Here is a 47,111-nt window from a genome sequence, read left to right as displayed (position 1 = left end):
CGACCGACGATCACTACGGCATGAGCCCGGGGGAGGCGGCGGCTTTCGCCGTCGATATTCACAATGCGGCGGGGCAATGGAACAAGGCGCTGCTCGACAATGCGGCGCGGCCTTCCGGCGCGCTGGTCTACAAGGGCGGCGATGGGGCGCGGAACCTGACGGAGGACCAGTTCGAGCGGCTGAAGCGCGAACTGGCGGAGAATTATCAGGGCGCGGCCAATGCCGGGCGTCCGCTGCTGCTCGAAGGCGGGCTCGACTGGACGGCGATGGGGCTGACGCCGAAGGATATGGACTTCATCGAGGCGAAACGCGCGGCGGCCCGCGAAATCGCGCTCGCCTTTGGCGTGCCGCCGATGCTGATCGGCATTCCCGGCGACAATACGTTTTCGAATTATCAGGAAGCGAACCGGACCTTCTGGCGACAGACGGTGCTGCCGCTCGTCTCGCGCACCGCGCGGTCGCTGACGCGCTGGCTTGGTCCGCGTTTCGGCGAGGGGTTGCGGCTGGGCTACGACACGGATCAGGTCGAGGCGCTATCGGCGGAGCGCGAGGCGCTGTGGGCGCGTGTGGGCAAGGCGGACTTCCTGACCGAGGACGAGAAGCGCGCGGCAGTAGGATATGGGAAGAAGTGAGGCTGAGTGCGCTGCCCTACGTTGAGCCGTCATCCCGGACTTGATCCGGGATCCATCTTTGCCGCGCGACCTGCGAGGAAGATGGATCCCGGCTTTCGCCGGGATGACGCAATTATTTCAGGCGAGGCCGGAGGGGACCATGAAACTTGGCGACAACGTGGGCTGGAAGCTCGACCGGCATATTCCGGTGGCGCTGGTCGTGACCATCGCGCTGCAAACGGGGGCGGCGTTGACATGGTCGGGTGCGGCGGCAGAGCGGCTGACGGCACTGGAACTGCGGTCGGGGCGCACGGATGAAGTGGTCGAACGCACGGCGCGGCTGGAGGAACAGTCGCAGGCGATGCGGGCGAGCCTCGCGCGGATCGAGGAGAAATTGGATCGGGCGGTGGCGCGGAGGTGATGCGGTTCCTCTTTCGTCACCCCGGACTTGATCCGGGGTCCATCTTTGCTGCGAGGAGGGAAGATGGATGCCGGATCAGGTCCGGCATGACGAGGTAGAGGAGAGACGTGGATGGCCGGGACGAGCCGGGCCATGACGGGAAAGATCAGAGAAGACGTGAAGGCGCCCCCTAGGGCGCCTTTTTTATTGGTTGGAGGTCAAGTGGAACAGGGCAGGCGGTCGGAACAGAAGGCGACGCGGTTCGACGTGAAGGGGCTGAAGGAGGATGGGAGTTTCGAGGGCTATGCGTCGCTGTTCGGGCAGGAGGATCTGGGGCGCGATGTGGTGATGCCCGGCGCCTTCCGCTCGTCGCTCGCGAAGCGCGGTCCGCGCGGCATCAAGATGCTTTATCAGCACGACCCGAATGAAGTGATCGGCGTGTGGCTGAAGCTCAGTGAGGATATTCGCGGGCTACGCGTCGAGGGGAAGCTGCTGCCAGATGTCGGGCGCTCGCGCGAGGTCCTCAGCCTGATGCGGGCGGGCGCCGTGGACGGGCTTTCCATCGGCTACCACGTCGTGAAGGCGACGAAGGACGGGAAGACGGGGCTTCGCAAATTGATCGAAGTCGATCTCTGGGAAATCTCGGTCGTGACCTTTCCGATGCAGCCCGAGGCGCGGATCAGCGCCGTCAAATCGGAACGGCCGACGGAACGGCAATTCGAACGCTGGCTCTCGCGGGATGCGGGGTTCAGCCGGGCGGAGGCCCGCCGCATCGTGGCGGGCGGATACAAGGCGCTTCCAGCTTCGCGGGACGCGAGGGGAGGCGATGGCGCGGGGCTGGCGCGGGCATTCCGCGAGGCGGCGCGCATTTTCAACTGACATCAAGAGGAGAGCACATGAGTGCATTCATGAACGGCGTCCCGCGCATCGGGGCGTCGCTGAAGGGTGAGGCGCGCGCGCCGGAGGTCAAAAGCGTCGGCGCGCATGAGGTTCGCGATGCGATGGACGAGTTTCTCTCGGCCTTCGAGGACTTCAAGCAGGCCAATGACGAACGCCTGGATGAGATCGAGAGGAAACTTTCCGCCGACGTGGTGACGGAAGAAAAGGTCGATCGCATCAACCGCGCGCTGGACCGGCAGAAGAAAACGGTGGACGAGCTGGCGCTGACGCTGGCGCGGCCGGAAATCGGCGGCGAGCCGCGCATGCGGCTCGATCCGGCGCGGCGCGAGCACAAGCGCGCCTTCGACCTCTATGTGCGCAAGGGCGAAGCGCAGGATCTGCGCACGCTGGAAGCCAAGGCGCTTTCGGCGCAGTCCGATCCCGATGGCGGCTATCTGGTGCCGGCGGAAACCGAACGCCTGATCGACCGCATCGTGTCGGATGCATCGCCGATCCGCGCCATTGCCGGTGTGCGCCAGATCGGCGCGGCGAGCTACAAGAAGCCTTTCACGGTTTCCGGTCCGGCGAGCGGCTGGGTGGGCGAGACGGAAGCGCGGGCGGAGACTTCCGCTTCGGGGCTTTCTGAAATCGAGTTTCCGGCCATGGAACTTTACGCCATGCCGGCGGCGACCTCGACGCTGCTCGACGATGCGGCGATCAACATCGACCAGTGGCTGGCGGAAGAAGTGCAGACGGCCTTCGCGGAACAGGAGGGCACGGCCTTCGTCAATGGCGATGGCATTCGCAGGCCGCGCGGCTTCCTCTCTTATGCCAAGGTGGCCAATGCCAACTGGGCCTGGGGCAAGCTCGGCTATCTCGTCACGGGCGCGGCGGGCGCCTTCCCGACCTCCAATCCCGCCGACGTGCTGATCGACCTCATCTATTCGGTGAAGGCGGGCTATCGCGCCAATGCGCGCTTCGTGATGAACCGCGCGACGCAGAGCGCCATTCGCAAGCTGAAAGACGCGGAAGGCAACTATCTCTGGCAGCCGGGCATCGCCGCCGGCGCGCCGCCGACCCTGCTCAACTATCCGGTGACGGAGGCGGAAGACATGCCTTCCATCGCCAGCGATGCGACGGCGATCGCCTTCGGCGATTTCAAGCGCGGCTATCTCATCGTCGACAGGCTCGGCGTGCGCGTGCTGCGCGATCCCTATAGCGCCAAGCCCTATGTGCTCTTCTACACGACGAAGCGCGTGGGCGGCGGCGTGCAGAACTTCGAGGCGCTGAAGCTTCTGAAGTTCGGAACGGCATAAGGAGAACGCGATGCGCGACATTCATCACAACATCAAGACCGTGCAGACGCTTGATCCGGCGGTGACGACGGCGGCGCGCGCGGGCGCACCAGTCGATCGGCAGGGTTTCGAGGCGGTGGAGCACATCGTGCTTTTCGGCGCGAGTGGCGACGCCTTGTCCTCGACGCTCAAGACGGATGTGAAGCTCGAAGCCTCGGAGGACGGAACGAGCTGGGTGGCCGTGACCGATGCGAAGCTCACATCGGGCGTGGCGGTTTCGGCGGCGGGTGTCTTTGCCACCGTCGACGCCGCGGCGAAGGCGCAGATGGCCTATCGCATCGGCTATGTCGGCAATGCCCGCTATAGCCGCGTGAGCCTCGCGCTTACCGGAACGCATACGGCGGGAACGCCGGTGGCGGCGCTGGCGCTTCTGACCAGGGCGAATGTGAAGCCGGTCGCGTAACCGGCCTTGCGGGGCGTCCCGGCTTTCGCCCCTCCCTCCGAAGGCCGGGACGACACTCTCAATCTCGAAAGACATCTCATGACACTCATCCTGACGGCGGGGCCGGCCGAGGAGCCGGTGACGCTTGCCGAGGCGCGGGCGTTTCTCCGGCTGGACGACACGAGCGAAGACATGCTGGTGACGGCGCTCATCACGGCGGCGCGTGCGACGCTGGAGGCGGAAACGCGGCGCGCCTTCGTGACGCAGAACTGGCGGTTGCTGTTCGATCAGTTTCCGGAGGAGGCGATTGTGCTGCCGCTCGCGCCGGTGAGCGCGGTAGCGGCGATTTCGCTTGTCGCGCGAACTGCGCCTGACGAGACACTCGACGCGGCGCTCTACGAGCTCGACCTCGGCGGCGAGCCGCCGTGCATCTGGCGTGCGCCAGGCGCCGCGTGGCCGATGACGAAGCGGCGTGTGGCGGGCGTCGCCGTCGATTTCACGGCAGGCTATGGCGGAGCGGAGAGCGTTCCCCAGCCGTTGAAGCAGGCCGTGCTGATGCTCGTCGCGCATTGGTATGAGACGCGGCTGCCGGTCGCCTTCGACGGCGCGGTCTCCGACATTCCGTTGACCGTGGCGGCGCTGATCGCGCCTTACCGGAGGTTCCGGCTGTGAGCGGGAGTGATCCGGGACGGCTGCGCGAGCGCGTGACGATCGAAATGCCGGTGCGGGCGGAGGATGGCGCGGGCGGGGCGTCGATCGGCTGGAGCACATTGGCGACCGTCCGGGCGGAAGTCATCTCGTTCAAGGGAGCGACGCTCGCCGCCACCGAGCGCGAGGAGGCGCGCGAGCCTTACCGCGTTGTCATCCGCTATCGCGACGACGTGACGGCGGAGATGCGACTTCGCTGGCGCGGACGGGTGCTCGACATTTCGGGGCGGCACGATCCCGACGGGCACAGGCGATGGCTCGCCATCGAGTGCGAGGTGCGGCCATGAGCGTCTATGACGCCGACCTCGCCTTGCAGAGGGCGATCTATGCGCGGCTCTCGGCCGATGCGCCGCTCGCCGCTCTCGTGGACGGACGCATCTACGACAATGTGCCGGGCGACGCGGGCTTTCCCTACATGACGCTGGGCGAGGCGCAGGTGAGCGACTGGAGCAGCGGCGATAGCGATGGCGGCGAACATCGCCTGACCTTCCATGTCTATTCGCGCGGAGGCGGCCGCGCAGAGGCAAAGACCATCCTCGGCGCGGTCAACGCGGCGCTGCATGACGCTAGCCTGACGCCGGAAGGTGCGAGGCTGGTGAGCATCCGCTTCCTCGATGCGGAAACGCGGCGCGAGCCGGACGGCATCACCTGGCGTGGAACGATCCGCTTCCGCGCGCTTACCGAAATCATGGAGTGACATCATGGCAGCCCAGAAAGGCAAGGACCTGCTCGTCAAGCTCGACGCGGACGGAGCGGGAACATTCACGACGGTGGCGGGACTGCGGACACGGGCGCTCGCCTTCAATGCGCGCAGCGTCGACGTGACCAACGCGGATTCCGCAGGACACTGGCGCGAACTGCTCGAAGGCGCGGGCGTGCGTTCCGCTTCGATCAGCGGGCGCGGCATTTTCAGGGATCAGGCATCGGACGCAAGCATTCGGCAGGTCTTTTTCGATGGCGCGATCAGGAACTGGCAGGTCGTGGTCCCCGATTTCGGAACGGTTGCGGGCGCCTTCCAGATCACGGCGCTGGAATTCGCCGGTGAGCATGATGGCGAAGTGACATTCGACATGTCGCTCGAAAGCGCGGGCGCGCTCACCTTTACGGCATTGTGAGGAACGACATGGCCAACAGGCACAGGGGCGAGATCGCCGCATTACTCGGCGGCGAACGCAGGACGCTGGTTCTGACGCTCGGCGCGCTAGCGGAACTTGAAGACGCATTCGGCGGCGAGGACATGCTTGCGCTCGCGTCGCGCTTCGAGACCGGACGCATATCGGCACGGGACGCGATCCGCGTCATCGGCGCCGGACTTCGCGGCGCGGGCGATACAGTGAGCGACGAAGAGGTCGCGCGAATGAATGTCGAGGGCGGCGCAGCAGGTTACATCGCTATCGTTGCCGATCTGCTGACAGCAACCTTTGGCGGCGAAACGTGAAGCGTTTTCCCTGGGCGGAGGCAATGGAAATCGGCTTCGGCCGATTGCGTCTCTCGTCTGAACAATTCTGGCGCATGACGCTGCCGGAACTGGCGACCGCCGCAAGACGCGGTGCTCCGGCGCAAGAGGCGCCGGCACGCGATGCGTTTGAGAGCTTGCTGCGAAAATTTCCAGATTGAATGAGGTGGATGGCATGTATGCGATCGATGTGGCGGCGTTGCAGCCGCTTGTGAACGAACTCGTCCTGGCGACGCTGACGGCGCTTGCTTCGGTCGTCGTGGCGAGGGCCTGCGCGTTTCTGAAGGCCAAGCGCGATGGGGAATTGGGGCAGATCCTCGACAAGACGCTGGGCATGGGCATCGCCTTTGCCATGTCGAAGCTCAAGGCGGCGGAGGATGGCCATGCGACGGTTTCGGTGAAAAGCGAGGTCGTCGCGGAAGCCGCCAATTATGCGCTTCTCCATGTGCCGCAGACGGTGAAAGCGCTCGGGCTCGATGGCGAGCATCTCGGACGAATGATCGAGGCGCGGCTTGGCGTGGCGGAGGGCGGGGCGCAGGCGTGATCGATCTTCTCGCGAAGCTCATCGGCATTCTGGGACAGTTCGGCGCGGCGTGGCTCTCCTATCTCCTCGCGAAGAGACAGGATGAGGCCGCCGCCCTTGCAAAAGAAGTGGAGAAGCAGAATGCGATCGGCGAAGCGCTGGCTGCGGCTCCTCACGATCAGTCCGATGCTCTGCGCCGGCTGCGCGGCGGGTCCTTCTGAAACGCCGTGCCTTCATCTCCGCGACTATACGGCCGCGGAACAGGCAGCGGTTGCCGATGAGATAGAGCGGCTTGGTTCCAGTTCTTCGACGGGCCGCTTCATGGCCGATTATGCGGGCCTCCGCGATCAGGTGCGCGCCGCCTGCCGCTGACGCGGCATTACCCACTTCATGACAGGAGACAGGATGACCGATCCGAACGATCCGTCGGCGCTGGCCGCTGCGCTCGATGCGGCTTCTGCGGCAACCAGGAACTTCGGCACGGAGACGGCGCGTACCCTTTCCTCGGTGACGGACAATTACCGGCGAGCCTCGTCGGGCGGGCGCGATTTCGGATCGGCGCTGACGCGGGCCTTCGACGATGTTGCGCTGAAAGGCAGATCGCTGTCGGACACGTTGAAGACGCTGGCGCTCGATCTCTCGAAGCTCGTTCTCAACAACGCCGTCAAATCGGTGGCGAATTCGGCGGGCAGCTCTCTCGTCTCGTCGCTGGGAACGCTTTTCGCCAGTGCCGACGGCAATGTAATCGCGGGCGGCCGCGTGAAGCCCTTTGCGAAAGGCGGTGTGCTGTCGAGCCCGATGCTCTTTCCGCTGGAGAACGGGACCGGGCTCGCGGGCGAGGCGGGGCCGGAAGCCATCATGCCGCTTCAGCGTGGGAGCGATGGGCGGCTCGGCGTCGCGGCGCAGGGCAACAGCCAGCCGGTGACCATCCATTTCAACGTGACGGCAACGGATGCGGCGAGCTTCCGGCGCTCCGAGACGCAGATTGCCGCAATGCTCAACCGCATGGCGAACCGCGGCGCGAGGAATCTCTGACATGGCGTTTCACGAAATTCGCTTTCCGACCAATATCGCCTTCGGCGCGACGGGGGGACCGGAGCGGCGCACCGAAATTGTCACGCTCGGCTCCGGCGCGGAGGAACGCAACAGCCCCTGGGCGCATTCGCGGCGTCGCTATAATGCCGGGCTTGGCTTGCGCTCGCTCGACGATGTGCATGAGCTGATCGGCTTTTTCGAGGCGCGCCATGGGCGGCTCTATGGCTTCCGCTGGAAGGACAGAGCGGACTGCAAATCCTGTGCGCCGGGCGCGGTGGCGAGCGCGACAGACCAGATGATCGGGACGGGCGACGGCGCGACGCGGACGTTTCAACTAGCGAAGACCTATACATCCGGCGGCATCGTCTATGAGCGGCCGATCATCAAGCCGGTGGCGGGAAGCGTCAGCGTGGCAGTCGATGGCACGGCGATGGCGGGCGCCGCGTTTTCAGTCGATACGACGACGGGAGTCGTCAGCTTTACGGTCGCGCCAGCTTTCGGCGCGGTGGTGACGGCGGGATTCGAGTTCGATGTGCCGGTGCGGTTCGACACCGATTTCCTGGAGATCAATCTGGCGGCGTTCGAAGCGGGTTCGATCGCCAATGTGCCGGTTGTCGAATTGAGGCTCTGACCCATGAAGTCCCTATTTCCCGAATTCGCCGCGCATCTCGCAGGCGGGACGACGACGATATGCAACTGCTGGAAGCTGACGCGCGGCGACGGCCGCGTGATGGGCTTCACCGACCATGACGGGGATATCGTCATCGACGGCGTGACTTATGAAGCGGCAGCTGGGTTCACGGCGAGCGCGGTCGAGAGTTCTGCCGGATTGGCGGTCGACAATCTCGACCTTGCGGGCGGGCTCAATTCGGAGCGGCTCGACGAAGGCGATCTTGCGGCAGGCATTTACGACGACGCCTCGGTCGAAATCTGGCGCGTGAACTGGCAGGCGCCGGAGCAGCGCGTGCTGATGCGGAGAGGAAATCTGGGCGAGGTGAGCCGTGGCGCGACGGCCTTCACGGCGGAGTTGAGGGGGCTTGCACATCGTCTGAACCAGCCCGTAGGCCGGCTCTTTCAATATGGCTGCGACGCCGATCTGGGCGACGCGCGATGCGGTGTCGACCTCGGCGCCGTGGCCATAAGGGGCGAGGGGCTGGTGCTCTCTTCGGAAGATAATCGCGTGATTACGGCTTCGGGATTGGGCGCCTTTGCCGAAGGATGGTTCGAGCGTGGTCGGATCGTCTTCACGAGTGGCGAAAATGCGGGCGCGGGATGCGAAGTGAAGCTGCACTCGCTGAGCGCGGAGGGCGCGACCATCGAGATATGGCAGGCGATGGCGCGCGGGATTGCGGCGGGCGACGCGTTCAGCGTGACGGCGGGTTGCGACAAGCAGTTCTCGACCTGCCGCGCGAAATTCGGCAATGGCGCGAATTTTCGCGGTTTCCCGCACATGCCGGGCAACGACTACGTCATTTCCTATGCACGCTCGGGAGCGGTGAACGATGGCGGAAGCCGGAATTGATCTGACGCGCGATGCAATCGTCGCGGCGGCGCGGGCGTGGATCGGCACACCCTATCGCCATCAGGCGAGCTGCAAGGGCGCGGGCACGGATTGCCTTGGGCTCGTGCGCGGGCTGTGGCGCGAGTTCCATGGAGCCGAGCCTGAGACGCCGCCTGCCTATACCGCCGACTGGGCGGAGGCGCCGGGCGCGGACGGAGCGCTCGTCGAGGCGATGGCGGATGCGGCGCGCCGGCATCTCATCGAGGTCGGTGTGGACGAGGCGCGGGATGGAGACGTGGTGCTTTTCCGCATGCGCGGGCGCGGGCCGGCGAAACACGCGGGCATTCTGACCGACGGGGGACGAATGGTTCATGCCTATTCCGGGCGCGCGGTCGTGGAGACGTCGCTCGGCCCGTGGTGGCGCGCGCGCATGGCTTATGCGTTCCGATTTCCGGGAGTGACCGACTGATGGCGACGCTACTTCTTTCGACGGCCGGCTCTGCGCTCGGCAGCGCGTTTCTGCCGGGTGGCCTCAGCTTTCTCGGCGCGACGGTGAGCGGCGCCGCATTGGGAGGCGCTATCGGAGCGGGGCTCGGCTCCTATGTCGATCAGCAGCTTTTCGGTTCGACCGTCGCGAACTCGGAAGGTCCGCGGCTTTCCGATTTGCAGGTTCTGTCATCGACCGAAGGCGCGCCCGTGCCGCGCCTCTATGGACGCGCACGGCTTGGCGGGCAGCTGATCTGGGCCACGAACTACAAGGAGCACAAGTCGACGGAGAGCACCGGCGGCAAGGGCGGCGGTGGCGCGAGCGTGACGAGCTACTCTTATACGGTCTCCTTTGCCGTCGCGCTTTGCGAAGGACCGATCACGCGTATCGGCCGCGTCTGGGCCGATGGCAACGCGATGACGCTCGAAGATGTGACCTGGCGGTTGCACAAGGGCGACGGTGCGCAGATGCCTGACCCCACCATCGAAGCTGTTGAAGGAACGGGCAATGCACCTGCCTATCGTGGCGTCGCCTATATCGTTTTCGAGGACCTGCCGCTGGCCGATTACGGCAATCGCATTCCGCAGCTTTCATTCGAGGTTTTTCGTTCGCTGAGCGACGTCGAGGAAGCGGTGCGGGCGGTGACGATCATCCCGGGAGCCGGAGAGTTCGTCTACGACACGAATGCCGTACGCGAAATCCTGAGCGAGAGTTCGAGCCGCGCGGTCAACACGCATTCAAGCGAGAGCGGGAGCGACTGGGCGGCGGCGCTGGATCAGTTGCAGGACCTTTGCCCCAATGTCGCCAGCGCCTCGCTGGTGGTGAGCTGGTTCGGCGACGATCTTCGCTGCGGGCAATGCACGGTACGGCCGAAGGTCGAGACGGGCTGGAAGATCACGACGCCGCAGCCATGGAGCGCGGGCGGCATTTCGCGCGGCGCGGCGCAGGCGGTGAGCCAGGTGGACGGCATGCCAGCCTTTGGCGGAACGCCATCCGACGCGTCGGTCGTTCGTGCGATCGGGGACATGAAGTCGCGCGGGCTTCGCACGGTCTTCTATCCCTTCGTGATGATGGACATACCCGGGAGCAATACGCTCGCCGATCCATGGAGCGGAGCGGCGTCGCAGCCGGCCTATCCCTGGCGCGGACGCATCACCTGCTCGCCTGCGGCGGGGCAAGCCGGGAGCGTCGACAAGACGGCGGCAGCGGCGGCGCAGGTGGCCGATTTCTTCGGTGATGCGGGGCCGGGCGACTTTCACGTCGTAGGCAATGCCGTGACCTATTCGGGACCGGAGGAATGGTCCTATCGGCGCATGATCCTGCACTACGCGCATCTTTGTGCGGCGGCGGGCGGCGTCGATGCGTTTCTCATCGGCTCTGAACTGAAGGGGCTGACGCAAATCCGCAGCGATGCCTCGACCTATCCGGCGGTGGCGGCGCTCAAGACGCTGGCGGCCGATGTCGCCGGCATTCTGGGCGGGGCGACGAAGATTTCCTACGCGGCGGACTGGACGGAATATGCGGGGCACGATCCGGCGGACGGGACGGGCGACCGTTTTTTCCATCTCGATCCGTTGTGGGCGGATTCGAACATCCACTTTGTCGGCATTGACGCCTATGCGCCGCTGACGGACTGGCGGAAGACGAACGACCATCTCGACCGCGACCTGGCGGACACGATCTACGATATCGATTATCTGAAATCGCGCATCGCGGGCGGCGAAGATTTCGACTGGTATTATGCGAGCGATGCGGACCGCGCGGCGCAAATACGTTCGCCGATCACCGATGGCGCCTATGGCAAGCCCTGGGTGTTCCGCGCCAAGGATATTCGCTCGTGGTGGGCGAACGAACATCGTGACCGGCCCGGCGGTGTGGAAAGCCCGGTGACGACGGCGTGGGTGGTGCAAGGAAAGCCGGTCTGGTTCACGGAGATCGGCTGTCCGGCCATCGACAAGGGGACGAACGAGCCAAATCTTTTCGTCGACGCGAAATCGTCGGAGAGTGCCATGCCGCATTTCTCGACGGGCACGCGCGACGATTACATCCAGCGTTGCTTCATCGAAGCTCAGACAGGCTATTGGAGCGAAGAGGGCGCGCATAATCCGGTGTCGTCTGTTTATGGCGGCAGGATGCTCGATCCGGGCGACATGTTCTTCTGGACATGGGATGCGCGGCCATTTCCCGCCTTTCCGGACCGCACCGATCTTTGGGCCGACGGAGAAAACTGGCAACGCGGCCACTGGCTTAACGGCAGGCTGGGGGCGGTGCCGCTCGGCGCGCTCGTCTCGGCAATTCTCGGCGATGTCGGGTTTTCGGCGTTCGATGTCGGCGAGCTTGCGGGTGTTGTCGAAGGGTTCGTGATCGACCGCATCATGTCGCCACGGCAGGCGATCGAGCCGCTGATGCTTGCGCGCTTCTTCGATGCGGCGGAGAGCGAAGGCGTCATCCGCTTCCGGCATTATGGCGCGCAGCCCGTCGCGGTGCTGACGCCGGATCGATTGGCGGTGGAGGAGGATAGTGCCGAGGCCGGCTACAGACTGACGCGGGGACAGGAGACCGAGCTGCCTCTCTCCGCCAAGCTGTCGTTTATCGACGGCGGGACGGAGTACCGGCAGGCGACAGTGGAGGCGCGCAGGCTCGGCGTTTCGACGCAGCGCGTTTCATCCGCGACGATGCCCATGGTGATGACGGCGGAGGATGCGCAGGGCGTCGCGGATATCTGGCTGCAGAAGAGCTGGAGCGAGCGCGAGACCGCGACGCTGAAGCTTCCGCCCTCGCTTGTCGCTCTCGATCCGGGCGACGTGGTGGAACTTGCCTTGCCCGCACGGACAGCGCGCTATCGGCTGATGGCGCTGACCGATGGCGAACATCGCGAGGCCAGGGCGGTGGCCAGCGAGGCGAGCCTTTATGGCCGATTTTCGGCGCCACGGAGGACCGGAAGCGCGGCAACGGTGGCGAGCTATGGCGTGCCGCTTGCGGTCTTTCTCGACCTGCCGATGCTGACGGGCGAGGAAACACCCTATGCGCCGCGCGTCGCGGTGGCGGCCGATCCATGGCCGGGTGGCGTTGCGCTGTGGAAGAACGCCGGGAACGGTTTCGCGCTCGACCGGGTGATTTCGCGGGAGGCGACGTTAGGCCGAACAACCAGCGCCCTAGCCCCCGGCGTGACCTCGCGCTGGGACTATTCGCAGGTGCTGACGGTTTCGCTGGTCTCCGGCGCGCTGTCCTCGGCGACCGAAAGTGCGGTGCTTGGCGGCGCGAATGTCGCGGCGGTGCAGACGCCCGACGGAGACTGGGAGGTCATCCAGTTTCGTGGAGCAGCGCTAATTTCGGCAGGGACCTACGAGCTTTCCGGGCTTCTGCGCGGACAGGCGGGGACGGAGGCTGCGATGCGGTCTTCGCTCGCGGCGGGCGCGCGCTTCATGCTGATCGACGGAGCGGTGAACGAGATCGGCCTTGGCGACAATGAGCGCGGGCTGGAGCGGATATGGGCCTGGGGCCCGGCATCGAAACCGATCGACGATGCGAGCTATGCATCGGCGGCGCAGGTCTTTCAGGGTGTGGGCCTGCGGCCCTTGTCGCCGGTGCATCTGCGCGCAAGACGCGAGGCGAGCGGCGACATCGCGATCGGTTGGACGCGGCGCACGCGCGTTAACGGCGATGGCTGGCTGGGCGTGGACGTGCCGCTCGGAGAGGAAGAGGAACGCTACGCCCTCGACATTCTGAGTGGCGGCAGCGTGGTGCGAAGCTTCGATGTGACGAGCGCGGCGCTCAGCTATTCGTCCGCGATGCAGATCGAGGATTTCGGATCGGCAACATTTGCGACGCTCAACTTCCGCGTTGCGCAGATAAGCCGCGCATTCGGGCGCGGAACCGCACGAGAGGCGACACTACATGTCTGAGACATTGCATCTGAAACTTCCATACCTCGAAGCGGCACAGGCGCAGAAGCATGTGACGGTGAATGAAGGGCTGCGTGCGCTCGACGCGCTGGTGCAGCTTTCGGTGCGGTCGCGCGCGCTGAATACGCCGCCATCCACTCCTGTGGAGGGCGACCGCTATATTGTGGCCGGATCGCCATCCGGCGCGTGGAGTTCGGCGGCAGGACAGATCGCCGCCTTCGCCGATGGGGTGTGGAGCTTTTTCGCACCACAGACCGGATGGCGCGCCTTTGATGAAGGCGCCGACGAATTCGTCTACTGGTCGGGAACCGTATGGGCGCGGGAGCCGTCGGGCGCCGGCGTCGTGAGCGCGCATGGCGCCGCGACGATGCTCTCCATTCTTGAGGGCGACCACACGATTGTCGCCGGCAGCTACAACGACACCTCCTTCGCGATCCCCGACCGCGCCATCGTGGTTGGCGTCACGGGGCGGGTTCTCGCCGGGATTACCGGGGCGACCGCATGGAATCTTGGCGTAGCGGCCGACGGCGCGCGCTACGGCAACGGCATCGCCGTGGCGGCCGGCTCCACGGTCATCGGACCGTCCGGCACGCCTGTCACATATTGGGGCGCGACGCCTCTTCGGATTTCATCCGTAGGGGGATCATTTACAGGCGGAGCCGTAAGGCTTGCCGTGCATTACATGGCGTTGACGGGCGTCGGGGCCTAAGGCGAGACGGCCGGGCGCCTGCTCCCTCCTTGAAGGTTGGGGCAGGCCTCGTGCGGCCTCAAGGGGTGACGGATGGGCCCCGACCCCCTATAAGGGTGGGGCGCGACCCGGGGGAGCCGCGTGAAGTCCTTTGCTTCACTCAGTTTCGATGATGGGGTTTCATGGCACGGCCTCGTATTTTTTCGTCGCGCAGGATGTTTGAGCCGCGCCGGACGATCTTCACGAATTCCGGTCCGAGGTATCCATTTCTTCGCATCCTGGGATTCGTGCTTGCCGCCGCACTTATTTTTGCGGCGGGCTTCTATACCGGTCAGGCCTTTCCCCACATCTCTGGCTCGTCGCAGCCGGCGCCGGTTGCCGCAGCGGAATTCTGATCTTTCACCTCAGACGCCTCAGAATCCGGCATAGGCGCTTGCCGCTCGGCCCTCTTCACGCCAAATATGGCTTCCAACAAAGCCGCAGCCCGGGTCGCGGCATATGGGGAGGCTCATGGATCTTCAGCTTGCAGGCAAGACGGCGCTCGTGACAGGCGGCAATCGCGGGACGGGGCGGGTCATCGCGGAACGGCTGGCAGCGGAGGGCGCACGGGTCGTCGTGCATGGATTTGCGGAGGGCGATGCCGCCGGCGCGGCTGCTGAGATCCGCGCTGCCGGGTTCGAGGCATTTGCGGCTGCGGGCGACATCACGACGGACGAAGGTGCCAAGGCTGCCCATGATGCCGCAGTTGCCGCGGCTGGGCCGATCGATATTCTCATCAACAATTACGGTGTCGCCGAGGCCGGCTCCTGGTCGCGTTCTGAAACGCCCGACTGGATCGATGCCTATGAGAAGAACGTGCTCTCCGCCGTGCGGATGACGCGTCTTTGCGTGCCCACGATGAAGGACCGGCATTGGGGCCGTATCATCATGCTCGGCACCATCGGCTCGACGGAGCCTGCCGCGCGCATGCCGCATTATTATGCGGCGAAGGGCGCGCTTGCGACGATGACGATCAGCCTTGCCAAGGAGCTGGCCGGTACGGGCATTACGGTCAACATCGTCAGTCCCGGCCTCATCCGCACGAAGGAAGTGGAGGAACGCTTCCTCGCGCAGGGCTACGAAAAGGGCTGGGGCACGACATGGGAGGAGATCGAACCCCATGTCCTCAAGACATTCATGAGCAATCTGACGGGGCATGTGACCACGACGGCGGAGGTCGCCGACCTCGTGAGCTTTGTCGCAAGCCCTCGCGCGGGCGCCCTGATGGCGCTCAATCTGCGTATCGACGGCGGTTCCACCGCGATCGTGACCTGAGAGAAAAAAGAGAATGCAGACATTCCGTTTCGATCTTTGCGAATTGCCGGAGGAGACGAAGGGACTTCGCCAGGAAGTGCGCGATTTCCTTGACGTCGAGCTGAAGCATATTCCTGCCGTGACGCGGGCTCAGACATGGTCGGGCTCCGATCCGGAGTTCAGCCGCAAGATGGGCGCGAAGGGCTGGATCGGCATGCGCTGGCCAAAGCAATATGGCGGGCATGAGCGGTCGGCCTTCGATCGCTATGTGGTGCTCGAGGAAATGCTCGCCGCAGGTGCGCCTGTGGGCGCGCACTGGATCGGCGACCGCCAGTCGGGTCCGCTGCTGCTGAATTTCGGAACGGAGGCGCAGCGCCAGCTCATCCTGCCGAAGGTGGCGCGGGGTGAGTGCTATTTCTGCATCGGGATGTCGGAGCCTGACTCCGGCTCGGACCTTGCCGCGACGCGCACGAAGGCCGAGAAGGTCGACGGCGGCTACCGGGTCAACGGCACGAAGCTGTGGAGCTCGGGCGCGCATCACGCTCACTACATGATTGCCCTTTTCCGTACGAGCCCGGACAAGCACACGGGGCTGACACAGTTCATCGTCGATCTGAAGAACACGGATGGCATCACCATCCGTCCGATCAAGGATCTCGCAGGAAATTCGCATTTCAATGAGGTCGTCTTCCAGGACGCCTTTGTGCCGGACGGCATGCTGGTCGGTTCGGAAGGCTCCGGTTGGGCGCAGGTCAACGCGGAACTGGCCTTCGAGCGATCGGGTCCCGAGCGCTATCTTTCGAGCTTCCTGCTGATGGTCGAAATGATCCGCGAGCTTCAGAAGAAAGGCGGCGCGGAGGGGGCGAGAGAGATCGGTCGCCTCGTCGCGCATCTCGTGACGCTGCGCCAGATGTCGCTGTCGGTCGCCGGTATGCTCGACAAGGGCGAGAATCCGGCGCTCGAAGCCTCCGTCGTCAAGGATCTCGGCGCGGTCTTCGAACAGAACATGCCGGTGATCGCCCATGAGCTGCTGGGCATTGCACCAACGATCGGCACGGGCAGCGATTTCGAGCAGGTGCTTGGTTATCTGACGCAAACCGTGCCTTCCTTCTCGTTGCGCGGCGGCACGCGCGAAATCCTGCGGGGCATCATTGCCCGCGGGCTTGGACTTCGCTGAGGAGAGCGCCATGAACGAATTGCAGACGATCCTCTCCGACAGCGTCGCGAAGCTGCTTGGCGATCTTGCAACCAAGGAGACCATCCAGCAGGCGGAAGATGGCCAATGGCCCGCCGAGCTCTGGGACGCCCTGGTCGAGAACGGCATGACGCGCATTCTGGTGCCTGAGGCGCAGGAAGGCGCGGGCGCCAAATGGGAAGACGCCCATGTGGTACTGAAGGCGGCAGGCGAACACGCGGCGCCGGTCCCTCTCGCCGAAGCCATCCTCGCGGGCTTCATTCTGGGACGGGCGGGCATCGCGGTGCCGGAGGGCATCGTCACGGTCATGGAAGGCGACTTCAAGCTTGAGAGCGGCAGGCTTTCGGGTGTCGCGCGAAACGTGCCCTGGGGGCGCAACGCGACACATGCCGTTGCCGTGGTCGAGAGCGGGTGGGGCGTCGAAACCGTTCTGGCGCCGCTTCAATATGCGCGGATCGAGAAAGGGCAGAACGTCGCGCGCGAGCCGCGCGATACGCTGACCTTCGACCATGTCGTCGTCGATACGGCGTGGGCCGGGCTGCCGGGGAATGCTGTACGGCTCTATGGCGCACTCACACGCGCAAGCCAGATGGCCGGTGCGCTCGACTATCTCACGCGACAGTCTGTGCAATATGCGAACGAACGGACCCAGTTCGGAAAGCCGATCGGCAAGTTCCAGGCGATCCAGCAGCAGCTCGCAGTCCTCTCGACGCAATCGGCGGCGGTCGGCATTGCGGCGGCGCATGCTGCAGCCCGCGCCGACAAGGTCAGCTCAGGCGACGCTGCGGCGTTCGAGGTTGCCGTGGCGAAGGTCCGCGCCGACGATGCGTCGAGCGCGGCGACTTCCATCGCGCATCAGGTTCATGGCGCAATCGGCTTTACCTATGAGCACGGCCTGCACTTTGCGACGCGCCGGCTTTGGTCATGGCGGACGGAATTTGGATCCGGCGCCGAATGGGCCGATTGGCTCGGCCGCGAGACATTGGCTAGGGGCGCGGATGGTTTGTGGCCTTACGTGACCGCCCGGTGAGGCTGACTGACCTGCATTTTGTATCTGTCGCCCGGCCTTGTGCTAGGCGGCTTCCAATCTTGATGGAGACGAGCTGTGGATGTACTTGACGCCCTGAAGACACGCATTTCCTGCCGTGCCTTCCTCGACAAGCCGGTGCCGGAGGCGACGGTGCGTGCCATCCTCGACGGCGCGAAATGGGCCCCCTCGGGCGGCAATCTGCAACCCTGGCATGTCTATGCCGTCGCCAACCAGCGGCTGAAGGATTTCCTCGCGCTGATCGCTGAAAAGCAGAAGACGGCGCCTTTCGGCGAGGGGTCGGAATACGACATCTATCCGAAGGATTTGAAGGAGCCCTATAAGGCACGCCGCTTCAAGTGCGGCGAAGACATGTACGCAACCATTGGCGTGGCGCGCGAGAACAAGGCGGGGCGCCTGCAGCAGTTCGCGCGCAACTTCCAGTTCTTCGATGCGCCGGTGGCTCTGTTTTTCGCCATCGACCGGCAAATGGGGACCGACCAATGGGCCGATCTCGGCATGTTCGCGCAATCGGTCATGCTGATGGCCCGGGAGCACGGGCTTCACACCTGCGCCCAGGAGGCCTGGGCCATCTGGCCGAAGACGATCGGGGAGTTTCTCAACATGCCGTCGGAGCTTATGCTCTTCTGCGGAATGGGGCTTGGCTACATGGACACCTCGGCGCCGATCAACGGCCTGCGGACCGAACGGGCCCCAATGGAAGAATGGGCGAGTTTTTCAGGGTTCTGAAGCGCGTCCCGTTCATCAAGGGTTCAGTCTCGATGACCTAGAACCGAGGCATGATGAGGACGCAGATACATATCGCTCTCGCAATGGTTGCCCTCCTCGCCCTTCCGGGCGGCGGAGCGGCGGCTGCGTCCTGGCCTCGCGAGCACTCCGTGATCGGCCGGCCCATCGAACGGGCCGATATGCGCTCCGACCAGAACGACGCCCGCGAGGGCGTCCGTTCCGGTCGTATCCTGCCGCTGGGCAAGGTGCTGCGGAATGTGCACGCGCGCTATCCGGGCCAGCTTCTCGACGCGCAGCTTGTGGACGCGGGCGGCCGTCCGGTCTATCTCATCAAGCTGATGACGCCGGACGGAAATGTAGGCATCGTTTCTGCGGATGCCGCCACCGGCGACATACTCGATTATCGCCAGGGAGGGCGCTGACGCATGCGGTTGCTCGTCGTAGAGGACGACCCCGATCTGAACCGTCAGCTCGTGAGCGCGCTCACGGACGCGGGCTACGTCGTCGACAAGGCGACGGACGGCGAGGAAGGCCACTTTCTCGGCGAGACGGAGCCCTATGACGCTGTCGTGCTCGATCTGGGCCTTCCCGGAATGGATGGCGTGACGGTGCTCGAGAAATGGCGTCGGGCGGGCCGTAACATGCCGGTGCTGATCCTGACGGCGCGCGACCGCTGGTCGGACAAGGTGGCGGGGTTCGATGCAGGCGCCGACGATTACGTCGCCAAGCCATTCTTCATGGAAGAAGTTCTGGCGCGGCTGCGCGCGTTGCTGCGCCGATCGACCGGCCACGCGACGAGCGAACTCGAATGCGGCCCCTTGCGCGTCGATACGCGAACGTCGCGTGTGACGGTCAGCGGCACGGCGGTGAAACTAACCTCGCTTGAATATCGGCTGCTCGAATATCTGATCCATCATCAAGGACGGATCATCTCGCGGACTGAACTCGTCGAGCATCTTTACGATCAGGATTTCGACCGTGACTCCAACACGATCGAGGTCTTTATCGGGCGTTTGCGCCGCAAGCTCGGCAAGGACATGATCGAGACGGTGAGGGGCCTTGGTTACCGCCTCGCGGCCCCGGAAGATGCTGCCTAGAAATATCCACATCAGAGATAGTCTCGCGCTTCGTCTCATTGCAGGCGCGGCGCTCTGGAGCGCCATTGCGCTGGTCGCCGGGGGCATCATCCTTTCCTCCATTTTCCGGCATTCGGTGGAGAGTTCCTTCGATGCGCGCCTCGAAGTACTGCTCGGCAGCCTTGTCGCGACAACGGATGTTGGCGACAGGAAACAGCTGACGCGAACACGCGATCTCAACGAGACCCGCTTCGACTTTGCCTATTCCGGGTGGTATTGGCAGATCGCTCCGCTGGCGCAGCGGCTCGCATTGCGCTCACGCTCGCTCTTCGACCAGGCCATCGATCTCACCAATTCCACCAATGCGACGCGCGATGTCTCGGGCGCGAGCTTTTTCGACGCGATTGGGCCTGAGGACCAGCGCTTGCGCGTGGTCGAGCGTCGTTTGATGTTGCCGGGCTACGATGTGCCTGTGTCGTTTGCGGTGGCCGCCGACAAGGCCGAGATGGAAGACGATATCAGTCGCTTCAATTCCACGGTCTTTACGGCTATGGCGGGCCTCGGTCTGGGCATTCTGGTGGCGCTGCTCATTCAGGTGCGCTTCGGTTTGCAGCCGCTCGACAGGGTGCGTCGCGCACTTGCATCGATCCGGTCGGGCAGGTCGACCAAGCTCGAAGGCCAGTTCCCCGCGGAGATCGAGCCGCTGGCCGAGGAGATCAATTCGCTTCTCGACAGCAATCGCGAAGTGCTGGAGCGTGCCCGTACCCATGTCGGCAACCTCGCTCACGCATTGAAGACGCCGCTTTCCGTTCTCACCAATGAGGCGCGGGCGCACCCGGACGCCTTCGGGGAGCAGGTGGTGCGGATCGCGGCGACAATGCGAGAGCAGATCGACCATCATCTGGCCCGCGCGCGCATGGCCGCTTCTGCAAATGTCTTTGGGGCACACACGCCGGTCGGACCGGTTCTGACAAGGCTCGCGCGCGCGCTCCAGCGCATCTATGTCGAGCGGGAGATCGAAGTATCAGCCGAAAGTGTGGATGGACTTGGGTTCCGCGGCGAGGCGCAAGACCTCGAGGAGATGGCCGGAAATCTGCTCGATAACGCCTGCAAATGGGCCGCGTCGCGGGTCGAGCTCAGGGCGATGCCATTGCCCGATTTCCGGAAGGGCCGACCGGCCTTCATCATCACGGTCGAGGATGACGGGCCTGGCGTTCCAGAGGAGAAATGGGCCGAGGTGCTGAAACGCGGGGGGCGGCTCGACGAGACCAAACCGGGCTCGGGCCTCGGCCTATCCATCGTCACCGAAATCGCCGAGCTTTACGGCGGCGAGCTTCGGCTTGCTGCATCCGGGATGGGCGGGCTGAAAGCCGAATTGATACTGCCTGCCTCAAGCGAGTAATCCCACACCGTATCAATGCCAATCCGTACGAAGATCGTCTGAAAGTTAAAAGGCCGCCGACCCCTTAGGGGGCGGCGGCCAAGGAAACGGCTGCGACGCGATCCGTTATTGACGCTGTGCCGGATCGCTCCGTTTGTCGCTCATTTGCAAGCGTCGCGTCACCGGGGCTAAGCCCCTTGGTGAAAAGAATGTTGGCTCAGGCGGAAAGGTCCACAGGAGTGCCCGACCTCACCTGCCTCGCCACACGACCCTCTGTCGCGATCGAAATGCTGGCAATGGCAAACGGTGTCATCAAACCGTTAGACATCGGATCACCTCCTTTCAATTGTTGAACTCAGGGAACTTCAGCGTGAAGCGCAGCGTGATTCGTGTCAATAAATCGGTTGCGATCAGGGGCTAAGTCAACGCTCCTGCGGCCTCGCTTTCCTGCGGCTTACGGCCGCTTAGCAGATAGCCGGAGGTGGCAAAATCGCTCGGCATCAGCCTTCCAACCAGCCAAGCGATTGGAAAAAGCGCGAAGGCGAGCGCCAACATCAGGGGTGCAGAGACGATCGTGGCATTCGGTTCTCGAGCCGCGCGTGCGAGGAGAACCAGTGCCGCCTCTGGCCAGGAATTTCGTTCACGGATTTCGAGAGCCTCAAGGCCGCTGAAGAGACTGGACAGGCCGTATTTGGTGTATCTGAAAAAATCATGCGGCCGGTCGTGCAGGGGAAATATGAACGGTGTCGATAAAAGCAGAGAGCCGCCGGGCTTCAACAGCCTTTGCACCTCTGCCGCCGCACGCAGCGGATCGACGACATGTTCCAGAACTTCGATGATCACAATCGCGTCAAAGTGAGCGGATGGAAAGGATGACTGCGTGATATCGTCGACAACATCCGGCTTGCGCGCCGGATCTATGTCGGTGCTTACAACGGAGAAGCCATATTTCCTGGCGCAGGCTTCAGTCAGGGCTTGAATGTCGCCGCCTGCGCCCACATTCAGAACGCGCGCATTTGCGGGGATGAGCTTCAGATGGCCGACGATGAATTGGTTCAGACCCTTTCGCGAAAATAACTTCGACGCCTGAGAAACTCGAAATCGCCAACCCATCATATTACTCCAAAGCTCACACCGGCGACGCGGACCGCCATTGCGCGCCTCGCGCGCTGGGCGGATGAGCAAGCGAATGTACCGCAATTTTCCGACATGTTCAGACTAGTCGATCTCATCTTGGACCACATTCGTTGAATGTGGTCCTTGAGGCGCCTGGGCTGCGCGTTCTGTCTGCGGCAGGAGTTTCTGTTTCGGTGTGAGTAAATATTCCTACGTACGCAGAATAACAGGATGGAAGGTGGGCCGCGCTACGCGGCAATTTTGGGTGCCATCCCGATCAGATTTTGACCACTGTGCCCTTCGGAGCGCCGGCGCTCATTTGGAGGAGGTCAGCCATTGTGGTCCCATCCAGTACCTTCGCTTCGGCATCGGCAAGACGAGTGAAGTAGCTGTCGACCCGTGGCTCGTGCGCAAGCATGGCATCATCGATGCCGCCACGCTCGGTGCGACGCTGGATGGCCGCCAGCACGTCGGCCAGGCGGACGAGTTCGGGCGGCTTGCCCGGCAAGAGCTTGCTCGGACTGTCCGCCGAATGGGTGATGAGGCCCGCCTCTTCCAGCGCGTTCTCGATTATCTGAAGGGCCTCCATCGGTAGATGGAGATGCGCTGCCAGCAACTCGTCGGTCCACGGGGACTGACCCTTCTCAAAAGCCTCGTGAATGAGCAGCATGGCCTGAAGGCTCGTCTGGCGAAGCTGCCGCATGTTCAGGATGCCGAGGCCGGCCTGAGGTGAGAGGTGCGCGCGGTTCTGGAAATAAAAGGCAATGGCGCATCCGACCAGCAAAATGAGCCAGGCTACATAGAGCCAGATCATGAAGACCACGAGGCTCGCGAAGGCGGAATATATCGCCACATATTGGGCCGACTTCACGACGAATGTGGCGAAGGCCCAGCCGGTAGCACCCCATACGATTCCGGCGACCGTTGCGCCCGCGACGGCGGAACTCCAGCGCACGCGAGTGTTGGGGATCGTCAGGTAGAGAAACGCAAACGTGCCGATGAGGACGAGGTACGGCACGGCGCGGCTCATTTGCGCCAGGAAAAAGCGAATTGGGGCGAACTCCGCGAGGCCACCCACAATCGAATTCGACAGCGCCCCCGCCATGATGCCGAGGACGGTGAGCACCACAATGGGGCCGAGGACGCCGACGCCCAGAACCTCTGTAAACTGACGGGCAAGCGAGCGGCTGGCTGCGACATGCCAGATGTTGTTGAAGGCCTCTTCGATCTTGCCGATCATCGAAATGACCGTATAGAGCAGGAATGCAAAGCCCACCGTGCCCAGGACGTTCGTGTTCACACGGTTCACGAACTCCATCATGCGGTCGGTGATCTCTCGCCCCTGATCGCCAAGTGGGCCGAGAAATTCCGAAAGCATGCCCTCTATGTAGGTGTCGTAGCCGAAGGCCCGGAAGACGGCGAACCCGATGGCGAGGGCAGGGACGATCGAGAGCAACGTCGTATAGACAAGGCTCATCGCGCGGAGATTGAGGCGCCCTTCGATGAGGTCTCGCGCCACCACCCAGGCGATGCGGGCGGCTTCGACGGCCGCGACGCGCCAGAGGGGGGCGCCGTCGAGCGGCCTATCCCAGATGAGACCGCGCAGGCGGCGATAGAATGGAACCTCGATCAGCATATGGGCGATGCTAATGGGGCCCCGGAAAAATGAAAGGCCCTCCCGGTCAGGAGGGCCTTGATCGCTTTCGGCGGAAGCGGGGATCCGCTCAAGGACCCGACCTCGTCAGCTGAGGACCAGATCTTCCGCGGAGAACCGGCCGTTGCGGCCTTCGACCAGTTCATATTGAATCTTCTGGCCTTCCTTCAGGGCCTTCTGTCCAGCCCGCTCGACGGCCGAGATATGGACGAAGACGTCTTTTCCACCGTCTTCCGGCGCAATAAACCCATATCCCTTAGTGGCGTTAAACCACTTAACAACTCCAGTAGCCATAGTCCCTTTATCGCCTCATCGTGAATAAGGAACGACGCCAATTTCACGGCGCCGATGAAAAAGCCTAGCACCTTCCCTCGGGGCGGCCTAACAAAAATTCTTCCGGGAATGGCCGTATATCGTGCATTTTCCGGCTCATTGGGCGGGGTGTGGAAGGTTTGTTAAGCATGGCGTCCTAGTCTTGAAATTGGTAGCCCGCTCCGGGAGGTGGTCCCATTCGGTTCACCTCTCGATGTCCGAAATGCGCAGGTCATGGAAACAAAACCGACAGCGCCTTTTATCGAACGCCTGAACGAGTTCCTGTCGCGACTGACGCCAGGGACTGCGGCGAAGCTTGCCGCAGGGCTGGAGCGGGAAAAGATGCGTGGCGGGACGGGTCTGCCCTATGACCTGATCCTGTCGTCCATCCGGCCGTTGCTTGGCAAGCGGGAGGGGCAGCGGCCCGGTGCGCCTAGCGTGCTGCGCCAGTTCTGCATGCCGTTCGAGGATCTGCTGACCGACGACCGATCTCCGTCGCCACATATGCCCCATATCCGTCGCAGCTCCATCATGCCGGTCTGGGCATGGCTCGAGACCGAGCTTCTGCCAGATACGCTCCCGGACATCGCCCGGCGGCTGGAAGAAAAGACGGGCGGCGCGGACGGCATAGCGCAGAAGGGCAGTCTGACGGTTCTGCACGCAAGCTCTTCCAGCGCCATCCTCTCTGCCTTCGATGAGTCCCGCAAGGACGGCGCGTTGCGTCGGAAGATGGAACGTCAGCTCGGCGGCGAAAATGTCGTCGAGGATGCGCGGACGATAGGGCGCACTCTCGCCGTCGCCCCCTATCTGCTGGCGGTGCGCGACGCTCTGCCCAGGCACATCGTCGACTTCGATGAAGGTATGGTTGCGACCGTCGCGGAGCTTTACGACGAAGCGCGGGCGACCTCGCTGGATAGCGCGATCTATGTGCCGCTCATCGCTGTCGCGCGCATGCATGAGCCTTGGCAGATATTGCGCCTGGCGCGGAAGCTCGCGGGCTTCAGCAACGAGGACGCGGTCAACCGTTCCGGGCTTGCCGGGCTCGGCGAAATCTTCCTTGGGGAGCTTGAGGAGATTGCCGAGAAAGTGCAGCCGAGGCGGGCAGTTCCTCTCGACCTCGACGACCTACTGTCGAAAATCACCCAGTTTGCGGAGCTTTCGCAGAACTTTATCCGTGAGATCGATGTCCGCCGCTGCAGCGACTGGGGCAACCGCATTCTCGCGGCTCGGGCCCGCCTTTCGACCGCGCTCACCGAAGCGATGGCCAAGTTCGAACTCGAACTCGCCCGAGCTCTGCCGCTGCATCAGGTTGGCAGTTACGGCAGGAATGGGCCACGCCGTCCCGACATTTCCACCGCTCCCAATTTTGAGCGCAACGAGAAGATGCTGGCGTGTCTCCGATTTCTGCGCGGGGTTGCCTCGGCGGCGGAGTCGATCGGCGCGCAATCGCATTGCAGGACTGTGGGCCAGCAGATCGAGGCCTATCTGTCCTCTTATGAAGACGGCCTGATCGAGGATCTGCGCCGGGCCAAGGGACCGCAACTCGCCAATGCGCAAGCCTATCTCGAAATGGTGATTGCCTGCCGTGAGACGTTGGGCGACGCGGGTATCGCAGCGACGCTGCGTCGCCGGGGGCAGGTTGCCGTCGCGCAGGCGTCCTAAGCGACTACGCCGCTGCTGAATTCCTCTTCATAGGCGAAAAGGCCGGGCATGCCGCCGGTGTGCAGGAACACGAGCGCTTCCTCCGGCGGGTACATGCCGGCGCGGATGGACGCCAGAAATCCTGCCATGGCCTTACCGGTATAGACCGGATCGAGCAGGATGCCTTCGGTGCGGGCGACGAGTTCGACGGCCTCGACCATGGCCTTGGTCGGAAGACCATAGCCTTCACCCAGAAATCCCTCTTCGAGAATGACGTCGCTCTCGGCCGGCGCGGGCGCGTTCAGCGCCTCGGCCGTCGCGCGGGCAAGTTTCAATATGTCGGCCTTCATGGCCGCGTGATCGCCGCGATAGACATTGACGCCCTGAACCACGGGGCCCTTCCCCCGCAAGGCGGCGCCCGCCACGAGGCCCGCCTGAGTGCCGCCGCTCGACGAGCCATGAACGATGCGGGCCTTCGCGATGCCGAGAGCATCGAGGGCATCGGCTATTTCGATGTAGGCCCCGAGGTAGCCGAGCGATCCGATGACGTTCGAGCCGCCCGTGGGCACGAAGAAGGCTTTGCCGCCGGCTTCGGCGATTTCGTCGATAACGGTTTTGATAAAGCCGGCAGGGCTTGTCCCTTGTGGGACGACCCTGACGTCGGCGCCGAAAATGTCGTCGAGCAGCAGATTTCCGGAACGGCGATAGGCGTGGCCCCGGTAGGGCACCATGTCGAGGAGCACGAGGACGGGCCGAAGCCCCGCCGCGATGGCTGCGGCGGCGGCCTGTCGGGCATGGTTCGACTGCAGCGCGCCAGTGGTGACGATGGTGTCCGCACCTTGCGACAGCGCTTCGCCGATCAGGAATTCGAGCTTGCGGGTCTTGTTGCCACCGCCGGCGAGGCCGGTGCAGTCATCGCGCTTGATGAAGAGACGCGGCACATCCACGCCTTCGGATGCCAATGCCGCACGAAGGCGCTTCATTTCCGAAAGCGGCGTCGGCAGGTGAGCGAGGGCGAAGCGAGGGAAGCGCGACAAGGCGGCGTGCATCAGATCGTTCCCTCGGCCCGGAAGGCGGCGATCTCGTCGGTCGAATAGCCGAGCTCGGTGAGGATTTCGTCCGTGTGCTCGCCGAGGAGTGGCGCACGGTCGCGGAGGGTCCCCGGCGTGCGTGAGAGACGAACGGGTGTCTCCATGATCGGCGCAGGCTTCGGCAGGCCCGGAAAGGCCAGCGGATGCAGGTAATGCATCGCGTTGATATGCGGATCGTCGAGGGCCTGCTGCGGTGAGAGGACGGGGCCCGCGGGAATGCGCGCCTTTTCGAGCAATGCCAGCGCCTCCTCGGTCGTGAACTGTGCAGCCCATTGCGAGGTTCGTTCCGAGAGCAGGGCGCCATGATCGCCACGTGCGCTGTCGTCCTTGAAACGGGGATCGGTGAGCCAGTGGTCTTCACCGATCAGTTTTGCCCAGCGCTTGAAGAGCGGGGCACCCATGACCTGCACGAGAATCCAGCCATCCCTGGTCCGCACGATATCGGCGGGCCCGGCATAGGGGCTCTTGTTGCCGATGGCGACGCGGTTGATCTTGCGGAGATCCTGTTCGATCAGGTGGAAGTTGAAGAACGAAAGCGCGGTTGAGAGAAGGGCGCCTTCGACGACCTGTCCCTTGCCTGAGCGCGCACGTTCCATCAAGGCGGCGAGAGTGCCGAATGCCGAGAGCGAGGCCGTGCCAAAATCGACCCATGGGGCATAGCTCTTCACCGGTTCCTCGGGATAGCCGGTGAGGTAGGCCGCGCCGACCATTGCCTGCGCAATGCCATCGAAACCGGTGCGCTCGCTATAGGGACCGCCATGACCGAAGGCGGAGACCATCGTCAGAATGATGTCGGGCTTTATCTCGACGAGGCTTTCGTAATCGAGGCCCATGGATTTCAGCGTCGAAGGCGGCAGGTTGGCGACGACGACGTCGGCGGTCTCGACCAGCCGGCGGACGATGCCGCGTCCGGTCTCCGTCATGGGATCGAGGGTCAGCCCGCGCTTGTTGCGGTTCACCTGAAGGAACATCGCTCCTTCGCCGCCTTCGCCCGCCTCGGCGCCCGGCACGATCGGCTGGACGAAGCGGTCCTCGCTCCCCTCGCGCTTCTCGATCCGGATGACCTCGGCGCCCAGATCGCCGAGAAGCGCCGCGCAAAAGGGGCCCGCGATATAGCGCCCGAAGTCGAGGACGCGCACCCCGGAAAGAACCTGCGTCTGGTTGCCGCCTCTTTTCATCATCGTTCTCGTCTCCCTGAAGTCCGCCCTTTGGACGTTTTTATGCCGGCACGATAGGGGGCTGTGGGCTTGGATGAAAGCGGGGCGGGCCGGAATTTCGCTTTTTGTTTAGGCTTTCCCCCTAGAGTCGCCCTGCGTTTGGCGGGCAATGCGTCCGGCGCGAGGGGGGACCCGTGTGGCCGAAATCGTGAATGCAAATAGCTTGGAACCGGTGGTTCGCACCGGCAGCGGTGGCGACGCAGGGGCGCGCGCGGCGGAGGCCTATGGCTGGACGGGCGAGTTTCTCGATCCGGCTCTGGAGCGCCGCTTTGGCATTGCGTCCTGGCTTGAGACGACGGAGCGCGTGCGCGCCATTCAGGTCGGCATCTACCTCTTTGTCGGCTGGATCATTCTCGACTTCATCATTCTCGGTGCGACGGTACAGTTCGCAGTCATTGGACTCCTGCGCGTTGCGACGCTCGCGATCGGGCGCCTTCCATTTCTCTTCTTCTCCGATCCGCGCAGGCCTGGGCTGCTGCACGCATCGTTGAGCCTCGCTCAGGCCTATGTTTTCGGCGTCTTCCTGCTGCTCGTGGCCGCGGGGGGCTTCGGGGCGGCCGACCATGCGGTGAGCGCGGCTGTCATCACGATTGCATTCTATTTCGGCGTACCCAATCGGCTTGCCTATAACGCGGCCCTGTCGATTGCCTGCGGTGTCGCATTTACCGCGGTCATCTCCTTCTATCCGAACATGTCGCTCACATCCGGGCTGCAGATATTCATGCTGCTTGGCGTCGCGAATGCGGTCGGATTTCAGGCGATGCGCGTTACCAATCGTCTGCGCCGCAATCAGTTCCTGACGATGGAGCATCAAAAGGAACTGAATGAGCAGCTCACGCAGGAAATATCCGTCCGGCAGGAGGCGCAGCGCGTCATGCGCGCGACGGAAGAAAGCTTCCAGAGCATATTCGTCGCTGCGCCGCTGCCTCTCGCGCTGATCGACCCGGCAACCTATCGCATCGTTCAGGCAAACAGGGCGGCGCTGGACCTCTTCGGCCTCAACGGCGAGGATGCCATGCAAATCGATGCCAGGCGGTTCTTCGTCGACGAGGAGATGAAGCGTCAGCTCGGCGAGGCGGCGGCGGGAAGCCGGCTGCGCGGGCCGATCGAGGCGCGGTTGCTGGGCAGCGAAGGCACCATTATCTGGGCCCATATCACGGCGGCGCTCGTCCGTTTCCAGGGGCTGCCGGCGCTCCTCATCGGCATTCAGGATGTGACGGCACGACGCACGGAAGCGGAAGCCCTCCGCGAGGCGCGCGACGAAGCGACCGCGGCGAGCCGTTCGAAGTCCGAATTCCTTGCCAATATGAGCCATGAGCTGCGCACGCCGCTCAATGCGATCATCGGATTTTCAGAGGCGCTTGAGCGCGAACTCTTCGGGCCGGTCGGCAATCCGCGTTATCGCGAATATGCCGAAGACATTCACGACAGCGGCGTCCACCTGCTCAATCTGATCAATGACATTCTCGATCTTTCGAAGATCGAAGCTGGGCACTTCAAGCTGCATGAGGATGAGACAGACCTCGACGGCATTGTCGCATCCGCATGCCGCATCGTGCGCCACAGGGCCCAGCAAGCTTCGATTTCGATCGAGGTGAACCTGCCGACGCCGCCCGTTTCGCTGGTCGCCGACGAAAGAGCGCTGAAGCAGGTGCTCATCAATCTGATGTCGAACGCGGTGAAGTTCAGCGCCGACGGCAGCACGGTGCGCGTCGAAGCCGCGGTTCAGCCCGGCCGGCTGCGTATCGCCGTGATCGATCGCGGCATCGGCATCGCGGAGGCCGATATCCCCAAGGCACTGGCGCCCTTTACCCAGATCGACGGCACGCTGTCGCGCACGCATGAGGGCACGGGGCTCGGACTGCCGCTGGCCAAGCATCTGTCCGAGCTTCACGGCGGTTCGCTCATGATCGAGAGTGCGCCGGGCGAGGGCACGACGGTCTATGTCGACCTGCCGGCCTCGCGCCTCATATCCCATCAATCCCATATCCGCGCGGGTTGGTGAGACAGTCTCTGGACAGGGCGCTGCCGCTCGGTTAGAACCGGCGCCCTTTTCGACACACCCGTCTTCATCGACATTGCGATACCCCCTGCCGGCTGGCCGGTCAGCGGGACGCGCGAGGTATTTCATGTTCATCGGCCTCGACTTCGGCACGACGAACAGCGCTTTGGCGCTGGCCGACGCCACAGGTCCGTCGCGCCTCGTTCCGCTCCTTCATAATGGGGTTGGACATTCGACGTTCCGGTCCATTCTCTACTTCGATGCCGATGAACGCGACAGCCGCGGCAAGCCGCTGGCCTATGCGGGCCCGGCCGCCATCGACGCCTATCTGGAACCGGGCGCAGAAGGTCGTCTTATCCAGTCGATCAAGTCATATCTGGCCAATCCGGATTTCACGTCGACCAGCATATTCAATAGCCGCTACACGCTGGAGAACCTGATCGGGCTTCTCGTTTCGCGTCTGCTCGAGGCGACGCCGCCCTCCGATAATCTTATCGAACGCCTCAAGGCCGTGCCGATCGTCGTTGGGCGCCCCGCGCGTTTTGTGCGCAACAGCCTCGGACAGGCGCAGGAAGGGCACGATGACTTTGCCGTCTCACGCCTGCTCGCTTCGCTGGAAGGGGCCGGTCTCGCCGATGTCCATTTCGAGTTCGAGCCGGTGGCTGCCGCCTATGCCTATGAGTCGGGACTCAATCGCGACGAACTGGTGTTGATAGGCGACTTTGGCGGCGGCACCAGCGACTTCTGCCTGCTGCATGTCGGCCCGGGCATGCGAGAGGTGAAGAACCGCGCTGAAACCATTATCGGCGTTTCGGGTGTCGGCATCGCCGGCGATGCTTTCGACGCGCGCATTGTCGAAAACGTCATCGCCCCGCGGCTGGGCCGGGGCTCGGCCTACAAGAGCACCGGAGGCAAGGTTCTGCCCATGCCAGCGTGGCTCTACGACAGTCTCAAGCGCTGGCACCAGCTGAGCTTCATCAACACCCAGAAAACCCGGCGCATGCTCGAGGAAATTCAGCCTGTGTCCGATGCTCCCAATGAAATCGAGGCGCTGACCCACCTCATCGAGGAAAACAAGGGTTTCGAAATGTACCGGGCGGTGGAGGCGGCAAAGGTCGCGCTCTCCGGCTCGACGAAAGCCCATCTCAGCTTCAAGGCCGCGCCCATCTCCATCGAGGCCGATATCGCTCGTGGCGATTTCGACCGCTGGGTCGCCCCGGAGCTTGCCGAGATTGGCGGTTGCGTGGACCGGTTGATCGAAGAGTCCGGCGTCGCGCCTGAAAAGATCGACCGGGTCTTCCTGACCGGCGGCACATCCTTCATTCCGGCCGTTCGGGCCCTCTTCGTTGAGCGTTTCGGGCATGAACGGCTGGCGGGTGGCGGCGAACTCACCTCGGTGGCGACCGGCCTCGCGCTTTCGGCAAGGCAGCGTTTCGGCGGCTGAGGGGGGCATGCGGCAGCGAGCCGCTTCCCGGCTCGCCCGCAAGCCTCTATACAGGTGCGGCCCAAGTCCCGCGCCCGCCCCCTCAAGACCGAGCCTGCCTTGTCCCAGACCTTCTCAGACCTGCTGCTTTGGTTCTTTTTCGCCGTCATGACCGCGGCGGTGATTGCCGCCGTGCTGCGGCCGCTGCGCCGGACGAAAGCGGCGGGTGGAGCCGATCGCGAGGTCGCGCTTTATCGCGACCAGCTCGCCGAGGTGGAGCGCGACGTGGAACGCGGCGTCATCGAACCCGCCGAAGCGGAGGCCGCAAAGGTGGAGGTTTCTCGCCGCCTGCTCGCGGCCGCCGACGCTATGGAGAATGAGCGGGCGAGGCCGGGTGTCCGCAACGGGTTTTCGGCTCGCGCCGTGGCTCTTGCCGTCATCGTTGCGGTGCCGGCGATTTCGCTTGGCCTTTATCTCGCTCTGGGATCGCCGGGGCTTCCCGATGAGCCGTTCAAGGAGCGCATGGCTGCGCCGGTTGAGCAATTGCCGCTCGATGCGCTGGTGCTCCGCGTCGAAGAGCATCTGAAGGCTGATCCCAAGGATCTGCGCGGCTGGGAAGTGCTTGCGCCTGCCTATGTTCGCCAACGCCGTTTTGACGATGCGGCGAATGCCTGGTCGCAGGCGATTGCGCTGGGCGGCGAAACCGCCGCGCGGCTTGCGGCGAGAGGCGAGGCGAAGGTTTTTGCAGCGGGTGGGATTGCTCCCAAGGCGCACGACGATTTTCAGAAGGCCGTGGCGCTCGATCCGCACGAACCGCGCGCCCAGTATTATCTGGGCGCGGCAGAGGTCGAGGCTGGAAAGAAGGACGCCGCCATCGCCCGCTGGAAGTCGCTTCTCGCTTCGGCGCCCAAGGATGCTCCGTGGCGCGCGAGCCTCGAGGCGGAACTCGCGCGGCTCGAGAATCCGGGCGCGTCCGGCGCAACGGCACCGGGGCCGGATGCGGCGCAGGTTGGCGCTGCGGCCAACATGTCGCCCGAAGAACGCCAGAAGATGATCGAGGGCATGGTCGGCGGACTTGCGGCGCGCCTCGAAAAATCACCCAATGATATCGAAGGCTGGCTGCGGCTTGTCCGGGCCTATGGCGTGCTTGGCAAGAAGCCCGAAGCGCTGGCCTCGCTTGCGAAGGCTCGGCAGGCCTTCGTGAATGACAAGGCGGCACTTGCCCGCCTTGATGAAGCGGAGAAGGCCCTTCCCTGATTTGTCCCCGCTGGTCGTTCCCTTCTTATGCTCCGCATATGGATCATCAGGAAGGGAATGGAATGCTCACGGAACTTCAGAAGAGAACGGCGCAAGCCATCGTCAACATCTTCGAGACAGGACGCGCGCGCGGCGATTACGCGAGCGTAACCCTGCTGCCCGGCGATGCCGGCCATCTCACCTATGGCCGTTCGCAGGCGACGCTCGCAAGTGGCAATCTCCATCTTCTCATCCAGGCATATTGCGACGAGCCGAAGGCCGATCGCGGTGATGCGCTGACTCCCTATCTGGAGAGGCTTGCCGCCATCGACCTCAGCCTCGACCGCGATCAGGCGTTTCACGCCGCGCTGAAGGCAGCGGGTGGAGATCCCGCGATGCAGGACGTGCAGGATCGTTTCTTCGACCGCGCCTATTGGGCGCCTGCGACGAAGGCCGCCGTCGCATTGGGGCTTTCGACCGCGCTCGCCGCTGCCGTCATCTATGACAGCCATGTCCACGGCTCATGGCGTGTTCTTCGCGAGCGAACATCGAGGGAGCATGGCGAAGCGGCGCGGCTGGGCGAGCGGTCCTGGATCGCGGCTTATGTTGCGGAGCGCCGCGACTGGCTTGCGACCCATTCCAATCCGCTTCTGCGGCGCACGGTCTACCGCATGGATGAGTTCCGGCTCCTTATCGGGAGCGGAAACTGGCGGCTCGACCTTCCGCTGCGCGTGCGTGGCGTCCGCATCGATCTCGCGTCGCTCGGCCTCCCGAACGCTTTGGCCGATGGAGGAGCAAGCTGACGGCTGCAAAGGGGCAGGTGGGGCCGCGACCAAATTGCAGTTAAGAACCGCCCGCTCTTGGGCTATACCTTCGGCGTCTCGAAATCGGGGATAGGAAAAACATGACGCGCAAACAGCGCCGTGCCGGCTTTATTGCCTTGGGCCTTGGCATTGTCGGCATTGCGATCGGGCTGGTGCTCTACGCGATGCGCGACAACATCGTCTTTTTCTATAGCCCTACGGAAGTTGTGGAAAAAGGGATCGGGCCGGGAACACGGTTCCGCCTGGGCGGCCTCGTCGAGAACGGCTCGGTCGAGCACACGGGCCCCGCGACCATCAAATTCGTGGTGACGGACCTCGCGAAATCGGTGACCGTCTCCTATACCGGAATTGTTCCCGACCTCTTCCGCGAGGGGCAGGGCGTTGTCGCCGAGGGTGCCATCGGTCCCGAAGGCGTTTTCGTCGCGGATTCGGTGCTGGCCAAGCATGACGAGAAATACATGCCGCCCGAAGTCGCCAAGGCGCTAAAGAAGTCGGGCCGCTGGGAAGAGGGCCAGATGAAACAGGACGAAGGAAAAGGCGCGGCTCAATGATCGTAGAACTCGGCCATTTCGCGCTGACCCTCGCGCTGGCGGTGGCGATCCTGCAAATGGTCGTGCCGATGATCGGCGCGCAGCGGCGCGATTCTGCGCTGATGGCGGTTGCGGCGCCCGCAGCTCTGGTTCAATTCGTGCTCATCGCCATCGCCTTTGCGGCGCTGATGCATGCCTTCCTCACGTCCGATTTTTCCGTCGCGCTGGTGGCGAAGAATTCGCATACCGCCAAGCCACTCATTTACAAGATCGCCGGCGTCTGGGGTAACCACGAGGGCTCGATGGTCCTCTGGGTTCTGATCCTTTCGTTCTACGGTGCGATGGTCGCGCTTTTTGGCGGCAATCTGCCGGACGCGCTTCGCGCGCGCGTCCTTGCCGTTCAGGCGGTGATCGGCGTCGCCTTTCTCGGCTTCATTCTCTTCACCTCAAATCCTTTCCTCAGGCTCGATCCGGCGCCTATCGAAGGCAACGGTCTCAATCCGATCCTTCAGGACCCAGCGCTCGCCTTCCATCCGCCCTTCCTCTATGCGGGCTATGTCGGCCTTTCGATGGCTTTCTCGTTCGCCATTGCGGCGCTGATCGAGGGGCGGGTCGATGCGAGCTGGGCGCGCTGGGTTCGGCCCTGGACGCTCGCCGCCTGGATTCCGCTGACGGTCGGCATCGCCATGGGCTCGTGGTGGGCCTATTACACGCTGGGCTGGGGCGGTTTCTGGTTCTGGGACCCGGTGGAAAATGCCTCGCTGATGCCCTGGCTTGTCGCCACCGCGCTTCTCCATTCCGCCATCGTTGCGGAAAAGCGCGGCGTGCTGAAAAGCTGGACCATTCTCCTGGCCATCTTTGCCTTCTCGCTTTCGCTGGTCGGCACTTTCCTCGTCCGTTCGGGCGTACTGACATCGGTCCACGCCTTTGCTGTCGATCCCTCGCGCGGCATTGCGATCCTCGGCATTCTCGTCTTCTTCATCGGCGGGGCGCTGACGCTTTATGGCTGGCGCGCCCCCGTGCTGAAGGCTGAAGGGCTCTTTGCGCCGTTGAGCCGGGAAGGGGCGCTGGTCATGAACAACCTGCTGCTGGCCGCGGCCGCGGCGGCGGTTTTCATCGGCACGCTCTATCCGCTGTTCCTGGACGCAATGGGTGGCCCGAAGATCACAGTGGGCGCTCCCTTCTTCAACATGACCTTCGTGCCGCTGATGATCCCGCTCTTCTGCCTTGTGCCGATCGGCCCGCTGCTCAAGTGGAAGCGGTCCGATCTCGTCGCGGCGAGCGAGCGGCTCATGGGCGCGGGTGTCGCGGCGATCATCGTCGTTGTCGCGGTGCTGGCTTTCCAGACAAGGGGGCCGTGGCTCGCTGCGTTGGGCATGGGGCTTGCCGCCTGGCTCATCGCGGGGGCGTTCTTTGAAGTTGCGTGGCGCATCGGGCTTTTCTCGGGGAATATTCGCGAGAGCTTCCGCCGCGCGCTGCGCCTGCCTCGTGCCTCGTGGGGCATGGCATTTGCCCATGGCGGCCTTGGCATCGTGGTCGCGGGCATTGTCGGTACGACGGCGTGGCGACAGGAGGTTGTGACCGCGCTCAAGGTCGGCGACAGCGCCGAGCTTGCGGGTTACACGCTGACGCTCGAAAAAGTCGGCATGCGCAACGGGCCCAATTATCAGGCACTGGTCGGCGTTGTCCGCGTGACCCGCGATGGGCGCGACGTGGCCCTGATGCTGCCGGAAAAGCGTAGTTTTCCGGTCGAGCGCCAGGAAAAGACCGAGGCGGCGATCCGCACCACGGGCTTTGCCGATCTCTACATCGTCATCGGCGACGAGAACGGTCAGGGCGCCTGGACCTTGCGTGCCTATTACAACAATCTTGCGCCATGGATATGGGTGGGTGGCATGATCATGGCGGCGGGCGGCATTGTCTCGCTCACCGACCGGCGCTATCGCATTGGCGCGCCGAACCGCGCGCGCGCGCGGCTTGCCGCGCAACCGGCGGAGTAGGCGATGCGCGCGCTCGTCCTTTCGCTCCTGATGCTGTTCGTTGCCGGCGCGGCCTTTGCCGTCGACCCGGGCGAGCAATTGAAGGATCCCGTGCAGGAGGCCCGGGCGCGGGCAATTTCGAAGGAACTGCGGTGTCTGGTTTGTCAGAACCAGTCGATTGACGACTCCAATGCGGATCTTGCCAAGGATCTGCGGCGCATCGTCCGTGAGCGCATCGTTGCGGGCGATGACGACAAGCAGGTCGTCGATTACATCGTCGCGCGCTACGGCGAATTCGCGCTGCTGAAACCCCGTTTCGAGCCTTCGACCTGGGCACTCTGGTTCGGCCCGCTGGCGGCGCTGCTGATCGGAGCCGCCATTACGTGGTCGGTCTTTCGCCGGAGCCGACAGGGGACGGCCCCCGCACTCGACGCCGAGGAAAAGGCCCGGCTCGACAAATTGCTGGGCCGCCCGGAATAGGCCAATTCTCGCCGCTCAAATGCCCGAATCCGGGCCGAGATTTTCCCGCGCAGGCCTGGCGACGCCATTCTCCGCCATCATTATGCCTTACCAAAACGTAATGTTTGAGACATGAATTGGTAATGCATGATGCCCGAATGTCTCAGGGCAGGGATGTGCCTCGGTTTCGCCGACGGTCATGAGCCGGCTTCAGAGACGGCCCGGAGCCGGAAGATCGAGATAATAGCGCCGCCCATGGCGGCAGTCACAGCCACAGGAGTTCACGATATGACGAACAGCGCTCCCCAACGCGGCCTTCAGGCGCGCAAGACCGCGCGTCGCGCCACGGCGCTTGCGACCGCTTGCGCCATTGGCATTGGTGGCTGGGGTTTGGGGGCATGGGGAACGGCGCCCGCCTTCGCCCAGACCGCCCCGCTCAACGCGCCTTCGCAGCAGCGCACCGAACTCTCGACCCTGCCGAGCTTTGCCGATCTCGTCGAGAAAGTGTCGCCCGCCGTCGTCAGCATCAAGGTGGTCGAGGAAGAGGCGGCCACCGACGCCGCCATGCCCGACATTCCGCTGCCGCCCGGCAGCCCCTTCGAGAAGTTCTTCAAGCAGCTCCAGCCCAAGGGACCGGACGGCAAGCCGCTGAAGCGCAAGGCGATGGCCCAGGGCTCCGGCTTCTTCATCACGGCCGACGGTTATGTCGTCACCAACAATCACGTGGTGCAGAACGGCAAGGAAATCACGGTTGTCTTCAACGACAGCAGCGAGCTGTCGGCAAAGCTCGTGGGACGGGACCCGAAGACGGACCTCGCTCTCCTCAAGGTCAAGACGGCGAAGCCCGTTCCCTATGTGGCATTCGGCGACTCCGACAAGCTGCGCGTCGGCGACTGGGTGTTGGCGGTCGGCAATCCGTTCGGCCTTGGCGGTACGGTGACCAGCGGCATCGTCTCGGCGCGCGGTCGCGAAATCGGCGCGGGCCCCTATGACGATTTCCTCCAGATCGACGCTTCGATCAACCGTGGCAATTCGGGCGGCCCGACCTTCGACATTCATGGCAATGTCGTCGGCGTGAACACGGCCATCTACTCGCCGACGGGCGGCAGCGTCGGCATCGGCTTCGCGATCCCGTCGAACATCGCTTCCGGCGTCATCGACCAGCTTCGCAATCACGGCAAGGTGACGCGCGGCTGGCTCGGCGTCAGCATTCAGCCAGTCGATCCCGATCTTGCGGCGTCTCTCTCGCTCGACAAGCCGAAGGGTGCGCTCGTCGCGGAGGTCACACCCGCCAGCCCCGCCGCCAAGGCCGGCATCCAGCCGGGTGACGTCATCACGGGGCTCAATGGCAAAGACATGGTCGATGTGCGCGATGTGAGCCGCTCGGTCGCAGACCTGAAGCCGGGCACCAACGCCAATGTCGTTTTGTGGCGCGACGGCAAGGAGAAGGCGATCAAGGTTGCGATCGCGCTCTTCCCCGACAAGCTCGATACGGCTTCGGCGGAAGATAGTGCTCCGACTGCAGAAGAAGCGACGCAGAGTCTTGGGCTTGCCCTGACGCAAAGCGACGAAGGCGTCGTCGTGCAGAGCGTCGATCCCAACAGCGAAGCCGCCGAGAAGGGCATTCAGGCCGGCGACGTCATCATCAAGATTTCCGGCAAGGAAGTTAAGACGCCGGCAGATGTCGTCCAGGGCGTGAAGGAGGCGAAGAAGGCGAGCAAGCAGTCCGTTCTCCTTCTTCTCCGCAGTCAGGATCAGCAGCGCTTCGTCGCGCTGACGATCAACAAGGCTTGATGAAGCGGTATCCGGCGCCGGGCTGGTCCGGCGCCGGAAATTCACAGATGTGCGATTGAGGCGTGACCCCCCATGCGGATTCTCGTCATCGAAGATGATCTCGAAGCGGCGGCCTATCTTGTTCGGGGCTTACGCGAGAGTGGACATATCGTCGACCATGCGGCTGACGGCGAAGAAGGCCTGACGCTCGGACTTTCGAGCCCCTATGACGTGATGATCGTCGATCGCATGTTGCCGAGGCGCGACGGGCTCAGTGTCGTCACCACGCTTCGTGCGGAGGGCATCAGCACGCCCGTGCTGATCCTCTCGGCGCTTGGTGAAGTCGACGACCGCATCATGGGGCTCAAGGCGGGTGGCGACGATTATCTGACGAAGCCATATTCCTTTGCCGAGCTTCTCGCGCGCATCGAGGTGCTGGTGCGCCGCTCCAACCCGGATCAGGTGCGCACACGGCTTCAGGTGAGCGACCTTGAGGTCGATCTGCTGGCGCGAAAAGTGGTGCGCGCCGGGCAGGAGATCGACCTGCAGCCGCGCGAATTCCGGCTGCTCGAATATCTGATGAAGCATGCGGGGCAAGTCGTCACCCGCACGATGCTGCTCGAAAATGTCTGGGAATATCACTTCGACCCGCAGACCAATGTGATCGACGTGCATATCTCGCGCCTTCGCGCCAAGATCGACAAGAATTTCAGACAGCCCTTGCTGCATACGGTCCGGGGAGCTGGTTATTCGCTACGCGCGGCTGATTAATCTCCTCAAGACCTCGACCTTCCGGCTCGCGGTCCTTTATCTGGCGCTTTTCGCGGCTTCCGCGATCACGCTGCTTGCCTATGTCTATTGGAACACGGCAGGCTTTCTCGTGCGCCAGACGGACGAGGCCGTGCAGGCCGAGATCACCGGCCTTGCTGAGCAATATGCGCAGGGCGGCTTGCCGCTTCTCGTTCACACCGTCATCCAGCGTTCGCGCGATCCGGGGCAGGGCCTCTATCTTGTGACCGGTCCCAATGGGCAGGTGCTGGCGGGCAATATCGACGTGCGGCCGACGGCGGCGCCCGGTCCCGACGGATGGATGGACTTCTTCTACAATCGCAAGGTCGTTGACCGCGTCGAGGTGAAGGCCGCGCGGGCACGGGCATTCGTTCTGCCTGAGGGGTTCTTTCTGCTTGTCGGACGCGATGTGCAGGAACGGCGCATCATCGAAAGCCTGATCACCAACGCACTATTCTGGGCGATCGGACTTACGGTGGCGCTCGGCCTTGCAGGCGGGCTCGTCATGAGCCGCAACATGCTCGCCCGCGTCGACGCGATCAATCGCACGAGCAGCAGCATCATGCGAGGTGATCTCTCCCAACGTCTTCCCATCGCGGGCACGGGCGACGAGCTCGATCAGCTCGCGCGCAACCTCAACGACATGCTCGACCAGATCGAAGCGCTGATGACCGGCATGCGCCAGGTCACGGACAATGTGGCGCATGATCTCAGGAGCCCGCTCAACCGTCTGCGCAGCCGCCTTGAAGTGACGCTGCTCAAGGACGCCTCGCCCGAGGAATATCGTCAGGCGCTGGAGCGGACGATTGCCGAGGCGGACAATCTGCTGGGTACGTTCAATGCGCTTCTGATGATCGCACGGGCGGAGGCTGGGTCGCTGCGCGAGACGATGAATGTGATCGATCCCGCAGTGATCGTCGCAGACGCGGCGGAACTCTATGAGCCGCTTGCCGAGGAAAGCGGATTGCGACTCGATGTCGATGCGCAGGCCGGGCTTTCCGTCAGCGGCAATCGCGAGCTTCTGTCGCAGGCGGTCGTCAACCTGATCGACAATGCAATCAAGCATGGACGTCCGCTGAACGGGAATGTCGAGCCGCTCATTGTCGTTTCGGTCAAGGCCGACGCGGCGGGCCGGGTGCTCATCAGTGTTGATGACCACGGCGTGGGCATTCCGCAGAAAGAGCGGGCGCATGTTCTGGAGCGTTTCGTGCGGCTGGAGAGCAGCCGCAATACGCCGGGCAGCGGCCTCGGCCTCAGCCTGGTCGCCGCCGTGGTGCGGCTGCACGGTGGGCGGCTTGCATTCCAAGACAATAATCCGGGCCTGCGCGCGACCATTTCGCTTCCTCCCGTGACGGTTTGAATTCTGTTAGTCTCCCCCGGATTTGAGAAGGGAGACCGATTTGAGCGTGAATGTGAAGGCATTGCGGGAGCGCGCGGCGCTGGCCCCGCGTCCATATGATGCGGAACGCGCGGCGAATGCGATGCAGGACATGGAGGCGAGTCTCGCCGCCATCGAGGACGAGACGACGCGCCGCCGCATGGAGAGCCTTCTTGCCGACCCGGACACGCGACGGCTTCTTGACGGCATTTTTGGAAACTCCCCGTTTCTCACGCGGATCCTTCGTGTTCATCCCGACTGGTTGCCGAGGCTGGTAGATGAGCCGCCAGCGGCGACGCTCGAAGCGCTGCTGGCCCGTACGCTGGCTGCGGCCGGTTCGCAGACGCAGGCGGACCTGATGCGCGAGCTGCGTCTTGCGAAGGCGGAAGTGGCGATCCTGATTGCGTTGGCCGACATCACGTCGACCTGGAATCTTGAGGAAGTGACGGCATCGCTCACGGCGTTCGCCGATGCGGCGGTTCAGGCGTCAGTCGAATGGCTGCTCAAGGACGCCGCGCGGCGCGGGCAGGTATTGCGCCCTGTAGAGGACACGACGCAGGAAGGCAGCGGCCTTGCCATTCTGGGCATGGGCAAATACGGCTCGCGCGAGCTCAACTATTCGAGCGACATAGACATTGTCGTCTTTTACGAACCCGGCCAGTTGCCGCTGAAGGATGGCGTGGAGGAGGGAACTTTTTTCGTTCGGCTGACGCAAGCGCTCGTGAAGATACTGCAGGAGCGCACTGAGCATGGCTATGTGTTTCGTACGGATTTGCGCCTTCGGCCCGACCCCGGCGGCACGCCCGTCGCGGTGTCTCTGCCAGCCGCCGAGCACTATTATGAAAGCCGCGGACAGAACTGGGAACGCGCAGCTTTCATCAAGGCGCGTGCCGTTGCCGGCGACCCGCAGGCTGGGCAGCTCTTCCTCAAGATGCTGACGCCCTATATCTGGCGCAAGAATCTCGACTTCGCCGCCATCGACGATATTCATTCGATGAAGCGGCAAATCCACGCCGTCGGCGGGCATGGCACAATTGCGGTCGCGGGCCACAATGTGAAGCTCGGGCGCGGCGGCATTCGCGAGATCGAGTTTTTCGTCCAGACGCAGCAATTGATCGCGGGCGGTCGCGACAGGGAGCTGCGCGGCCAGCAGACATGCTCGATGCTCGACGAACTCGCGCGCAAGAACTGGATCGCGCCCGAGGCGGCGGACGAACTCAAGACGGCATATCGCTTCCTGCGCAAGCTGGAACACCGGCTTCAGATGATTGCGGATGAGCAGACGCATACCCTGCCTGCGACCGATGAAGGGCTCGATCACGTCGCCTGCTTTCTGGGCTTCGACAGCCGCGCCGATTTTGCCGAGGCGCTTGTCGGCTATCTGCGCTGCGTTCAGGGACACTATGCCAAGCTCTTCGAGACTGCGCCGCCGCTTGCAGAGGAAAGCGGAAGTCTCGTCTTTACCGGCACCGAAGACGATCCCGAAACCCTCGAGACGCTTCGCAATCTCGGCTTCGCGCAAGCCTCCGAGATGTCGGCAACGATCCGCGCCTGGCATACCGGCCGCTTCGCGGCGACGCGCTCGCCGCGTTCACGCGAGCTTCTGACGGCCCTGATGCCGGCGCTGCTCCGCGCGCTTTCGCGCACATCGCAGCCCGACACCGCCTTCATCCGCTTCGATCAGTTCCTGACGAAGCTGCCGGCGGGCGTGCAGCTTTTCTCGATGCTCTATTCCAATCCGAGCCTGCTCGATCTCATCGCGGATATTTGCGGCACGGCGCCAAGGCTCGCGAATTACCTTGCGCAGAATTCCGCGGTTCTCGAATCCGTCGTCGATCCGAACTTCCTCAAGATGCGGCCAGACCGCGAGATTCTGCGCGTGAGCCTTGCGCAATCACTCGAGCACGCGCGGGATTATCAGGACGTCCTCGATTTTACGCGCATCTGGGCGCGTGAGCATCGCTTCCGTCTCGGTGTACGCGTGCTGGCGGGAAATGCCGATGCGGAGGAGGCGGGCCCCGCCTACGCCGCCATCGCCGGTACGCTCGTCGCAGCGTTGGCGCCGATCGCAGAGGAGAAGATTGCAGAGCGGGCGGGCCATGTTCCGGGCGGGAGCTTTGCCGTCGTCTCCATGGGCAAGCTTGGCAGCGAGGAGATGAGTGCGGCCTCCGACCTCGATCTCATCATGCTTTATGATGTCGCAGATGCCGAAGCGACGTCGGATGGCGCGCGGCCTCTCTTTGCCTCGCAATATTATGCCCGTGTCTGTCAGCAGCTCATCAGCGCACTGACGGCACCGACCAGCGAAGGCAAGCTCTACGAAGTGGATATGCGCTTGCGGCCGTCCGGCAATTCGGGCCCGGTGGCGACGCATTTCCAGAGCTTCGTCGAATATCAGAAGAGCGAAGCATGGACATGGGAGCACATGGCGCTGACGCGAGCCCGCGTTCTCGCCGGCCCCGATGAGCTGAAGACGCGCATCGACGCTGCCATTCGAGAGGCACTGCTGCGTTCGCGCGATCTCGGCAAGACGGCTTTCGACGTGGCCGACATGCGCGCGCGCATCGAGCGCGAATATCCGAGCGAGAACCACTGGGAACTCAAATATGTTCGCGGGGGGCTCGTCGACATCGAGTTCGTCTGTCAGTTCCTGCAACTCGCCCATGCGCATGACCATCCGGATATCCTCAAGACCCATACGCGGGCGGCGCTGCAGGCGATTGCAGATGCAGGTATCGTCAGTGCGACCGATGCGGACACTCTTCTCTCCGCCGTCGATCTCACGCTCAATCTGACGCAGGCCATACGCATCTGCGTCGAGGGCGTGTTCAAGCCGGAGGAGGCGACGCCCGGATTGAAGGCGCTGCTGGCGCGCGCCGGCAATGCGCCCGATTTTTCGGCCCTGGAAGCGCAACTCAGGGAATCCCAGGCGGCGGTCCATGGCATCTTCGAGCGCCTGATTACCGCTGTTGCCGTTTCCTGATCGCTCCCGATTCCGCCGGATTCCTTGGCGGAACTCTTGCACCTGACCCTTGCCGACCAGGCGCAATCGTTAATGGATGAGCCTCCCGCGCTCATTTCCTGGCTGATTGCCTTGGAATTTGTGGTTAATGCTCCTTCCGGTTTCGGCACGGTTAGGGCGATGGACCTGCGTCGCGTGCCAAAGCGGCACAGACCGGGACGTCATCCCTGCTGCGGCGGGGCGGTGCGATTTGAGGTTCGGCGCATGGAGCGTCATGACGCGATCATCATCGGAGGGGGGCTCAACGGTCTGACGGCTGCGGCTTACCTTGCGCGCTTCGGCGCGCGCGTCCTGGTGCTTGAGCGCAATGCGGCTCTCGGCGGCGCCGATGCGTCTTACGAAATCGTCCCGGGTTTCAACATCGCGCGCTACAACCTTGGCATCTCGACGCTGCCGGCTCGCATCGTTTCGGAGCTTGATCTCGCCCGGTATGGACTTCGCTTCATCCGGGTCGATGGCGGCATATCGCTGCTGAAGGACGGAGGCTACATCGCGAGCTACCGCGATGGCGTCATTCATCGCCGCGAGCTCGCGCGACATTCGCTGAAGGACGCGGACGGCTGGACCCGCTTTCGGCGCGACATGTTGCGCGGCGCCCAACAGCTGCGGCCATTGCTCGCAACGACCATGAGCGATCCGACGCGGCGCTCCTTCTCGACCTTGCGCCGCCTCCTGAGCACGGCGTCGCGCTGGGGAGCGAGGGATGTCGACGAGCTTCACGAGTTGACGCGTCTATGGACTCTGTCCTGCGCCGAGTTTCTGGACGCATATTTTCACTCGGACGCCGTGAAGACGCGGCTTGCCGGAGATGCATTGGCGGGAACTTCGCTCGGCCCCCATGCGCCGACCGGTGCGCGGCACCTCATCGGGGCGTTCATCGATGAAATGGCAACCGCGAGCGGCGGCGCTCCGGCCCGTGTTCTCGCGTCTGGTGGGCCAGCGGCGGTGGCAGGTGCGCTCCGGGCCGCGATCGAGGCGCATGGCGGGACGATCCGCACAGACGCGGAGGTTACCGACGTTCTGCTGCGCGAGGGCGCAGCGCGCGGCGTAGTGCTCGCGAATGGAGAGGAGATACAGGCGCGTGCGGTCGTTTCCGATCTCGATTTGAAGCGGACATTTCTCGCGCTCTTCCCGTGGTCCGCCCTGCCTGGCGGTCTGGTGGAAAAGGTGGGGCGTTTCCGCATGCGCGGCGTCAGCGCCAAGATCAACATTGCGCTCGACAGTGCGCCCGAGTTTCCCGCTGTGCCAGCAGGTTGCCCCGCGCTTCTGGGTGGCGTTCGCCTGGCGTCGTCGCTCGACGAGATGGATCGTGCAGCCGACGATTGGCGTGACGGCATTCCGCCGCGCGTCCCGCTCATCGACATGCTCATCCCGACACTTGCGGATCCGACGCTTGCGCCGCATGGGCGCCACGTGCTTTCGGTCGCTGTCCACTATGTTCCGGAGTCCCTGCATGACGGCGCGTGGACGGGCGAGCGCCGCGACGAACTCACCGATCTCGTTGTCGACCGTATCGCGGAGGCGAGTCCCGGCATAAAGGATCGCATCGTCGCGCTCGAAATGCTGACGCCGCCGGATATCGAAAGCGAAGTCGGCGTCACGGGCGGCGATCTCTCGCATGGCGAGACGACGCTCGATCAGTCGTTCTTCAACAGGCCTTCCCCCGCGCTGGCAGGCTATGAAACGCCGATCCGCAATCTTTATCTCTGCTCGCAAAGCGTTCATCCGGGGCCATTGGGCGTCGGGAATGCGGGCGCCAACGCCGCGGCTCTTGTTGCCGCCGCGCTCGGAAAGCGGGGCTGACCATGCGGCTCGCCGACCGGAGCTTCGATGCGATCGTAATTGGGGGCGGCCATAATGGTCTTGTCGCCGCCTGCTATCTGGCAAAGGCTGGGAAGCGCGTCATTCTGTTTGAGGCTTCCGACCATTTGGGCGGCGCGGTTACGACTGGCGAAATCACGCCTGATTACATGATCTCGACGGCGTCCCATCTCATCGAAGCCTTGCCGCGCCGCATCGAGAAGGAGCTGAAGCTCTCGCGCAATGGGCTGCGCTTTGCTGCGCGCAACCTGCCGACCATCGCTCTCTCTCGCGACAAGCGGCATCTCGTCCTGTCGAGCCGGAGGCGGGACATCGCGGCGCTTCGGGAATGGAATGCACATGATGCGGCCGCGCTCGTCGAGTTTTCAGCACGGCTCAAGGCCTATGCGGCTGCGCTTCGTCCGTTGCTTCTTGGCGTGCCTCCGAGCTTCACTGGACCGTCGTCAGATGCGGTGACGGCCCTTCGTCGTCTGGTCTGGCGGATGCGCCGCCTTGGTCAACCTTCATTCGAGGATCTTCTGCGTGTCCTTCCGGCGAGTATCGGCGATCTCGTCGACGCGACGTTCGAGACGCCGCTGCTTCGCGCGGCTTTTGCCTTCGAGGCGCTGCGTGGAACGGCGGAGGGGCCCTATTCGCCGGGGACGGCCTTCAACCTGATCTATCGTCGTGCCTTGCAGCTGGAGACCAGGGGCACATCCCTTCCGCGCGGCGGCATGGGGGCGCTGGTGACGGCGCTTCGTCATTCCGCGGAAGGGCTGGGCGTCGCGATCAGGACCGGTGCGGCGGTCAGGTGCATCATCGTCGAGAACAATGTGGCCGTGGGCGTCGAGACGGTGGCGGGCGAGTTTCTTCGCGCGCCCGCGATCCTTTCGAGCGTCGATCCCCGCGCGACCATGCTCGATCTCGTCGGCGCGGCAAACATTGATGCGGGGCTTGCGATGCGCCTCGCCCAGACGAGCCGCAGGGGGGCGACGGCAAAGCTCAATCTGGCTCTTGATGGATTGCCGACGATATCAGGCCTTGCGCCCGCGGAGTATGGTGCCCGGCTTCTGGTCGTTCCTTCGCTCGGCGAACTCGACCAGGCATTCGCATCGTTCAAGCGTGGCGAGGTTCCGGCCGAACTCGGCATGGAAGTGACGATTCCGAGCGTTGCCGACACAAGCCTTGCACCGGCCGGCCACCATGTCATGTCGGTCCTCATCCAGCATGTGCCTTACGAGGTGGCGGGCGGTTGGACGCTGCAACGCGATCGTCTGCTGGACCGGGTCATAGAAACCCTGGCGCGATATGCGCCGGACCTTCGGGCGAGGATCATTGCCGGCGAAATGCTTCTCGCGCCCGACATCGAGGCAAAGTTCGGGCTTGCGGGCGGCGAGTGGCATTGCGGCGAAATGCGCCCCGACCAGTTGCTGATGTTCCGTCCCACGCCGGAGCTCGCCCGGTATCGAACGCCGCTCCGGGGCCTCTATCTCTGCGGGGCGGGTAGCCATCCGGGCGGCATTTCCGGGCTGGCGGGTCAGCTTGCCGCCAGGACGGTGCTGTCGGAAGGGGGGCGCGCATGACCGGCGGTGGCGATATACTCGCCGTTGACGGGGCGGGGCCCGGAGAGGCGGAAGAGACGTTGAATTTTCAGATGCAGCCCGAGTTCGAGGAGCCTCAGGCAACCGCCGATGCTGGTCCTTTCTCGACTGCATCGGACGAGCCGCCCTTCAGTCGCCGCGTGCTGACGACGCCGCTGCATCTCAGCGTTGCAATGGAGAGCATCACCAACCGGTGGACGGATTGGAATGGCTACACGACGCCGGAAATCCTGACGACGCTTGATGATGAATATCGCGCGCTGCGGCATGCCGCGGCGTTGGCCGATATCTCTCCATTGGTCAAATATCGGATCGGCGGACGCGACGCGGCGATCTATCTCGACCGGCTCGTCACCGACAATGCGATGCGGCTTTCGGTCGACGAGGTCATGCCTGTTGTGTTCTGCGAAGACCGCGGATTCGTCGTCGGCGACGGTCACCTTTTCCGCCTTGGCGAGGACGAGTATCGTCTGGTGACGGATGAGCTGCATCTCGCGTGGCTTCTCGACAGTGCCCTTGGTTTCGACGTCAGTGTCGAGGATGTCAGCGTGGCGCTTGCGGGTTTGAGCCTGCAAGGTCCGCATGCTGCGGCGATCCTCAATGCGACGGGCT

At 63.8% G+C, this 47,111-nt stretch carries 46 protein-coding genes (1 of these 46 cut by a window edge); 41 read left to right on the top strand and 5 right to left on the bottom strand.

Annotated features, from left to right (window positions below; all coding sequences use genetic code 11):
* From ABFC66_RS05280 to ABFC66_RS05155, 26 genes are all read left to right on the top strand, one after another.
* On the top strand, positions 1–632 hold a 632-nt coding region (locus ABFC66_RS05280; protein WP_346739918.1), incomplete at its 5' end, for a phage portal protein.
* A 139-nt stretch (positions 633–771) separates the two neighbouring features.
* On the top strand, positions 772–1,032 hold the full coding sequence (locus ABFC66_RS05275) for a hypothetical protein (protein WP_346739917.1): 261 nt from the start codon (positions 772–774) through the stop codon (positions 1,030–1,032).
* Positions 1,033–1,233: 201 nt separating this feature from the next.
* Positions 1,234–1,890 (top strand): HK97 family phage prohead protease, encoded by a 657-nt coding sequence (locus tag ABFC66_RS05270; protein WP_346739916.1) that lies wholly within the window; start codon positions 1,234–1,236, stop codon positions 1,888–1,890.
* 17 nt (positions 1,891–1,907) lie between these two features.
* Positions 1,908–3,206, top strand: coding sequence for a phage major capsid protein (locus ABFC66_RS05265; RefSeq protein WP_346739915.1), 1,299 nt, complete (start codon positions 1,908–1,910; stop codon positions 3,204–3,206).
* A 10-nt stretch (positions 3,207–3,216) separates the two neighbouring features.
* The gene (locus ABFC66_RS05260) at positions 3,217–3,648 is read left to right on the top strand and encodes a hypothetical protein (RefSeq protein ID WP_346739914.1); all 432 of its coding nucleotides are present in this window, start codon (positions 3,217–3,219) and stop codon (positions 3,646–3,648) included.
* Between the two features lie 78 nt (positions 3,649–3,726).
* Positions 3,727–4,299: a head-tail connector protein gene (locus ABFC66_RS05255; protein WP_346739913.1), complete on the top strand. Its 573-nt coding sequence runs from the start codon at positions 3,727–3,729 to the stop codon at positions 4,297–4,299.
* The gene (locus ABFC66_RS05250; protein ID WP_346739912.1) at positions 4,296–4,622 is read left to right on the top strand and encodes a phage head closure protein; all 327 of its coding nucleotides are present in this window, start codon (positions 4,296–4,298) and stop codon (positions 4,620–4,622) included. The genes ABFC66_RS05255 and ABFC66_RS05250 overlap by 4 nt, the downstream gene beginning before the upstream one ends.
* On the top strand, positions 4,619–5,032 hold the full coding sequence (locus ABFC66_RS05245; RefSeq protein ID WP_346739911.1) for a DUF3168 domain-containing protein: 414 nt from the start codon (positions 4,619–4,621) through the stop codon (positions 5,030–5,032). The genes ABFC66_RS05250 and ABFC66_RS05245 overlap by 4 nt, the downstream gene beginning before the upstream one ends.
* 4 nt (positions 5,033–5,036) lie before the next feature.
* Positions 5,037–5,450, top strand: a complete 414-nt coding sequence (locus tag ABFC66_RS05240) for a phage major tail protein, TP901-1 family (protein ID WP_346739910.1) — start codon at positions 5,037–5,039, stop codon at positions 5,448–5,450.
* Positions 5,451–5,458: 8 nt separating this feature from the next.
* On the top strand, positions 5,459–5,773 hold the full coding sequence (locus tag ABFC66_RS05235; RefSeq protein WP_346739909.1) for a gene transfer agent family protein: 315 nt from the start codon (positions 5,459–5,461) through the stop codon (positions 5,771–5,773).
* Complete coding sequence (locus tag ABFC66_RS05230) at positions 5,770–5,952, top strand: rcc01693 family protein (protein ID WP_346739908.1); 183 nt, start codon at positions 5,770–5,772, stop codon at positions 5,950–5,952. Before ABFC66_RS05235 ends, ABFC66_RS05230 begins: the two co-directional genes overlap by 4 nt.
* A 14-nt stretch (positions 5,953–5,966) precedes the next feature.
* Positions 5,967–6,335, top strand: coding sequence for a hypothetical protein (locus tag ABFC66_RS05225; RefSeq protein ID WP_346739907.1), 369 nt, complete (start codon positions 5,967–5,969; stop codon positions 6,333–6,335).
* Entirely contained in the window at positions 6,332–6,535 is a 204-nt protein-coding gene (locus ABFC66_RS05220; RefSeq protein WP_346739906.1) for a hypothetical protein, read from the top strand. The genes ABFC66_RS05225 and ABFC66_RS05220 overlap by 4 nt, the downstream gene beginning before the upstream one ends.
* A 184-nt stretch (positions 6,536–6,719) precedes the next feature.
* Entirely contained in the window at positions 6,720–7,349 is a 630-nt protein-coding gene (locus ABFC66_RS05215) for a phage tail tape measure protein (RefSeq protein ID WP_346739905.1), read from the top strand.
* Position 7,350: 1 nt separating this feature from the next.
* Positions 7,351–7,980, top strand: coding sequence for a DUF2460 domain-containing protein (locus ABFC66_RS05210; RefSeq protein WP_346739904.1), 630 nt, complete (start codon positions 7,351–7,353; stop codon positions 7,978–7,980).
* A gap of 3 nt (positions 7,981–7,983) precedes the next feature.
* The gene (locus ABFC66_RS05205; RefSeq protein ID WP_346739903.1) at positions 7,984–8,871 is read left to right on the top strand and encodes a DUF2163 domain-containing protein; all 888 of its coding nucleotides are present in this window, start codon (positions 7,984–7,986) and stop codon (positions 8,869–8,871) included.
* Entirely contained in the window at positions 8,852–9,319 is a 468-nt protein-coding gene (locus ABFC66_RS05200; protein WP_346739902.1) for an NlpC/P60 family protein, read from the top strand. Before ABFC66_RS05205 ends, ABFC66_RS05200 begins: the two co-directional genes overlap by 20 nt.
* Positions 9,319–13,242 carry a glycoside hydrolase/phage tail family protein gene (locus ABFC66_RS05195; RefSeq protein WP_346739901.1) on the top strand — a complete coding sequence of 1,308 codons (3,924 nt, stop codon included), beginning with the start codon at positions 9,319–9,321 and terminating at the stop codon, positions 13,240–13,242. The genes ABFC66_RS05200 and ABFC66_RS05195 overlap by 1 nt, the downstream gene beginning before the upstream one ends.
* The gene (locus ABFC66_RS05190) at positions 13,235–13,951 is read left to right on the top strand and encodes a DUF2793 domain-containing protein (protein ID WP_346739900.1); all 717 of its coding nucleotides are present in this window, start codon (positions 13,235–13,237) and stop codon (positions 13,949–13,951) included. The genes ABFC66_RS05195 and ABFC66_RS05190 overlap by 8 nt, the downstream gene beginning before the upstream one ends.
* Before the next feature lie 489 nt (positions 13,952–14,440).
* Positions 14,441–15,244, top strand: a complete 804-nt coding sequence (locus tag ABFC66_RS05185) for an SDR family oxidoreductase (RefSeq protein WP_346739899.1) — start codon at positions 14,441–14,443, stop codon at positions 15,242–15,244.
* A 13-nt stretch (positions 15,245–15,257) separates the two neighbouring features.
* On the top strand, positions 15,258–16,400 hold the full coding sequence (locus ABFC66_RS05180; RefSeq protein ID WP_346739898.1) for an acyl-CoA dehydrogenase family protein: 1,143 nt from the start codon (positions 15,258–15,260) through the stop codon (positions 16,398–16,400).
* 10 nt (positions 16,401–16,410) lie between these two features.
* Positions 16,411–17,448 (top strand): acyl-CoA dehydrogenase family protein, encoded by a 1,038-nt coding sequence (locus tag ABFC66_RS05175; RefSeq protein WP_346739897.1) that lies wholly within the window; start codon positions 16,411–16,413, stop codon positions 17,446–17,448.
* A gap of 75 nt (positions 17,449–17,523) precedes the next feature.
* Complete coding sequence (locus ABFC66_RS05170; RefSeq protein ID WP_346739896.1) at positions 17,524–18,195, top strand: nitroreductase; 672 nt, start codon at positions 17,524–17,526, stop codon at positions 18,193–18,195.
* Between the two features lie 50 nt (positions 18,196–18,245).
* A complete protein-coding gene (locus ABFC66_RS05165) occupies positions 18,246–18,617 on the top strand; it encodes a PepSY domain-containing protein (RefSeq protein ID WP_346739895.1) in 372 nt (123 codons plus the stop codon).
* 3 nt (positions 18,618–18,620) lie between these two features.
* Positions 18,621–19,292: a response regulator transcription factor gene (locus tag ABFC66_RS05160; RefSeq protein WP_346739894.1), complete on the top strand. Its 672-nt coding sequence runs from the start codon at positions 18,621–18,623 to the stop codon at positions 19,290–19,292.
* Positions 19,282–20,673, top strand: coding sequence for an ATP-binding protein (locus ABFC66_RS05155; protein WP_346739893.1), 1,392 nt, complete (start codon positions 19,282–19,284; stop codon positions 20,671–20,673). The genes ABFC66_RS05160 and ABFC66_RS05155 overlap by 11 nt, the downstream gene beginning before the upstream one ends.
* A gap of 396 nt (positions 20,674–21,069) precedes the next feature.
* On the opposite strand, the gene ABFC66_RS05150 is transcribed toward ABFC66_RS05155, so the two are convergent.
* From ABFC66_RS05150 to ABFC66_RS05140, 3 genes are all read right to left on the bottom strand, one after another.
* Positions 21,070–21,768, bottom strand: coding sequence for a class I SAM-dependent methyltransferase (locus ABFC66_RS05150; protein ID WP_346739892.1), 699 nt, complete (start codon positions 21,766–21,768; stop codon positions 21,070–21,072).
* Positions 21,769–22,045: 277 nt separating this feature from the next.
* Positions 22,046–23,404, bottom strand: a complete 1,359-nt coding sequence (locus ABFC66_RS05145) for a YihY/virulence factor BrkB family protein (protein ID WP_346739891.1) — start codon at positions 23,402–23,404, stop codon at positions 22,046–22,048.
* Between the two features lie 105 nt (positions 23,405–23,509).
* A complete protein-coding gene (locus tag ABFC66_RS05140) occupies positions 23,510–23,716 on the bottom strand; it encodes a cold-shock protein (RefSeq protein WP_346739890.1) in 207 nt (68 codons plus the stop codon).
* Between the two features lie 252 nt (positions 23,717–23,968).
* Between ABFC66_RS05140 and ABFC66_RS05135 the strand changes: the two genes are divergently transcribed.
* On the top strand, positions 23,969–25,396 hold the full coding sequence (locus tag ABFC66_RS05135; protein WP_346739889.1) for a hypothetical protein: 1,428 nt from the start codon (positions 23,969–23,971) through the stop codon (positions 25,394–25,396).
* On the opposite strand, the gene ABFC66_RS05130 is transcribed toward ABFC66_RS05135, so the two are convergent.
* A complete protein-coding gene (locus ABFC66_RS05130; RefSeq protein ID WP_346739888.1) occupies positions 25,393–26,424 on the bottom strand; it encodes a D-cysteine desulfhydrase family protein in 1,032 nt (343 codons plus the stop codon). The genes ABFC66_RS05135 and ABFC66_RS05130 overlap by 4 nt on opposite strands.
* Positions 26,424–27,647, bottom strand: a complete 1,224-nt coding sequence (locus ABFC66_RS05125; protein ID WP_346739887.1) for a CoA transferase — start codon at positions 27,645–27,647, stop codon at positions 26,424–26,426. The genes ABFC66_RS05130 and ABFC66_RS05125 overlap by 1 nt, the downstream gene beginning before the upstream one ends.
* A gap of 208 nt (positions 27,648–27,855) precedes the next feature.
* Here ABFC66_RS05125 and ABFC66_RS05120 point away from each other — a divergent pair, with 208 nt between their 5' ends.
* The 14 genes from ABFC66_RS05120 to ABFC66_RS05055 form a co-directional block, all read left to right on the top strand.
* The gene (locus ABFC66_RS05120) at positions 27,856–29,688 is read left to right on the top strand and encodes an ATP-binding protein (protein ID WP_346739927.1); all 1,833 of its coding nucleotides are present in this window, start codon (positions 27,856–27,858) and stop codon (positions 29,686–29,688) included.
* 124 nt (positions 29,689–29,812) lie between these two features.
* Complete coding sequence (locus ABFC66_RS05115) at positions 29,813–31,129, top strand: Hsp70 family protein (protein WP_346739886.1); 1,317 nt, start codon at positions 29,813–29,815, stop codon at positions 31,127–31,129.
* Between the two features lie 99 nt (positions 31,130–31,228).
* Positions 31,229–32,365, top strand: coding sequence for a c-type cytochrome biogenesis protein CcmI (gene ccmI, locus ABFC66_RS05110; protein ID WP_346739885.1), 1,137 nt, complete (start codon positions 31,229–31,231; stop codon positions 32,363–32,365).
* A 62-nt stretch (positions 32,366–32,427) separates the two neighbouring features.
* Complete coding sequence (locus ABFC66_RS05105) at positions 32,428–33,147, top strand: chitosanase (protein WP_346739884.1); 720 nt, start codon at positions 32,428–32,430, stop codon at positions 33,145–33,147.
* A gap of 101 nt (positions 33,148–33,248) precedes the next feature.
* Positions 33,249–33,719 carry a cytochrome c maturation protein CcmE gene (ccmE, locus tag ABFC66_RS05100; RefSeq protein WP_346739883.1) on the top strand — a complete coding sequence of 157 codons (471 nt, stop codon included), beginning with the start codon at positions 33,249–33,251 and terminating at the stop codon, positions 33,717–33,719.
* Complete coding sequence (locus ABFC66_RS05095; RefSeq protein WP_346739882.1) at positions 33,716–35,698, top strand: heme lyase CcmF/NrfE family subunit; 1,983 nt, start codon at positions 33,716–33,718, stop codon at positions 35,696–35,698. The genes ccmE and ABFC66_RS05095 overlap by 4 nt, the downstream gene beginning before the upstream one ends.
* A 3-nt stretch (positions 35,699–35,701) precedes the next feature.
* On the top strand, positions 35,702–36,157 hold the full coding sequence (locus ABFC66_RS05090) for a cytochrome c-type biogenesis protein (protein ID WP_346739881.1): 456 nt from the start codon (positions 35,702–35,704) through the stop codon (positions 36,155–36,157).
* 267 nt (positions 36,158–36,424) lie between these two features.
* Positions 36,425–37,930 (top strand): DegQ family serine endoprotease, encoded by a 1,506-nt coding sequence (locus tag ABFC66_RS05085; protein ID WP_346739880.1) that lies wholly within the window; start codon positions 36,425–36,427, stop codon positions 37,928–37,930.
* A gap of 72 nt (positions 37,931–38,002) precedes the next feature.
* On the top strand, positions 38,003–38,680 hold the full coding sequence (locus ABFC66_RS05080) for a response regulator transcription factor (protein ID WP_346739879.1): 678 nt from the start codon (positions 38,003–38,005) through the stop codon (positions 38,678–38,680).
* A 109-nt stretch (positions 38,681–38,789) separates the two neighbouring features.
* On the top strand, positions 38,790–40,058 hold the full coding sequence (locus tag ABFC66_RS05075) for a HAMP domain-containing sensor histidine kinase (protein ID WP_346739878.1): 1,269 nt from the start codon (positions 38,790–38,792) through the stop codon (positions 40,056–40,058).
* A gap of 46 nt (positions 40,059–40,104) precedes the next feature.
* Complete coding sequence (locus tag ABFC66_RS05070) at positions 40,105–43,059, top strand: bifunctional [glutamine synthetase] adenylyltransferase/[glutamine synthetase]-adenylyl-L-tyrosine phosphorylase (protein WP_346739926.1); 2,955 nt, start codon at positions 40,105–40,107, stop codon at positions 43,057–43,059.
* Between the two features lie 243 nt (positions 43,060–43,302).
* A complete protein-coding gene (locus ABFC66_RS05065; RefSeq protein WP_346739877.1) occupies positions 43,303–44,901 on the top strand; it encodes an NAD(P)/FAD-dependent oxidoreductase in 1,599 nt (532 codons plus the stop codon).
* A 2-nt stretch (positions 44,902–44,903) separates the two neighbouring features.
* Positions 44,904–46,481 (top strand): NAD(P)/FAD-dependent oxidoreductase, encoded by a 1,578-nt coding sequence (locus ABFC66_RS05060; protein ID WP_346739876.1) that lies wholly within the window; start codon positions 44,904–44,906, stop codon positions 46,479–46,481.
* Positions 46,478–47,111 carry the 5' portion of an aminomethyltransferase family protein gene (locus ABFC66_RS05055; protein WP_346739875.1) on the top strand. The gene runs 689 nt beyond the window's last position, so only the first 634 of its 1,323 coding nucleotides appear in the window; the start codon lies at positions 46,478–46,480; its stop codon lies off the right edge, out of view. The genes ABFC66_RS05060 and ABFC66_RS05055 overlap by 4 nt, the downstream gene beginning before the upstream one ends.

This window comes from Parvibaculum sp. (assembly GCF_039680535.1).
GTDB lineage: Bacteria > Pseudomonadota > Alphaproteobacteria > Parvibaculales > Parvibaculaceae > Parvibaculum.
Note: the sequence above shows the minus strand (reverse complement) of the source record. Positions and strands in the feature narration are given on the sequence as shown.

What these genes read in the sequence shown, in the direction of transcription:
- ABFC66_RS05200 (WP_346739902.1), top strand. Translation starts at nt 8,852, where the DNA reads ATGGCGGAAGCCGGAATTGATCTGACGCGCGATGCAATCGTCGCGGCG.
- ABFC66_RS05205 (WP_346739903.1), top strand. Translation starts at nt 7,984, where the DNA reads ATGAAGTCCCTATTTCCCGAATTCGCCGCGCATCTCGCAGGCGGGACG.
- ABFC66_RS05215 (WP_346739905.1), top strand. Translation starts at nt 6,720, where the DNA reads ATGACCGATCCGAACGATCCGTCGGCGCTGGCCGCTGCGCTCGATGCG.
- ABFC66_RS05245 (WP_346739911.1), top strand. Translation starts at nt 4,619, where the DNA reads ATGAGCGTCTATGACGCCGACCTCGCCTTGCAGAGGGCGATCTATGCG.
- ABFC66_RS05080 (WP_346739879.1), top strand. Translation starts at nt 38,003, where the DNA reads ATGCGGATTCTCGTCATCGAAGATGATCTCGAAGCGGCGGCCTATCTT.
- ABFC66_RS05165 (WP_346739895.1), top strand. Translation starts at nt 18,246, where the DNA reads ATGATGAGGACGCAGATACATATCGCTCTCGCAATGGTTGCCCTCCTC.
- ABFC66_RS05060 (WP_346739876.1), top strand. Translation starts at nt 44,904, where the DNA reads ATGCGGCTCGCCGACCGGAGCTTCGATGCGATCGTAATTGGGGGCGGC.
- ABFC66_RS05140 (WP_346739890.1), bottom strand. Translation starts at nt 23,716, where the DNA reads ATGGCTACTGGAGTTGTTAAGTGGTTTAACGCCACTAAGGGATATGGG.
- ABFC66_RS05085 (WP_346739880.1), top strand. Translation starts at nt 36,425, where the DNA reads ATGACGAACAGCGCTCCCCAACGCGGCCTTCAGGCGCGCAAGACCGCG.
- ABFC66_RS05265 (WP_346739915.1), top strand. Translation starts at nt 1,908, where the DNA reads ATGAGTGCATTCATGAACGGCGTCCCGCGCATCGGGGCGTCGCTGAAG.
- ABFC66_RS05145 (WP_346739891.1), bottom strand. Translation starts at nt 23,404, where the DNA reads ATGCTGATCGAGGTTCCATTCTATCGCCGCCTGCGCGGTCTCATCTGG.
- ABFC66_RS05155 (WP_346739893.1), top strand. Translation starts at nt 19,282, where the DNA reads ATGCTGCCTAGAAATATCCACATCAGAGATAGTCTCGCGCTTCGTCTC.
- ABFC66_RS05115 (WP_346739886.1), top strand. Translation starts at nt 29,813, where the DNA reads ATGTTCATCGGCCTCGACTTCGGCACGACGAACAGCGCTTTGGCGCTG.
- ABFC66_RS05135 (WP_346739889.1), top strand. Translation starts at nt 23,969, where the DNA reads ATGGAAACAAAACCGACAGCGCCTTTTATCGAACGCCTGAACGAGTTC.
- ABFC66_RS05235 (WP_346739909.1), top strand. Translation starts at nt 5,459, where the DNA reads ATGGCCAACAGGCACAGGGGCGAGATCGCCGCATTACTCGGCGGCGAA.
- ABFC66_RS05095 (WP_346739882.1), top strand. Translation starts at nt 33,716, where the DNA reads ATGATCGTAGAACTCGGCCATTTCGCGCTGACCCTCGCGCTGGCGGTG.
- ABFC66_RS05195 (WP_346739901.1), top strand. Translation starts at nt 9,319, where the DNA reads ATGGCGACGCTACTTCTTTCGACGGCCGGCTCTGCGCTCGGCAGCGCG.
- ABFC66_RS05150 (WP_346739892.1), bottom strand. Translation starts at nt 21,768, where the DNA reads ATGATGGGTTGGCGATTTCGAGTTTCTCAGGCGTCGAAGTTATTTTCG.
- ccmE (WP_346739883.1), top strand. Translation starts at nt 33,249, where the DNA reads ATGACGCGCAAACAGCGCCGTGCCGGCTTTATTGCCTTGGGCCTTGGC.
- ABFC66_RS05260 (WP_346739914.1), top strand. Translation starts at nt 3,217, where the DNA reads ATGCGCGACATTCATCACAACATCAAGACCGTGCAGACGCTTGATCCG.
- ABFC66_RS05180 (WP_346739898.1), top strand. Translation starts at nt 15,258, where the DNA reads ATGCAGACATTCCGTTTCGATCTTTGCGAATTGCCGGAGGAGACGAAG.
- ABFC66_RS05275 (WP_346739917.1), top strand. Translation starts at nt 772, where the DNA reads ATGAAACTTGGCGACAACGTGGGCTGGAAGCTCGACCGGCATATTCCG.
- ABFC66_RS05175 (WP_346739897.1), top strand. Translation starts at nt 16,411, where the DNA reads ATGAACGAATTGCAGACGATCCTCTCCGACAGCGTCGCGAAGCTGCTT.
- ABFC66_RS05210 (WP_346739904.1), top strand. Translation starts at nt 7,351, where the DNA reads ATGGCGTTTCACGAAATTCGCTTTCCGACCAATATCGCCTTCGGCGCG.
- ABFC66_RS05065 (WP_346739877.1), top strand. Translation starts at nt 43,303, where the DNA reads ATGGAGCGTCATGACGCGATCATCATCGGAGGGGGGCTCAACGGTCTG.
- ABFC66_RS05130 (WP_346739888.1), bottom strand. Translation starts at nt 26,424, where the DNA reads ATGCACGCCGCCTTGTCGCGCTTCCCTCGCTTCGCCCTCGCTCACCTG.
- ABFC66_RS05185 (WP_346739899.1), top strand. Translation starts at nt 14,441, where the DNA reads ATGGATCTTCAGCTTGCAGGCAAGACGGCGCTCGTGACAGGCGGCAAT.
- ABFC66_RS05090 (WP_346739881.1), top strand. Translation starts at nt 35,702, where the DNA reads ATGCGCGCGCTCGTCCTTTCGCTCCTGATGCTGTTCGTTGCCGGCGCG.
- ABFC66_RS05105 (WP_346739884.1), top strand. Translation starts at nt 32,428, where the DNA reads ATGCTCACGGAACTTCAGAAGAGAACGGCGCAAGCCATCGTCAACATC.
- ABFC66_RS05160 (WP_346739894.1), top strand. Translation starts at nt 18,621, where the DNA reads ATGCGGTTGCTCGTCGTAGAGGACGACCCCGATCTGAACCGTCAGCTC.
- ABFC66_RS05225 (WP_346739907.1), top strand. Translation starts at nt 5,967, where the DNA reads ATGTATGCGATCGATGTGGCGGCGTTGCAGCCGCTTGTGAACGAACTC.
- ABFC66_RS05240 (WP_346739910.1), top strand. Translation starts at nt 5,037, where the DNA reads ATGGCAGCCCAGAAAGGCAAGGACCTGCTCGTCAAGCTCGACGCGGAC.
- ABFC66_RS05125 (WP_346739887.1), bottom strand. Translation starts at nt 27,647, where the DNA reads ATGATGAAAAGAGGCGGCAACCAGACGCAGGTTCTTTCCGGGGTGCGC.
- ABFC66_RS05190 (WP_346739900.1), top strand. Translation starts at nt 13,235, where the DNA reads ATGTCTGAGACATTGCATCTGAAACTTCCATACCTCGAAGCGGCACAG.
- ABFC66_RS05255 (WP_346739913.1), top strand. Translation starts at nt 3,727, where the DNA reads ATGACACTCATCCTGACGGCGGGGCCGGCCGAGGAGCCGGTGACGCTT.